The sequence below is a fragment of the Thauera linaloolentis 47Lol = DSM 12138 genome (genome assembly GCF_000310205.1).
In the GTDB taxonomy this organism is placed as follows: Bacteria; Pseudomonadota; Gammaproteobacteria; order Burkholderiales; family Rhodocyclaceae; genus Thauera; species Thauera linaloolentis.
In genome coordinates this window covers 1-41,159 of the sequence record NZ_AMXE01000029.1, presented here as the reverse complement: position 1 = coordinate 41,159, position 41,159 = coordinate 1, and the positions used below count along the sequence as shown (strand labels likewise).

The window sequence follows — 41,159 nt, the reverse complement described above, 5'->3', positions numbered from 1 at the left end:
CCTGGACCGGCTCGGCGGCCGGGGCGGCGCCTGCGGCGGCCTTGGCCTCGGTGTCGATCTGCGCGATCAGTTCGCCCGAGGTGACGGTGTCACCATCGGCCTTGATGATCTTGACCAGCACGCCATCGGCCGGAGCCGGGGTTTCGAGCACGACCTTGTCGGTCTCGATGTCGATCAGGTTCTCGTCGCGCGAAACGGCGTCGCCTTCCTTCTTGTGCCACGAAACGAGCGTCGCTTCGGAAACCGATTCGGAAAGCTGCGGTACTTTGACTTCGATCAGCATGGAGTTCTCTCCCTGGTTGTTCTATCAGTTCGGGGACATCAGTTCGGGGACGTCGGCGTGGTGTCCTTGATCGGACCGAAAGCGTTCTCGATCACGGCCTTCTGCTGCTGGTTGTGCTTGGCATAGTAGCCTACCGCCGGCGACGCTGCGGCCGGACGGCTGACGAGCAGCAGCTTGCGCTTGGTGCCGAGCACGTTGACCAGATGCTGGCGCGAGGCGAGCCAGTACCACGCACCCTGGTTGCGCGGCTCTTCCTGGCACCAGACGATTTCCCTGGCGTTCGGGAACTGCTCGATCGCCTTGCCGAACTCCTCCGCCGGGAAGGGATACAACTGCTCGACACGCACCAGCGCGGTGTCGGTGATGTTGTTCTCGCGGCGATGGGCCAGCAGTTCGTAGTAGATCTTGCCCTGGCACAGCACCACGCGCTTGACCTTCTTCGGATCGAGGTTCTCGACTTCGGGGATCACCGTCTGGAAGCGGCCGTTGGCCAGTTCGTCGATCGACGAGATCGCTTCCTTGTGGCGCAGCAGCGACTTCGGCGTGATGATGATCAGCGGCTTGCGCAGGCGGCGGACCATCTGGCGGCGCAGCAGGTGGAAGATCTGCGCCGGCGTCGTCGGCACGACGATCTGCCAGTTGTTTTCGGCCGCCATGCTGATGAAGCGCTCCGGGCGCGCCGACGAGTGCTCCGGCCCCTGGCCTTCGTAGCCGTGCGGCAACATCATGACCAGGCCCGACAGGCGGCCCCACTTGGCCTCGCCCGAGCTGATGAACTGGTCGATGACGACCTGGGCGCCGTTCACGAAGTCGCCGAACTGGGCTTCCCACACCACGAGCTCATTGGGCTCGGTGGTGGCGTAGCCGTACTCGAACGCGAGCAGCGCCTCCTCGGACAACACGGAGTCGTAGCACTGGAATCGGGCCTGCCCTTCCTGGATGTGATCCAGCGGCTTGTAGGTGCCTTCGTCCCAGCGCTCCCGCTTCTGGTCGTGCAGCGCGGCATGGCGGTGGAAGAAGGTGCCGCGGTTGACGTCCTCGCCCGAGATGCGGACGCCGTAGCCCTGCGCCAGCAGGCTGGCATAGGCGAGGTTTTCGCCCATGCCCCAGTCGAGCGGCAGCTCGCCGCGCGCCATCGCGGCACGGTCGTCGATGATCTTCTTGACACGCGAATGCAGCGCGAAACCCTCGGGGATCGAGGTCAGGCGCTCGCCCAGGCGCTTGACTTCCTGCACCGGAATGGCGGTATCGGCTTCGTCGGTATAGGCCTGCTTCAGGAAGGGTGTCCAGTCCACCGCGAACTTGCGGCTGTGGCCGGACAGCACCGGGTTGTACAGCAGCTCGCCGCGGTCCAGGTGCTCGCGGTACTCGGCAATCATCTGTTCCGGTTCGTCGGCACCGATCGAGCCTTCGGCCACCAGGCGGTCCGCATAGAGCTTGCGCGTGCCCGGATGCTTCTGGATGTTGCGGTACATCAGCGGCTGCGTGACCATCGGCTCGTCCTGCTCGTTGTGGCCGAGCTTGCGGAAGCAGACGATGTCGACCACGACGTCCTTCTTGAACTCCTGGCGGAACTCGATCGCCAGCGCGGTCACGAAGGCAACGGCCTCCGGATCGTCGCCATTGACGTGGAAGATCGGCGCCTCGACCATCTTGAAGATGTCGGTGCAGTACAGCGAGGAGCGATAGTCGCGCGGATCGGAGGTGGTGAAACCGATCTGGTTGTTGATGACCAGGTGCATCGTCCCGCCCGTGCCGTAGCCGCGGGTCTGGGAGAAGTTCAGCATCTCCTGGTTGACGCCCTGGCCGGCGACGGCCGCGTCGCCGTGGATCAGCACCGGCAGCACTTCGCGCTTGTCGACGTCGTCGCGGCGCACCTGGCGCGCATAGACCGAGCCGGCGACCACCGGGTTGATGATCTCGAGGTGGGATGGGTTGAAGGCCAGCGTCAGGTGCATCGGGCCGCCCGGCGTCATGACGTCGCTGGAGAAGCCCATGTGGTACTTGACGTCGCCCGCGCTCAGGTCGGCCGCGGCCTTGCCCTCGAATTCCGAGAACAGCATCGACGGCGACTTGCCCAGGGTGTTGACCAGCACGTTGAGGCGGCCGCGGTGGGCCATGCCGATCACCGTTTCAGCGACGCCCAGGCTGCCGCCGACGCGGACGATCTCGTCCATCGCGACGATGGCACTCTCGCCGCCTTCGAGCGAGAAGCGCTTCTGGCCGACGTAGCGGGTATGCAGATAGCGTTCGAGCGTTTCGGCTGCGGTGGTCCGCTCGAGGATGCGCTTCTTCATCTCGACGGAGAACTTCGGCGTGCCGCGCACGCTTTCCAGACGGCTCTGGATCCAGCGTTTCTGCGCGATGTCGGAGATGTACATGTACTCCGACCCGATCGAGCTGCAATAGGTCTGGCGCAGGGCCTCGAGGATCTCGCGCAGGCTGGCGCGCTCGGTCGAGAAACCGTGGAAGGAGCCGACGTTGAAGCTCTTCGACAGGTCGGCCTCGGTGAAGCCGTAGTAGGACGGCTCGAGTTCGGCGATCTGCGGGCGCTCGGTGCGCTTGAGCGGATCGATGTTGGCCCAGCGGTTGCCGAGGAAGCGATAGGCGTTGATCAATTGCAGCACGGAAACCTGCTGCTTGTCCTCACCCTCGCCCGAGACGATGGTACGGACCGGGCCGCGCTTGGCCATCTGTTCGAAAGCCGCGATCACCGGGCCGTGCGCGACGTCGCGCGCCGCGGCCCCGGCCTGGCTTTGCAGCTGGTCGAAATAGTTGCGCCACTCGTCCGAGACCGAGCTGGGGTCGGCGAGGTAATTCTCGTACTGCTCTTCGATGAACGGCGCGTTCGAGCCGAACAAGTGCGAAGTTTGTTCGAGTTGCTTCATCATGATGAAAGCCACCTGTGTTTTCTGTTGCGCTGCTTGCAGGTAATGCGGTGATCGGAGAAATCCGGAATCGATTCCTGATGGAAAAACGGGATGAACGCGCACGCGCGATCACCCCGCTTTGTCAGACTCGGCGATGTCTCCCTCCCCTCTCCATCGTCTCTTACGGACGCTGTGCGATCGCCGGAACGTCGCGTCGCGCCGTGCCAGTGTAGAGCTGGCGCGGGCGGCCGATCTTGTATTCCGGATCGGTGATCATTTCTTCCCACTGGGTGATCCAGCCCACCGTTCGCGCCAGCGCGAAGATGCAAGTGAACATGGAGGTCGGAATGCCCAGCGCCTTCTGCACGATGCCCGAATAGAAGTCGACGTTCGGATAGAGCTTCTTCTCGACGAAGTATTCGTCTTCCAGCGCGATCTTCTCGAGTTCCATCGCGAGCTTGAACAGGCGGTCGTTCTCCAGCCCCAGCTCGCCGAGGACGTCGTAGCAGACCTTGCGCATCAGCTTGGCGCGCGGGTCGAAGTTCTTGTACACGCGGTGGCCGAAGCCCATCAGCTTGAAACTGTCGTTCTTGTCCTTGGCGCGGGCGATGTATTCGCCGACGCGCGACACGTCGCCGATCTCTTCCAGCATGTTCAGGCACGCTTCGTTGGCGCCGCCGTGCGCCGGGCCCCACAGGCAGGCGATGCCGGCCGAGATGCATGCGAACGGATTGGCACCGGACGAGCCAGCAAGGCGCACGGTGGAGGTCGACGCATTCTGCTCGTGGTCGGCATGCAGCGTAAAGATGACGTCGAGTGCCCGCACCAGCACCGGGTTCGGCTCATAGCGCTCGCACGGCGTGCCGAACATCATGTGCATGAAGTTGGCGGTGTAGTCGAGGTCGTTGCGCGGGTACATGAAGGGCTCGCCCTTGTTGTACTTGTAGGCCATCGCGACGATCGTCGGCAGCTTGGCGATCAGGCGGTTGATCGAGATGCTGCGGTGCTCGGCGTCGGAGAAATCCAGCGCCTCGTGATAGAAGGCCGACAGCGCGCCGACGACGCCCACCATGACCGCCATCGGATGCGCGTCGCGGCGGAAGCCCGAGTAGAACTTCGTCATCTGATCGTGCAGCATGGTGTGCCGCTTGATCGTGGTCTCGAAGTCCCCTTTCTGCGTGGCATTCGGCAGTTCGCCGTTCTTCAGCAGATAGGCCACTTCGAGGAAGTTGCACTTGTCGGCCAGTTGCTCGATCGGATAGCCGCGATACAGCAGTTCGCCCTTGTCACCGTCGATGAAGGTGATGCTCGACTTGCAACTCGCAGTCGACAGGAAACCAGAATCGTAGGTGAACAGGCCTGTCTTGCCACCCAGCGTACGGATGTCGATGACATCCTGTCCATGGGTGCCGGTCATCACCGGGAATTCGACGGTCTTGCCATCGACGGTTAGCGTTGCAGTGCGTTCAGTGCTCATAGATCGTCCCTTCTACTAGCCGGTTTAACTGCTTGTCGTATCGTGATCGTATCTGCCGCATCAGCGCTGACGCAGCAGACCGACCATCTCTTTCCAGCGGTCTACCTCACATGCCTTGCTGCCATTGACAAACGCCCAGAGGTCGTAGTCATCACAACGCAGCAGATCATCCAGATCCGCCAACTGATCGTCGGTGAGACGATCGAAATGCCGCTCCAGGAAGCGCATAAACACCAGGTCGAGCTCGAGCAGGGCCCGACGACATTGCCAGCGGACACGCCCCCTGTTGATGCTCATGTATCTGCCTCGTCCTTATACTGCGCGGCGAACCATCATATCCTTGATCTTGCCGATCGCGCGGGTCGGGTTGAGACCCTTCGGACAGACGTCGACACAGTTCATGATGGTGTGGCAGCGGAACAGGCGGTACGGGTCCTCGAGGTTGTCGAGGCGAGCATTGGTGTCCTGGTCGCGCGTGTCGGCCAGGAAGCGGTAAGCGGCGAGCAGGCCGGCGGGGCCGACGAACTTGTCCGGGTTCCACCAGAACGACGGGCACGAAGTCGAGCAGCAGGCGCACAGGATGCACTCGTACAGGCCGTTGAGTTCCTCGCGGTCGTCCGGCGACTGCAGGCGCTCGCGCTCCGGCGCCGGGTCGTTGTTGACCAGGTAGGGCTTGATCGAGTGGTACTGCTTGAAGAACTGCGTCATGTCGACGATCAGGTCGCGGATCACCGGCAGGCCGGGCAGCGGACGCAGGGTGATCGGCTGCTGCAGGCCATCGACGTCGGTCAGGCAGGCCAGGCCGTTCTTGCCGTTAATGTTCATCGCGTCCGAGCCGCACACGCCCTCGCGGCAGGAGCGGCGGAACGACAAGGTGTCGTCCTTGGTCTTGAGGCGGACGATAGCGTCCAGCAGCTTCTTGTCGGACGCTTCCAGCTCGACCGAGATGTCCTGCATGTAGGGCTTCTCGTCCTTGTCCGGATCGTAGCGATAGATCTTGAAATGAACGGTACGCTTGCTCATGTTGTTTTTTCTCCCGCGCTCAGTAGGTGCGCTTGGCGAGCGCGATGGGTTCCACGTCGTCGGACAGCGGCTTCAGGTTCACCGGCTTGTAGTCGAGACGGTTGCCGTCGCGGTACCACAGGGTGTGCTTGAGCCAGTTCTTGTCGTCGCGGCCGTTGGGATTCTCCGCCGTGTCCGGCGCATCGTCGCGCACGTGGGCGCCACGCGACTCCTTGCGCGCCTCGGCCGAGATCATGGTCGCCTTGGCGACTTCGATCAGGTTGTCGAGTTCCAGCGCCTCGGTGCGCGCGGTGTTCCACACCTTGGACTTGTCGCTGATCTCGGTATGCAGCGACTGTTCGGCCACTTCGAGGATGCGGGCGGCGCCTTCGGACAGCAGGTCCTTGAAGCGGAACACGCCGGCATGCTTCTGCATGGTGCGCTGCATGGCCAGGCGCACTTCATGCACGTCGGTGCCGTTCTTCTGGTTTTCCAGGCGGGCCATGCGCGCCAGCGACACGTCGGCGGCATCGGCCGGCAACGGCTTCAGCGACAGGTTGCCGGCCTTGAAGTCCTCGACCACGCTCTCGCCCGCCGACTTGCCGAACACCAGCAGGTCGAGCAGCGAGTTGGTGCCCAGGCGGTTGGCGCCGTGCACCGACGCGCAGGCGCACTCGCCGGCGGCGTAGAAACCGACCACCGGGGTGTTCGGATTGCCGTCCTTCGGCACGATGACCTGGCCCTTGTAGTTGGTCGGAATGCCGCCCATCTGGTAGTGGCAGGTCGGCACGACCGGGATCGGCGCCTTGATCGGGTCGATCCCGGCAAACTGGATCGAGATCTCGCGGATACCCGGCAGGCGCTTCATGATGTTCTCGGGCGCCAGGTGGGTGATGTCGAGCAGCACGTGATCCTTGTCGGGACCGCAGCCGCGGCCTTCGTTGATCTCGGTGACCATCGAGCGCGACACCACGTCGCGCGAGGCCAGATCCTTCAGGTTGGGCGCATAGCGCTCCATGAAGCGCTCGCCGCTGCTGTTGCGCAGGATGCCGCCTTCGCCGCGCACGCCTTCGGTGATCAGCACGCCCGCGCCGGCCACGCCGGTGGGGTGGAACTGCCAGAACTCCATATCTTCGAGCGGGATGCCGGCGCGCGCCGCCATGCCCAGGCCATCGCCGGTGTTGATGAAGGCGTTGGTGGAACTGTAGTAGATGCGGCCCGCACCGCCGGTGGCGAAGATCGTCGCCTTAGCGTGGAAGATGGAGACCTCGCCGGTTTCCATCTCGATCGCGGTAACGCCGAGCACGTCGCCTTCGCTGTTGCGGATCAGGTCGAGCGCATTCCACTCGACGAAGAACTGGGTGTTGGCGCGCACATTGCGCTGGTACAGCGCGTGCAGCATGGCGTGGCCGGTACGGTCGGCGGCTGCACAGGAACGCATCACCGGCGCCTGGCCATAGTTCATGGAATGGCCGCCGAACGGGCGCTGGTAGATCTTGCCGTTGTCGGTACGGTCGAAGGGCATGCCGTAGTGTTCGAGCTCGACGACGACCTCGTTGGCCTTCTTCACCATGAATTCGATGGCATCCTGGTCGCCCAGCCAGTCCGAACCCTTCACGGTGTCGTACATGTGCCAGTGCCAGTTGTCTTCGGTGGTATTGCCCAGCGAGGCGGCCACGCCACCCTGCGCCGCCACCGTGTGCGAACGCGTCGGGAAGACCTTGGTCAGCACGGCGGTCTTGAGGCCGGCTTCGGACAATTGCAGAGCTGCGCGCAGGCCGGCGCCACCCGCGCCGACGATGACTGCATCAAAGGTACGCTTAGCGACGTTCACGCTTACAGCCTCCAAAGAATCTGGGCAGCCCAGCCGGCGTAGCCGATGAGCAGGAAGAGAGTGACGAGGTGCAGCGCAAGGCGCACACCCGTCGGCTTAACGTAGTCCATCCAGATGTCGCGCACGCCGATCCAGGCGTGATAGAACAGCGACAGGAAGAACAGGAAGCTCAGGAAGCGGAACAGGCCCGCGGAGAACAGGCCGCTCCACGCTTCATAGCTGAACTCGGGCAGCGTCAGCGCACAGACCGCGAAGAGAATCGTGTAGATGGCCATGAAGACCGCAGTCGCACGCTGCGCGATCCAGTCCTTCAGACCGTAATGCGCTCCGACAGGTTGGCGCCTCACCATAGTTTCACCCCGATGATCACGGTGAGCGCGATGCTCACGACCAGAACGATGCGCGACGAATTGCGCGCGGCTTGCAGATCCGTTCCCTTGTGCATGTCGAGCAGCAGGAAACGGATGCCGGCACAGAAGTGGTGCATGTAGGCCCACAGCAGCCCCAGCAGCAGCAACTTGGCCAGAGGATGCCCGACCACCGCGCTGAAGGTTTCGAACGACTCGGGCGAGCCGAGACTGCGGTCGAGCAGGAACAGCAGGAAAGGCAGCAGCAGGAACAGCCCCCCGCCACTGACCCGATGAAGGATCGAAACGATTGCCGGGATCGGCATCCTGATCTGATTAATGGCCAGATGCTTAGGCCTTGGCTTGCGTACAGTCACTTCTGACATGAAGACTCCCCTCTACATGCACGACGAAAGGTCCGTCGCCGACTTCGAAAATACGTACACCGTTATACGTAATCAGTAATTATAGCGCCGTCACCCAGCACATCATTACGTCAATTCAATTCATTCAGATAAAAGTGCTCCGCCGTCGAGTACAGCCCGCGCCGCCATTCGACGGGCCTGTCCCCATAGGTGTAGGTCACGCGTTCGACCGACAGCAGGGGCGTCCCCTCGGCGACTTTCAGCGCCTCGCTGGCATTGCGATCGGCCGCGACGGCGCGGATGCGCTCCTGCGCCCGGATCATGCGCAGCCCGAAACGGGTCTCGAACAGGCTGTACAGCGACCCGTTCCAGCCCTGCAGGACTTCGGACGTGAGCCCATGGAAGATCTCGCCCGACAGGTAGATTTCGTCGATCACCACCGGCCGGGTCGCGAACTTCAGCAGGCGGCGCACGATGATGATCGGCGCGCCCAGTTCGATTCCCAGCATGCGCGAGGCTTCCTGCCCGGCCTTGGCGCGCCAGCAGTCGAGCGGCACGCTCTGCGGATGAGACAGGTCGCCATCGATCGGCACCAGCCGCAGGAAGCGGAACAAGGCGCGCGGATCATTGTGCGAGGCGACGTAGGTACCCTTTCCCTGCTTGCGGACGAGCAGATTCTCGGCAGCCATTTCATCGATCGCCTTGCGAACCGTCCCCTGCGACACGCTGAATCGCGCCGCAAGCTCCTGCTCGCTCGGAATCGCCTGGCCAGGCCGCCACTCGCCGGATTCGAGCGCCTGAAGGATCAGGGCCTTGATCTGGCGATACAGAGGGCTGAAGGTGGGTGCTTCCCGTGACATGCGCGCATTTGAGCATAAAAAAAATGAGTCGTCTATGCCTTGTCTTATATCTTATATAAGACATAAGTCATGATTTGACAGCCCCGGCATTTCTACTTAGTATTTCCGCGCCCCTGATGCATGCGGTGCGAATGTTCCGGCACGATGCGCCAAACGTCATCGCCACATGCCGCCGAGGCACGAATTCTCGATAACGCCATCACAGACCGTCTTCTTTATAGAGGGAGTATTCACATGAGCAAAGCCCCCATGCGCGTTGCAGTCACCGGCGCCGCCGGCCAGATCGGCTACAGCCTGCTGTTCCGCATCGCCAGCGGTGAAATGCTGGGCAAGGACCAGCCCGTGATCCTGCAGCTGCTCGACCTGCCCCAGGCCCAGAAGGCCGTGAAGGGTGTGATGATGGAGCTGGAAGACTGCGCCTTCCCGCTGCTGGCCGGCATGGTCGCTACCGACGATCCGAACGTCGCCTTCAAGGATGCCGACGTCTGCCTGCTGGTCGGCGCCCGTCCGCGCGGCCCCGGCATGGAGCGCGCCGATCTGCTGACCGCCAATGGCGCGATCTTCACCGTGCAGGGCAAGGCCATCGCCGAGAACGCCAAGGAAGACGTGCGCGTGCTGGTCGTCGGCAACCCCTGCAACACCAACGCCTACATCGCCCGCGCCGCCGCCATCAAGGTCGGCCGCACCAACCCGAACAACTACCACGGCATGCTGCGCCTGGACCACAACCGCGCGCTGTCGCAACTGGCCGCCAAGTCGGGACGCGCTGTTTCGTCGCTGAAGAAGATGGTCGTGTGGGGCAACCACTCGCCGTCGATGTACGCCGACTACCGCTTCTGCGAATCGAACGGCGACAGCGTCAAGGCGCTGGTCAACGACCACGCCTGGAACAACGACGTGTTCCTGCCCACGGTCGGCAAGCGCGGCGCCGCCATCATCGAGGCCCGTGGCCTGTCGTCGGCCGCTTCCGCCGCCAACGCCGCCATCGACCACGTGCGCGACTGGGTGCTGGGCTCGGACGACTGGGTCACCATGGGCGTTCCGTCGGACGGCTCCTACGGCATCCCCGAAGGCATCGTGTTCGGCTTCCCCTGCGAATCCAAGAACGGTCAGTTCAAGATCATCCAGGGCCTGGAAATCGACGAGTACTCGCGCGGCAAGATCAACGCCACCCTGAAGGAACTCGAAGACGAGCGCGCCGCCGTCGCCGACATGCTGAAGTAAGCTCCGCATCCGTGGCGTAAAGCCGCGCCTGCACCAGGCCACGGGGTAGAATCCGTGGCCTTTTTTCATCATTGGCCGCCTTCGAGGAGAACCCGCATGCACCTGCATCCAGCCGATGTCCTGTTCGCCGGCGAAAAGCCCTTCCCCGCCCTGCCCGCGGTCGACCACTACGCCGGCGCCGAGAAGCTGATGCTCAAGGCGCTCAAGCTGCAGCAGGAGCTCGGCCCGGTGTTCGACATCACCTGCGACTGCGAGGACGGCGCACGCGCCGGCGCCGAAGCCGAACATGCGCGCATGGTGGTGGATATCGTGAACGGCCCCGAGAACCACTTCGGCCGTGTCGGCGCGCGCATCCACGACATCACGCACCCGCACTGGAAGGAAGATCTCAACATTCTCGTGCGCGGCGCCGGCCGGCGGCTTGCCTTCATCACCCTGCCCAAGGTCCGCTCGGCGGCCGATGCCGCCGCCCAGATACGCGAACTGCGCCGTATCGAGGCCGCCTGTGGCGGCGAACATGCCCTGCCGGTGCACATCCTCATCGAAACCCATGGCGCGCTGCGCGAAGCCTGGGACATCGCCGCGCTCGACGGCGTCGAATCGCTCGATTTCGGCCTGATGGACTTCGTTTCCGGCCACCACGGCGCAATCCCGGGCAGCGCGATGAAGAGCCCGGGTCAGTTCGACCATCCCCTCGTCGCCCGCGCCAAGACCGAAATCTCCGCCGCCGCGCTCGCCAACGGCGTCGTGCCCTCGCACAACGTCACCACCGAGCTGCAGGACGTCGCCGTCATCCGCCATGACGCCGATCGCGCGCGCCGCGAGTTCGGCTATCTGCGTATGTGGAGCATCCATCCCAACCAGATCCTGCCGATCATCGCGGCGATGCAGCCCGACTTCTCCGAAGTCGAGGAAGCCGCGCAGATCCTGTCCGCCGCCCAGGATGCCGGCTGGGGACCGATCCAGCATGGCGGGCGCCTGCACGACCGCGCCTCCTACCGCTACTACTGGGAGCTGCTGCAGCGTGCGCGCAATACCGGCATGCAGCTTCCCGAGGAGGCGCGCGACCGCTTCTTCCAGCCCTGAGCGCATGACCTATGAGTGAGCACGGGGCCGAAGCCGTCTCTGCCGGCGTCGACGACAGCGGCCATGTCGAAGCCGGCACGCCGGCCTACCGGCGCGCGAACCTGGCGATGTTCGTCGGCGGATTCGCCACTTTCGCCATGCTCTACGGCACCCAGCCCATCCTGCCCATGCTGCGCGATGCCTTCACCATCAGCCCGGCCGCCGCCAGTCTGTCGGTGTCGGCCGGCACCGCCGCGCTCGCGCTGTTCCTGATTCCCGCGAGCGTGCTGTCGGACCGCATCGGCCGCATGCGCGTCATGAAGGCATCGCTCACGCTCGCCGCCCTGGTATCGCTCGCCTCCCCCTTCGTCACCGGCTTCGACCAGCTTCTTGCGCTGCGCGCCCTGCTCGGCGTGGCCCTGGCCGGCCTGCCCGCGGCGGCAATGGCCTATCTCGGAGAGGAAATCGCCGCCAGCGCGCAAGGCCGCGCCATGGGCCTCTACATCGCCGGCAACGCGCTCGGCGGCATGAGCGGACGCTTTCTGTCGGCGCTCGTGGCGGAATGGAGTTCGTGGCGCGTGGCGCTGGCCGTGCTCGGCGTGCTCGGTTGCATCGCCGCGGTGGTCTTCTGGCGCAGCCTGCCCGCGTCGCGCCATTTCACCGCACGCGCCGCCCACCCGGCAAGGATCCTGTCCGATGCCCGCAGCCTGCTGGCCGACAAGGCGATGCCCTGGCTCTTCCTCACCGCCTTCCTGCTGATGGGCGCCTTCATCGGCCTCTACAACTATCTCGGCTTCCGGCTCATGGAGGCCCCGTTCGGCCTGAGCCAGGCCACCATCGGCGCCATCTTCGGCCTCTACCTGATCGGCACCTGGGCTTCCGCCTGGGGCGGCCAGCTCGCCGACCGCCACGGCCGGCGCAACGTCCTGTGGATCATGGTCGGCGTGATGGCGGCCGGCCTGGCGATCACCGTGCTGCAGTCCCTGCCTGTGATCATCGGCGGCGTCGCGGTGTTCACCTTCGGCTTCTTCGCCGCCCACTCGGTGGCCAGCGGCTGGGTCGGGCGGCGGGCACACGAGCGGCGGGCACTGGCCGCGGCGCTGTACCTGACCAGCTACTACCTGGGCGCGAGCATCATCGGCACGGTATCGGGCCTCGCTTGGACGAGCGGAGGATGGAACGGTGTGGCCGCGGTCCTCGCCTGCTGCGTACTGGCGACCCTGCTGCTGGCTGGACTGCATTTGCGCCGGATGGTGCCCTCCGGCCGCGACTGAAGGCCGCAGCACGCCCCATCCGCGAGCCCCTCCGGGATGCCATCACGCACGCCCGCACCGGCGCTGCGATGCATTCCGCGGCGGCCGGCATGCGCAAGCAGTCCGCCCCGGGGAAACACGGCACCCGACGGCTTTGCTGGCATCATGGCACCCTGGATCAACCCGACAACCCTTGCCCCGGCAGCGCCCATGACCTCCTCCGAGACGCCAACACAAGACAAGCCAGGAACCCCGCTGTCGATCCTCGACCTCGCGCCCGTCACACTCGGCAGCACGCCCGGAGAGGCACTGCGCAACACGCGGGAACTCGCGCAGCTCGCCGACCACCTCGGCTACACGCGATACTGGCTCGCGGAACACCACAACATGGCCGGCATCGCCAGCGCCGCAACCGCGGTGGTCATCGGCCATGTGGCGGCGGCAACGCAGCGCATCCGCGTCGGCGCGGGCGGAATCATGCTGCCCAACCATGCGCCGCTGGTGATCGCCGAACAGTTCGGCACGCTCGAATCGCTGTTCCCCGGGCGTATCGATCTCGGCCTGGGCCGCGCGCCCGGCACGGACCCGCGCACCGCCCGCGCGCTGCGCCGGCACCTCGCGGGCAGCGACGAGAACTTTCCGCAGGACGTGCTGGAGCTGCAGTCCTACTTCGCGCCCGCCCAGCCCGGCCAGGCCGTGCAGGCGGTGCCTGGCGCCGGCCTGCGCGTGCCGCTGTGGCTGCTCGGCTCCAGCCTTTTCAGCGCCGAACTGGCCGCGCATCTGGGTCTGCCCTTTGCCTTCGCCTCGCACTTCGCGCCGCGCTTCCTGATGCGCGCGGTGGACCTGTACCGCAGCCGCTTCCGCCCCTCGGCGGCGCTCGAACGCCCCTACGTCATGGTCGGCGCCAACGCCATCGCCGCCGACACCGACGACGAAGCCCGGCTCCTGTTCAGTTCGCTGCGCAACCGCTTCGCCGGCATCGCCCGCGGCGATCGCGGCCTGCTGCAGCCGCCTGCGCTGGATGAGGAACAAGGCTGGACGCCGGCAGAACGACAGTACGCCGACGAAGCCACCGCCTGCTCGGCGGTCGGCAGCGCCGACACCGTGCGCCGCGGCCTGGAGCAACTGATTGCCGAAACCGGCGCCGACGAGTTGATCGTCACGGCCCAGATCTTCGATCACGCCGCCCGCTGCCGCTCCTTCGCAATCCTCGCCCAAGCCTGGGAGCTGGCACCAGCCTGAATCAGTGGGCAGCGAAGGCGCTGACAGAAGCGGCGCGCAGATAGCCTAACAACGCGCGGCTGCAGCCACCTGGCCTGGATCAGCGGCAGCCGGCTGCTTCGATCGACGGGACATCGCATGACAAGGCCCCCGCCGGCATGAAGCCGGACGGGGGCCTTGCGGTTGGCGAGCGGGCTCGCGCCCGCCCTGCTTGCTTGCCTTACACCTCGACGGTATCGGCCACCGCGCGGAATGCCTCGATCTGGTCGAAGTTCATGTAGCGGTAGATGTCGGTGGCCTTCTTGTTGACCACCTCGACCTGCGCCATGTACTCCTGCACCGTCGGGATCTTGCCCATCAGCGCGCACACCGCGGCCAGCTCGGCGGAACCCAGATACACGCGGGTGTCGATGCCGAGGCGGTTGGGGAAGTTGCGCGTCGAGGTCGACATCGCGGTGCTGCCCTTGCGGATCTGCGCCTGGTTGCCCATGCACAGCGAGCAGCCCGGCATTTCCATGCGCGCGCCGGAGCGGCCCAGGATGCCGTAGTAGCCTTCCTCGTTGAGGATCATCGCGTCCATCTTGGTCGGCGGCGCGATCCACAGGCGGGTCGGAATGTCGGACTTGCCGTCCAGCACCTTGCCCGCGGCACGGAAGTGGCCGATGTTGGTCATGCACGAGCCGATGAACACCTCGTCGATCGTGTCGCCGGCGACTTCGGACAGGAACTTGACGTCGTCCGGATCGTTCGGGCAGGCGACGATCGGCTCCTTGATGTCGGCCAGGTCGATGTCGATGACCGCGGCGTACTCGGCATCGTCGTCACCCTTGAGCAGTTCGCCGTTGGCGATCCAGTCTTCCATCGCCTTGATGCGGCGCTTGAGCGTGCGCGCATCCTCGTAGCCCTCGGCGATCATCCACTTCATCAGCGTGATGTTCGAGTTCATGTACTCGACGATCGGCGCCTTGTTCAGGTGCACCGTGCAGCCGGCGGCGGAACGCTCGGCCGAGGCGTCGGTGAGTTCGAAAGCCTGTTCCACCTTCAGGTCGGGCAGGCCTTCGATTTCGAGGATGCGGCCCGAGAAGACGTTCTTCTTGCCCTTCTTCTCGACCGTCAGCAGGCCCTGGCGGATCGCGTACAGCGGAATGGCGTTGACCAGGTCGCGCAGCGTGACGCCGGGCTGCAGCGTGCCCTTGAAGCGCACCAGCACCGATTCCGGCATGTCCAGCGGCATCACGCCGGTGGCGGCGGCAAACGCCACCAGGCCGGAGCCGGCCGGGAAGGAAATGCCGATCGGGAAGCGGGTGTGGCTGTCGCCGCCGGTGCCCACGGTGTCGGGCAGCAGCAGGCGGTTGAGCCAGGAGTGGATGACGCCGTCGCCCGGACGCAGGCTGACGCCGCCGCGCGTGCTGATGAAGCTCGGCAGTTCGCGGTGCGTCTTGACGTCGACCAGCTTCGGATAGGCGGCGGTGTGGCAGAAGGACTGCATCACCATGTCGGCGGAGAAGCCGAGGCAGGCGAGGTCCTTGAGTTCGTCGCGCGTCATCGGGCCGGTGGTGTCCTGCGAGCCGACGGTGGTCATCTTGGGTTCGCAGTAGGTGCCCGGACGGATGCCGTGGCCTTCCGGCAGACCGCAGGCGCGGCCGACCATCTTCTGCGCCAGCGAGAAGCCCTTGCCGCTGTCGGCCGGGTTCTGCGGCAGGCGGAACAGGGTCGAGGGCGGCAGGCCCAGCGCCTCGCGCGCCTTGGTGGTGAGGCCACGGCCGATGATCAGCGGGATGCGGCCGCCGGCGCGCACTTCGTCCAGGATCACCAGGGTCTTGAGCTGCGACTCGGCGATCACGGCACCGTTCTTCAGTGCGGTGACCTTGCCGGAGGCGGCATCGACCTTCAGTTCGATCTCGTCGCCCATGTCCATCTGGCCGGCGTCGATCTCGATCGGCAGCGCGCCGGCGTCTTCCATGGTGTTGAAGAAGATCGGCGCGATCTTGGAGCCCAGGCACACGCCGCCGAAGCGCTTGTTCGGCACGTAGGGGATGTCTTCGCCGGTGAACCACAGCACCGAGTTGGTGGCGGACTTGCGCGAGGAGCCGGTACCGACCACGTCGCCCACGTAGGCCACCAGGTTGCCCTTGGCCTTGAGGTCTTCGAGGAACTTCACCGGGCCGCGCACGCCGGCTTCTTCCGGTTCGATGCCCGGACGCGGGTTCTTCAGCATCGCCAGCGCATGCAGCGGGATGTCGGGGCGGGACCAAGCATCCGGCGCCGGCGACAGGTCGTCGGTGTTGGTTTCGCCGGTGACCTTGAACACGGTGAGCTTTTGCGAAGCGGGAACTTCCGGGCGGCTGGTGAACCACTCGGCGTCGGCCCAGGACTGCAGCACGGCCTTGGCGTTGGCGTTGCCCTTGTCGGCCAGTTCTTTGACGTCGTGGAAGTAGTCGAACATCAGCAGGGTCTTCTTCAGCCCCTCGGCGGCGACCGTGCCCACTTCGGCATCGGCCAGCAGATCGATCAGCGGCTTGATGTTGAAGCCACCCAGCATGGTGCCGAGCAATTCGGTGGCCTTGGCGCGCGACACCAGGTCACAGGCCTCTTCGCCCTTGGCGACCTTGGCCAGGAACGCGGCCTTGACCTTGGCTGCGTCGTCCACACCGGCCGGCACGCGATAGGTCAGCAGCTCGACGAGGAAGGCTTCCTCGCCGGCGGGGGGATTCTTCAGCAGCGCGACCAGATCGGTAACCTGCTGCTTGCTCAACGGCAGCGGCGGGATACCGAGGACGGCACGTTCGGCGACATGGGCACGGTAGGCTTCAAGCACGGTGATTTCCTCACTTTTCGTGGCAGTGATCAGGGCTCCGCCGGGGATCGCCCGTACGGATCGGGGCGGATTATATGTCTTTTATAAGACTTGCGGTGCAGTGCAACACAAAGACACCGAATCCGCATGAAAGACGCCGCAATTCTACTCCCTGCCGGCACCTTGGAGCAGAATGGCGCCAGTGATCGAGGTATAGCATTCCAAGCCGATGAAAACGACTTCCTGCCCCTGTGGATCGGGCCTGCCTTTCGCACGCTGCTGCGCTCCGCTGCTCGCCGGCGAGCGTGCGGCCAATACCGCCGAAGCCCTGATGCGCTCGCGCTACACTGCCTTCGCCCGGCGGGATGCGGCCTACCTGCAGCGCACCTGGCACGACAGCACGCGCCCGGCGGCGCTCGACCTGGAAGAAGATCCGGCGCCGAAGTGGATCGGCCTGCAGATCCTCGCCCACGAGCACACCGGCGCGGACCGCGCGCGCGTCGAGTTCGTCGCCCGCTACCGCGTCGGCGGCCGGGCCCGGCGCCTGCACGAAAACAGCCGTTTCGTGCGCGAGCGAGGCCACTGGTACTACATCGACGGCGACATCGACGAAGGCACCGCCGGCCCCATCGAAGGAGAACGACGGCAATGAACCTCGAGAAAGTCATCTTCGGCTTCTTCATCCTGCTTGCCGCGACGCTCAACTTCGGTTTTTTCGTCGGCGACATCGACAATCCCGCGCACCATGACATCTACGAACTGTTCGCGGCCCTGGTGGTGAGCCTGATCGCGACCGTGCTCAAGTTCGGCGACCGCACGCAGATCGGCGCGGTCCATCTCGCCACCAGCCTGGTGGCCGACCTGCAACTGATCGCTGCGGCCATGGTCTGGGGCTATGCCGCGCACATCTCCGGCACCGGGCTCACGCCCGCGGCCACCGCCAACCTGGTGTCGCTTTCGGGCGGCGCGCTGCTCGCCAACCTGGTTTCGGTGGTCATCCTGATCGCCGAAACGATCATGCAGCGGCGCTGACCCCCGACCATGAAGCGCGGCCCCCACGCTTGCCGCATCGATCTGCGGCCGGCCCGGCGATGACAAAACGGCTGCAGCCGCTCGCACGGCACCACGGCATCTTCTTCCTGATCCTGCGGCGCCTGCGCGCGCCGTTGATTCTCCTGATCACCATCATGGCGATCTCGGTGCTGGGCCTCACGCTCGCGCCGGGCACGGGAGAAAACGGCCAGGCCCGCTACCTGAGCTTCTTCCACGCGCTGTACTTCATGAGCTACACCGCGACCACCATCGGCTTCGGCGAGATCCCCTACGCCTTTTCGGACCAGCAGCGGCTGTGGGTCGTGTTCTGCATCTACATGTCCGTCATCGGCTGGACCTATACGCTCGGCACGCTGTTCGCCCTGCTCTCGGACCGCAGCCTGCAGCAGGCCATCGCCACGCAGCGCTTCGTGCGCGCCGTGCGCCGTCTGCGCGAGCCTTTCTACCTGGTCTGCGGCTATGGCGAAACCGGCCGCCTGATCTGCAATGCGCTCGACCGTATGCGGCTACGCTCGGTCGTCGTGGAAATCGACGAAACCAAGGTGGGCGAAATCGAACTGCGCAGCTTCGCCGCCGACGTGCCCGCGCTGTGCGCAGACGCATCCAGCCCCGAAGTCCTGCGCTACGCAGGGCTCGGGCATCCGCACTGCACGGGCGTGATCGCGCTCACCGACCAGGACGCCACCAACCTCGCCATCGCCATCGCAACGCGGCTGATGGCGCCCAAACTGCCCGCGCTGTGCCGCGCCGAGCACCGTGAAACCGCGGCCAACATGGCCTCCTTCGGCACGCGCCACATCATCAATCCTTTTGAGCGCTTCTCCGAAACGCTCGCCATTGCCCTCCATGCCCCCGCTGCCTCCCAATTGCTGGGCTGGCTCACCGGCCTGCCCGGCACCACGGTCGAACGCCACCGCAGCCCGCCTCGCGGTCCCTGGATCGTCTGCGGCCATGGCCGCTTCGGCCACTGGATGGTCGATGCGATGGATGCCGAGTCGCTGCCGGTGACCGTCATCGACCGCAGCGAACCGCCGGACGGTTCGCACCTATGGGTCCAGGGCGACGGCACCAGCGCGGAAGCCCTGCTCAAGGCCGGCGTGCAACAAGCGACCGGCATCGTCGCCGGCACCGGCTCGGACATCGACAACCTGTCGATCGCGGTCACGGCGCGTGAACTGAACCCTGGTCTGTTCGTGATCCTGCGCCAGAACCACGAAGCGAACCAGGTGCTGTTCGACACCTTCGAATCGGACATCACCGTGGTACCGAGCGAGATCATCGCCCACGAATGCCTCGCCATCCTCGCCACGCCGCTGCTGGTACCCTTCCTGCGCGACATCCGCGGCCACGACGAAACCTGGTGCGCCGCGCAGCTCGAGCGCCTCACGCAACGGCTCGGCTGGGCCGTGCCCGAAGTCTGGAGCGAACGGGTCAACCTGCGCCGCTCGCCCGCCCTCTACCACCGCCTGATGCGCGGCGAGACCATCACCCTCGACAAGGTGCTGCGCTCGACCGCGGACCTCGGCGCACGGCTCGACTGCGAGGTGCTGTATCTCGACCGCGACGACGACGACCACCTGCTAATGCCGCCGCTCGACACGGCGCTGAGACCAGGCGACGAACTCCTGCTGGCCGGCAGGCCCCGCGCACGCGACGCATTCGCGCTCAACATCGCCTACGAACACACGCTCGAATACCTGCTGAGCGGCGAAGATCTGCCCGGCGGCTGGATCTGGCGCAGGCTGTCGCGGCGCGGCGCGCGCCCGTCGAAGCCGCAGCTCCCCTGACGACCCCCTCAGGCGGGGTTCGCACCATCCTCGGCCACGAGGACGATCTCCTCGCCGGCGAAACGCACCCGCTGCCCCGGACGCAGCTTGGCGCGCTTGCGGCTCTCGACCTTGCCGTCCACCCGCACCTCGCCGGCTTCGACCGCTGCATGCGCAACGCCGCCCGAACCCGCGAGGCCGGTCGCCTTGAGCAATTGATCGAGCTGGATGTGATCGCCGCGCACGGCAAAGGAAATACTCATGCAAGACTCCGTAAGGGCCGATCAGGCGCCGCCCATCCGGGCCGCCGCCACGCCTGCTCGTGTCAAAATGCCGGCATTGTCGCCCGCACCGCCACTCCATGACCAGCTTCCATGCCACCGCTCCGCTCGACTGCCGCAGCAATGCCCTGCTCGATCTGTCCGGGCAGACCATCCGCAACGCACTGGCGACCGGGGCCCTGCAGCCGATCAGGACCGAAAGCGCCCTGCTCACCCAGGGCGAACTGAGTTTCTCGGTCCGCTGGGTGTCCTCGCTGGCGCTCAAGGACCGGGCACGCATCGCCAGCATCAGCGAACGCCGCCCCGGCGCCAATCCCTTCCTGCCCCCCGAGCCCGCGCTGACCGTGGCCCGCCTCGGCGCGGCCCATGTCGTGATACTGAACAAGTTCCCCGTCATCGACCACCATCTGCTGATCGTGACGCGGGTGTTCGAGGCCCAGAGCGCGGCCCTGACCGCGGCCGATTTCCGCGCCCTGGCGACGGTCGTCGGCGCGCAGGGCGGGCTCGGCTTCTACAACGGCGGCAGCGTTGCCGGCGCCAGCCAGCCGCACAAGCACCTGCAATGGGTGCCGGACGCCTCCCTGCGCGGCGACGACGGCTTCGCCGCCTTCAGCAAGACCCTCCGCGCCGATGCGGGTGGCGTGGCGCAGTCGAATGCGGCACTGCCATGGCAACATGCTTTCGTCAGCCTGGCCGGCATCGACTGGTGCAACCCCGCGGCGGCCGGAGAAACGCTGCGGACGGCGTTCTCCACCGCCTGCGGCGCGCTCTCGCTGCCGGCGGCCGCCAATCCCATGCCTCCCTACAACCTGCTCGCCAGCCGCGGCTGGCTGCTGGTCGTACCGCGGCGACAGGAAAAATGGCAGGACGTATCGGTGAACGCACTCGGCTACGCCGGCTCGCTGTTCGTCCGCCACCCCTCGCAGATCGAGCGCCTGCGGGCCGAAGGGCCGCTCGCCGTGCTGGCCGCGGTGGGCTTTCCCGGCTGACACGCCCCGCCCGCACCGCTGGATCTGCCGCGCTGCACCCGGGCAAGGACGGCCCGCCGCGATGTGACACGCCTGTCACATTCGAAGCGGACAATCGGCCGCACTCATGCGGAGGATGCAATGGAAAAGGCCGAAGCCGTCGCCGTCCTGGGTCAGGCGGAACTCCTGAAACCGACGAGGGTGCGCGCGGCGCTGGCCGCGAACGACCGCCTGAAGCTGTACATGAGCGTGCTGCAGGCGGCATACGACCGCGCTTCGCGCGGCGACGGACCGATACTGGACCTGTCGCGCGAGTTCGCCGCGGCCGGCGTCAAGGCGGCCTGGCTCGCCGAACTGCCGGCGAACGCCTACCGCGAAGGCAAGCTGCTTCACGTACCCGAGCTGCCCCGCCTGCGCGAACTGCTCACCGAAGATCTGCGCGCCATGGCGCGGCCGCTGGAAGGCGTGGCCGAATTCGACGCCCGCGTCGGCCACTGGTGCGCCTGGCTCGAACAACTGAGCGCCGATACGCTCTCGGCCGACGACCTGAATGCGCTGACCAGCGGCAAGCGGGGCAAGGAAGACAGTGTGCACCTGCTGGTCATGGACCTGCACAAGGCCATCAACCGCCTCGCCGCCGAATTGTCCAGCGAGAACATCGACGGCGCCCACGTATGGCAGATCGACGAAGCCGACCGCGCCCGCGTGGCGGCCTTCATGCGCGGCCTCAACCAGACGCGCGCGCTCAAGCTCGACCACCCCGGACTCGACACCGCCGCCACGCGCGACGGACCGCGCCTGCTGCTGCAGAACGACATCGGCACCAATGACGCGCACGTGCTCGTCATCCAGGTCGAAGGCCTGCGGATCAGCCTCACCTATTCCGACCTGCATCGACGCCGCTTCGCCTTCTTCCAGTCCATGCTGGGCGAGGTGGGCGCGAGTTGGAGCGAACCGCAGGCGCTGACCAGCGCCGGCTTCAACTTCGGTGCCACCTATTACGTCGGAACGGCCACCTTCGACTGCGCCGGCGACGCGGCCCTGCTCGCGACACTCGAAGGCATCGGCGCGCGCATCGTGTTCCTGATCGACTGGAACCGGGCGCGCAAGCGGCTCGAGCAGTTCGTCACCAAGGCCGACGCAGTGGCGATCCTGACCGAGGCGGCGCAACGGCGCATCGGCCACATGGCCTGGCTCGCCGCGGGCGGCGAGAAGCTCGTGTTCGGCGCCATGCAGGCGCTCGGGCCAGAGTACTTCCGCATCGGCGACCGGCTCGACACCGCCATGGGCAACGACAAGGCGCGCGCCTTCGTCCTCGACGTGATGGGGCGGGCGGCCACGATCATGCGCCAGCGCCAGCCGCTGGCGCTGGTGGCCGACGACGCCCGGCTGCTGCTGGTGCGCTACCTGCAGCGGCACGACGAATTCGACCTGCTCGCCGAGCATGCCGCCTACTGCCATGCGCTGGCCGAAGGGCTGCGCGACAGCCTCGCCCACGGCCACGAACGCAACCGCAAGGCCGCGCGCGAATTCTCCGAACGCGCCAAGGACTGGGAATACCGTGCCGACCAACTGGTCATGGATGCGCGCAGCCGCGCCGAAGCCCGCCCGCGCTGGCAGGCGCTCGCCGAGCTGGTGGAAAGCGCGGACGACGTCGCCGACGCCCTCGAGGAAGCCGCCTTCCTGCTGTCGCTGATCGCGGCCAATCACCACCAGGGCTGGCGCGGCGAAGTGCACCAGACCATGCAGCTGCTCGCCGACGCGGTGTTCGGCGCGGTGCAGGATCACGTCCGCGCGCTGGAAATCGGCCGCCGCTTCGGCGAGGACAGCAGCGCCGAAGACCACGAGGAGTTCGTCGCCGCGCTGTGGCGGGTGCTCAATGCCGAGCGGCAGTGCGACGTGCTGCTGCGCGACGTGCGCCGCGCATTGGCCGAACACGTCAGCGACGCGGCGACGCTGAGCCTGAGCACCGATTTCGCGCAGGCGCTGGAATCCGCCACCGATTGGCTGCTGGCGACCAGCTACGGCCTGCGCCGGCTCGCCTTCAGCCGTGCCGGCGTGGGCGAATGAGCGTTCGCCAGGAGAGTGACGCAGTGAACGGATTCACGGAACACAATACCGCAGCAAGCCCCCTCCCCACGGCCGGCGAGGACCGCCGCACCATCCGCCTGATCCATGCCGACGCACCGCTGCCGGCGGATTGCGGCCCCGCCGCACTCGGCTTCAAGGCCTGGAACCTCGCGCGCATGGCGGCGCTCGGCCTGCCGGTGCCGCCGGCCTTCGTGATCGGTACCGGCTGGTGCGCCGATGCGGCGTCGCTCGATTCGACGGATTGGCAAGCCGCACTGACCAGGCTCGAGCAGCTCAGCGGACTCGGTCTGGGCGACCCGCGCCACCCGCTGCTGCTGTCGGTGCGCTCCGGCGCACCGGTGTCGATGCCGGGGATGATGGAAACCTTGTTGAACATCGGCCTCACCGACGCCACGCTCGGCGGCCTGGTCCGCGTCACCGGCCATCCCCGGCTCGCCTGGGACGCCTACCGGCGCCTGATCTGCGGCTATGGCGAAATCGTCGCGGGCATCGATGCCGCCCATTTCGAAGCCGACCTCGATGGCGTGCGCGGCGAGACCGACGAACGCGCGCTGGATTTCGCCGCGCTGCGCGACCTCGCCGGCCAGCATCTCGAAACCTACCGGCGCGAGGCCGGCGAGGCCTTTCCGCAGGATGCGCATGAACAACTGCAGCAAGCGATCGCGGCCGTGTTCGCGTCGTGGCAGGGCGACAAGGCGCGTACCTACCGCACGCTGCACGGCCTGGATCACGGCATCGGCACGGCGGTGACCGTGCAGCGCATGGTGTTCGGCAACGCCGGCGGCCTGTCGGGCGCGGGCGTCGGCTTCACCCGCGACCCGAGCAGCGGCGAGCCTCGCCCATGGGTGGACTTTCTCTTCAATGCACAGGGCGAAGACGTCGTCAGCGGTCGGCGCAACGCGCTGGGCCACGAAGCGCTGGCGACGGTCGCGCCCGGCATATGGCAAGCGCTGCTGGCGGCGGTCGCGCGCCTGGAGCGCACCTTCGGCGACATGCAGGAGTTCGAGTTCACCGTGCAGCAAGGCCAGCTCCACCTGCTGCAGACGCGTGACGGCAAGCGCACCGCGCTGGCCTCGGCGCGCATCGCGCTCGACCTGCACGCTGAAGGCGTGATCGACGCCGACACCGCCCACGAACGCACCCGCACGCTCGACGCCCGCGCCCTCACCCAGCGCCACGTCGCGGCCGCGGACGGCACCCGTGCCGAACCGCTCGCGCATGCCCCGAGCGCGGCCAGCGGCGTGGCCTGGGGCGAAATCGCACTCGACGAGACGCGCGCCCGCGCCCGCCACGCAGCCGGCGCCCCGGTCATCCTCGTCCGCAACGATGCCGAAACGCGCGACATCGCCGCGCTGGATCTGGCCGAGGGCCTGCTAACCCGGCGCGGGGCGCGTACCTCGCATGCCGCGGTCGTCGCCCGCCAGCTCGGCAAGGTCTGCCTGGTGGGATGTGAGGCGCTGCAGATCGACGCGGCCGCGCGCACCGTGAGCGTGGCGGGCCGCGAACTGCGCGAGGGCGACACGGTGACGCTCGACGGCAACGAAGGCGCCATCTATGCCGGCGTGGCGGCGATCCGCGAAACCGTTGCCGATGAACTGCTTGCCCGCCTCGACACGCTGCACGGCCGCACCCGGCCCCTGACGCAGGACTGAGGCACGCATCCGCGGCCGGCAAGGAACGCCGGGCCTGCTCAGGCGGCGTTCGGCAACGGCGTATGCGGCGATGGCGAATTCGGCACCGGCGCGTTCGGCAGCGGCGGCAGGCCGACCGTGGCGCGCAATTCATCGCACTTCGGGTTCGGCCGGCCGTCGTCGAAATAGACCGGAAACTCGCGGCAGGGCGTGGGCCGCTTGTCGTAGATCGTACAGGCCACCTGCTCGCCCACCGTGCCCGACAATGCCGAGCAGCGCCGCGGCACTTCGTTGCTGCCCTTCATGCAGCGCATCGTGTGGTTGAGCTTCTCGGTCATGCCGGCCGGCACGAAGCCCCCCGGCGCATCGTCGGCCTCGGCCCAGTAGAACGAAATGCGGAAATACGTACAGCAGATGCCGCAGGTGATGCACGGGTTCGGGTCTTCCATGGCGGGCTTTCGGCGACGGGTTGCAGGTTCGGGCCTGCCGGTTCGGGGCAGGCGCGCATTCTAGCGCCGCGAAAAGCGCCTGCAACCCCTTCAAAAGCCCTTTTTCATCAATAGCTTGGCGAAAATATTTGGAGAAATTCGATCTCTTGCCGCGATCAGCCGCCGAGCGGCGCCAGCCCATGCCGGACACGCGCCCGGTCGCACCCATCCTCGCCGATGCCCAGGGCCGCATAGGGCGCGAAATCCCTGCACGGCGAGGGACGGCTCGCATACAGCGTGCAGCGCACCGCCGAGCCGATCTCGCCGGCCAGCGCCACGCAGCGTGGCGGCGCGGCATCGGTGCCGCGCATGCGCACCAGCGTGGCCGTGACCGACACCGTCAGCCGGTCGGGAATGCCCCCCGGCGCCCTGCTCTCCAGTTCGGAATGGTGGAAATCGACGCGAAACGCGGCACAGCACGCGCCGCAACGCGTGCAGTGGTCGTCAGGCCGCCCCGCCATCGTCGAGCGCGCCGCAGCACTTCTTGAATTTCTTGCCGCTGCCGCAGGGGCAGGGGTCGTTGCGGCCGGGGCCGGTGGCCGCCGGGGCACGCGGCGCATCGGCTTCGAGCAGCGGCGGCGGCGGCAGGCCGACATCGCGCCAATGCGCATAGATGTCGTTGACCGCCTCGCCCAGTGCGCCCAGCCAGCGCAGGCGGGTTTCCTCGTCGGCGCCGGCCGCGGACTCCTCGCCCCAGGGCGCCAGCACTTCGTCCAGCGTCTCCGTCACCGCGGCGACCACATCCTCGTCCAGCCCTTCTTCCCAGCCCTGCGGCCACAGGTCCAGCCCCTGGGCGAAGCCTTCCAGCCACTCGTCGCCGATCTTCAGCGTGTCGCCCTCGGCAATGGCGAAGCAGAACGGCTCCCAGCACGCTTCCTCTTCCTCGTCGAGGCCCAGCGTGGTCACCATTTCGTTGTGGTAGGCCTTGACCAGGCGAATCGCATGCTGCAGCCCGCGCCCGCCGCTGAAGCTGGCCTCCTCACCGTGCGCGGACCAGACATCGGGCAGCCAGCGCTCGGCGGGAATCGGCCGCGGCGAGATCAGCACGCCGGCCAGGAAGCCGTCGAGCATCTCGAGGTCCATGCAATCCTCGGGAACGATGTCGGAGGTCAGCACCTCTTCGAGCGCCTCGAAGTCGTCGTCGCTCATCAGGTAAGGATTGTCCTGCTGGGGGATGGGCTCGGTCATGGCAGTTCTCCGGAAATGGGTGCAAGGGTGGCCGAAGCCAGGCCGGACGGCAAGCGAATCATCGATCGGCGGCCGCGGCTGCGGCCGCTTCGTCCCGGAGGTCGGCCTCGAGCCGATACAGGGCCTGGCCGGAATCGCGGTACTTGCGCTCGAACGGGCTGATGGGGAGCTCGGCGGCGAAGGTCTCCCACGCCACCTCACGGCCGAGCGCGAGCGACAGCGCCGCCGCCATCTCCCGGATGTAGACATCCCAGTTGCTGCGGCATTCCAGGATGCCGCCCAGGCGCGCGATGAAGGGGAACACCGGATGCGCATGCCAGCGCCGGGCGAGATGCCCGATCTTGGGCCAGGGGTTCGGATACAGGATGTAGTGCCGCGCCAGCCGCAGCCCGGCCTCGTCGAGCAGGCGCCAGTAGTCGACCAGGTCGGCGCGGACGAACACCAGGTTGCGCGGCATCAGCGCGTCCGGATACGGCTTCCTGCGCGCCAACCGGTCCTGCGACTGGTCGACCCCGATCACCCAATGCCCGGGGTAGGCGCGCGCGATCTGGATGGTGCTGTGGCCGACGCCGCAGCCCGCGTCCAGGATCAGCGGCGCCTCGCCGTCCCAGCCCGCCAGGCTGAGGTCGAGGGCTTCGCGGTTGTATGGTGCGACCGGCTTGAGGAAAGGCTCGGCGAGATGCTTGCGCACCAGCGCTTCGAGGCGTTCATGGACGCCGCACTGGGCGCTTTGCGGAATGCGGGAGTTGGCGTAGCTCATGCGATGCTCGATGGATTGGCGGCGACGGGCACGCCATGGAAAGCCAGTGCGCGCTCAACCTCGGCCAGCGTGCGCAGGCTGCGGATGGCTGCGAACAGTTTCCGCGCCTGCGGATAGTTGCGTGCCAACAGGTGCAGCCACTGCTTGATCCTGCCGGGAGCATGGCGCGCCTCGACCTTGCGTTTCACACGGTCGCCGAAGGCCGCGATCACCGGCAGCAGCTGCGCCCATTCGCACGCGCGCTCGGCCGCATCGGGCTCCTCGAAGCGGCCGGCCCGGATCCGCGCGGCAAGAAAAGGATCGGCCACCGCACCGCGGCCGAGCATCACGTCATCCACGCCGGACACCGCCCGGCAGCGCCGCCAGTCGGTCGCGGACCAGACCTCGCCATTGGCGACCACCGGTACCGCCACCGCACCGTCGATACGCGCGACCCACTCCCAGTGCGCGGGCGGCCGATAGCCGTCGGCCCGGGTGCGCGCATGCACGACCAGGCTGCCCGCGCCTCCCTCGCCCAGGGCCTGTGCGCATTCGATGGCACGCCCGGCATCGTCGATGCCGAGGCGCATCTTGGCGCTCAGCGGAATCGACGCCGGCAGGGCCCGGCGCACCGCGGCGGCGATCCGGTTCAGCAGTTCGGGTTCGTCGAGCAGGGCTGCCCCGCCGCGATGGCGATTCACCGTCGGCGCCGGGCAGCCGAAGTTGAGGTCGACGCCCGCCGGCGCAAGCCCCGCCAGGCGGCCGGCGTTGTCATGCATGCAGGCCGGGTCGGAACCGAGCAGTTGCACATGCACCGGCGTCCCGCCCTCGGTACGGCTACCGCGGCGCAACTCCGGCGCGATGCGGCGGAAGAAGCGCTCGGGCAGCAAGGTACCGGACACCCTGGCGAATTCGGTCACCGCATGGTCATAGCCGCCCGACGCGGTCAGCGCGCCGCGCAGAACATCGTCGAGCAGGCCCTCCATCGGGGCAAGCAGCAGGCGCAAGCCGGAACTTCCTTGAAATGGGTTACAGAGGTACCGTGAAGGATTCATGGCCGCGGCGCCCACCCCGGTACGGCGAACGGGGCACGATGCCGCGCAGAAGAGCGCGATTGTAATCCAGCCCTGCCTGCAAACAGATTTCCTGCTTGCCAGCGATCGCGCACTCGCGGATAATCTTGCCTCTTTACCAATCAGGGCGGTCACAACCGCCGCCCGCTTGAATCAGGAAAACAAATGAAAGCGGACATCCATCCGAAATACGCAGACGTGAATGTGACCTGCTCCTGCGGCAACACCTTCACCACCCGCTCCACCATCGGCAAGCCCCAGTACCACGTCGAAGTGTGCTCCGCCTGCCACCCGTTCTATACCGGCAAGCAGAAGATCGTCGACACCGCCGGCCGCGTCGAGCGTTTCCGCCAGAAATACGGCAACGTCCAGCGCGCAAGCTGATTCCAGCCGCGCAGCCGGAAAGGTGCCCGCCATGTGGCACATCGCGAGAAAGGCAGCTGCGGCTGCCTTTTTTCTTTTCCAGCCTCCCTCCGATCGCCTGCCTGCCGCCCCCCTTCCGGCGGCCTTTGCCTGACAGGGCGCTCCGCCCCACAATGCGCGCATGACCCGAGAACCCGAAACGCCTTCCCTGCTGCAACGCCGCATCTACGGCACGGTCGGCATCACGCTGCTGGTCGGCCTCTACCTGCTCGTCGGCCTGGCCGGGCACGATCCCTGGCGCGGCGACGACGCCCGCTACTTCGGCCCGATCCTGAGCATGCTGAACGGCGAAGGCTGGCTGTTCCCGATGCTGGCCGGCGAAGCCCTCGCCGACTATCCGCCGCTGTACTACTGGACTGGCGCGCTGCTCGCCTGGGCGAGCAGCAGCTTCCTCGCGCTGCATGAAGGCGCCCGCCTTGCGAGCGCGGTATTCGTCGCGCTGGGCGTGTATTTCTCCGCCCGCACCGCCGAAGCCCTGTACGGCCGCCCGGCGCGCACGCCCGGGGCGCTGCTGACGATGGGCTCGCTCGGCCTGGTGCTGCATGCCCATGAAACCCAGCCGCTGCTGGCCCTGCTGGCGATGATCGCGCTCACGTTGCGCGGCCTGGCGCAAGTACCGCAGCGGCCGCTGGCCGGCGCCCTGCTCGCAGGCCTGGGCAGCGCGCTGGCCTTCCTGGCCACCGGGCTGAGCGGGCTGCTGCTGACCGCCCCGCTGTTTCCGCTGGTCATGCTGCTCAGCAGCGACTGCCGCAACCCGCGCGCCAGCGGCGCCCTGCTGCTCGGCCTTTGCCTCGCCCTCACCCTGTCCGCGCTGTGGCCGCTGGCCGTCCACCTGCATCAGCCCGAACTGCTGAGCCTGTGGCTGCGTGCCGAATGGGCGCGCTTCGACGGTCCGCCCCTGTCCCCCGGCGAGATCACGCGCGGGCTCGAACTGTTCGGCTGGTTCACCTGGCCACTGTGGCCCATCGCCCTGTGGAGCCTGTGGCGTGGACGGCGCACACTGGGCGATCTGCGCTGGCTGCTGCCGGGGCTGAGCGCCCTGCTGATGATCGCGCTGTTCGTCATCGCCGGCGACCTTTCACAAGCCGCCGCGCTGCCCATCCTGCCCGCGATGGCGCTGCTCGCGGCGGGCGGCGTGCCCAGTCTGCGGCGCGGCGCAGCCAATGCGCTCGACTGGTTCTCGCTGATGAGCCTCGCGGTGTTCGGCATCCTCGTCTGGCTCGCCTGGTCGGCCCAGTCCGCGGGCTGGCCGCCCGGACTTGCGCGCCACGTCGCCCGCAATGCGCCCGATTTCGTCCTGCCCGACCCCGTCTTCCAGGCGGTGCTCGGTGCCGCGATCAGCCTCGTCTGGATCGCGCTGCTGTGGAAACTGCCCCGTTCCAGCTCGCGCGCGCCGGCCAACTGGGCCATCGGCCTGACCATGCTGTGGTGCCTCGCAGTGGTACTGCTGATGCCCTGGTTCGACAACGGCCGCAGCTACCGCGAAGCCGCCCGCTCGCTCGAGATCGCTGTCGCCGGAGAAAGGGAAACCAGCCCCGGCGCCTGCATCGCCACCGCCGGGCTGCCCGGACACGTGCGGAGCTCGCTCGACTACTTCAGCGGCCTGCGCACCGAGCCCATCGTCGACGACATCACGCCCTGCCCGCTGCTGCTGGTCATGAACGACGAACCACCGTCGACCCAGCTTGCGCCCGAATGGAAGACGGTGTGGGAATTCCAGCGCGGCGCCGGCCGGCGCGCGGAACGCTTCACGCTGTTGAGGCGCGAACTGCCCTGAACCCAGGAAGCATCCACAGGCAGTTTCCGGTGGCCGGGCCTGGCTTGGGCCGGCCGCCGGGTGCTTCAGCGGTAGCCCTTACGCGGTAAACGGGGGTGCAAATTCGGCGGTTCGAGCGGATATTGCGTTTTCATTTGGAAATGATTCTTGGTCACATATAGAATCAGCACCCTCGCAGGACGGAAACGCAAGGCCCGGAAATGCGACGCCCATGAGTCGGGGTTCGGCGCCCCGGTCTCCCCCAAATCGACTGCTGGCAGGAAAAACATGCGTAAACTGACCTATCCATCCGGAGTGTGGACTGCCCTCTCAACGGCCGGGATCATGGGCCTGGCGGCGCCGGCCCATGCGCAAGGCCTCGATGCGGCCTCTGCAAGCAACGGAACACAGACGCTTCAGGCGGTGACCGTGGTCGGCTCTGTCGACGAGCTGCAGAGCCTGGATTTCTATGCCCCCAACTCCAGCGCGGTGATCGACCGGCAGGCCATCGAAACACAAGGCGCGCGCAAGCTCGACCAGGCGCTGCAGTACCAGGCCGGCATCCTCAGCGAGCCCTTCGGCGGCGACAACAAGGTGGAATGGTTCAAGATCCGCGGTTTCGATGCCTCCACCATGCTGGACGGCACGCCGACCACGCCGAACGGCTTCTTCGTCTGGAAGCCCGAGATCTTCGGCGTCGAATCGGTCGAAGTGCTGAAAGGGCCCAATGCCCTGGTGTTCGGTGCATCCGAGGCGGGCGGCGTGGTCAACCTCATCACCAAGCGCCCGCACAAGAAAGAATCGCTGCAACTGAATGCGGAAGTCGGCACGCGCGATCGCCGCGGCATCAGCGCCGACTACAACGGGCTGGCCAACGAAGACGGCTCGGTCTATTACCGCATCGTCGCGCAGACCCGCCGCGAAGACGGCATGCAGCGCGGCACGGACATGAAGAGCCATTACCTGGCCCCAAGCGTGAGCATCGACTTCAGCGACCGTACCACGCTGACGCTGCTGGGCAGCATCCAGCGCGAGGATGGGCACCCGACCAACGGCTTCCTGCCGGCTTACGGCACCATCATCAAGACCCCCTACGGCCGCATCGACCGACGCACCCATGTCGGCGAGCCCGATGCCGACAAGCTCGACCGCACCCAGATCAACGCCGGCTGGTTGTTCAGCCACACGTTCGCCAATGACTGGACGTTCACGCAGAACTACAAGTTCTCCCACCTGGATCTCGATCAGCTCAACGTGTTCGCCTGGAGCTCGGACGGCAACCGCGAACTGCTGCGCGGCTACTCCTTCACCGACGGCAAGACCAAGACCCACTACATCGACAACCGCATCAGCGGCCACCTGCGCCTGGGCGAGAGCGTGGAGATCCTGCCCACCTTCGGCATCGACTATCTGAAATCCGACACTTCCGGACGCAACAACGGCTTTGGCTACGTGCCGAACCTGGACATGTTCGCGCCGGTCCATGGCCAGCCGTTCACCGTGGATGGCACCCCGTACGACCTCGATTCGAAGCAGCTCGGCATCTATGCTTCCGCCCAGCTCCGGCTCGGCGCGAACTGGAACTTCAATGCCGGCCTGCGCCACGACCGCGTCAAGAACGACGGCCGCGTCAACAATGCCGACGCCAGCTACGACGAAAGCAAGAACAGCGTGAACGTCGGTGCCATGTACATCGGCGACAACGGCATCTCGCCTTACGTCAGCTATTCCGAATCGTTCAAGCCGGTTGCAGGCGCAGACGGCTACGGCAAGGCCTACCGGCCTTATGAGGGACAGCAGACCGAAGTGGGCGTCAAGCTGCAACCCGCCTGGCTGGACGGCACCATCACGCTGGCCTATTTCGACGTCGAGGAAAAGAACGCGCTGGTGTCGGACGCCTCCAACATCCAGACGCAGACCGGCAAGCGCACCAACAAGGGCGTGGAGCTGGAAGGCGATTTCAATCTGGCGCCGAACACCGCACTCAAGCTGTCCTACACCCACAACCATTCGCGCCAGGACGTCACCGACACCCAGACCATCCGCACGCCGTTGCTGCCCAAGCACCAGGCCAGCCTGTGGGTCAGCCACCGTCTCGAACTGCCCAACAGCCAGGGACTGACGCTGGCCGCCGGTGCGCGCTACAACGGCTCGACCGAGGACGAACGCTACTATCCGGGCGAGCGCATCGACAGCTACACCCTGCTCGACTTCATGGCGCGCTACCAGATCGACCGTGCCTGGGCCGTGCAGCTCAACGCCCGCAACCTGACCGACAAGAAATACGTCAGCGGCTGCGATTTCTACTGCTACTACGGCAACGAACGGACGGTGGATGTGCAGCTTCAATACCAGTGGCAGTGATCCGGGCGGCCGGCATGTCCCGGAGGCCGCTCTGAGCACGGCAGTCCGGCTCACGGATGCGGCACCCGGCAGACGACGGCACGATGACGAACGCGCATGACCACGGCGTCCACGCCTCCTCGGCGTGGACGCTCCAGGCGCTATTCACGGTTGCGTTGCTGGGCATCACCGCCGGCGTGCAGATGAGCGACATGGGCCTGCAGGCCATCTCGCTCTCCGCCATCCAGAACAGCTTCGGCGTCGGCGATGCCACCCTGGGCGCACTGCAAGGGCTGGCGGGCGTGCTGGTCGGCAGTGCGCTGGCCGTGCCGCTGGCGCGTTTCGCGGATCGTTTCTCGCGCAAGCGGGTGCTGCTGTGCCTGATCCTAGCATCGACCGCGATGATGGTGCTGAGCGCGCTCGCGCCCAATTTCCCGCTGTTCTTCATCGGACGCTCGGCGGCCGGCATCACCGAGTTCGCCATGGTGCCGCTGGTCTACTCGATGATTCCCGATCTCGCCCCGGAGCGGCACCGCGTGGCGGCCAACCTGAGCTTTGCCGCGCTGATGGCGGCCGGGGCCAGCGGCGGATTCTATTTCGGCGGCGCCATTCTTGCCACCGCGGCCGATCTGTTTCCCTGGGCCATGGCGCCGTGGCGCAAGGCCTTCCTGCTGCTGTCCATGGCCGGTGTGCCCTTGCTGCTGCTCGGCATGCTGACGGCCGACCCGCCCCGGCGCCTCGGGCCGGCAGGCCACACGGCCCCCGCGTCGCTGCGGCTTTTCCTGCGCCAGCGCTGGCAGGCCATCGGCCTGTTCGTCGGCGTGGCAGGCTGTCTGATGATCGCGGTGCAGGCGCTCAACCAGTTGATCGCACTGGCCCTCGAACGGCGCTTCGATGCGCTGCCCGGCGACATCGGCCAGGCCCTGGGCGTCATCGTCCTGATCACCACCGTGGGCTGCCTGCCCGTCGCCGGATTGCTGGACCGCATGCTGGGCCGGCGCTTCGGGCGGGCGGTGCGCCCGTTGATCATGGGCACGTGCGCGCTGGCCGCCGCGCCGGTGGTCCTGCTGCTGGTTTCCACGCGCACGCTCGACCATGCCTTCCTGGTCGTGGGGCTGTTCCTGTTCGTCACCTGCGTCGCCAATGCGCTGGTGCCCACCATGCTGCAGGATCTGGCGCCGGCCACGCTGAGGGCGCGCTGCTTTGCGGTATGGAGCTTCGTCGTCTCGGTTTTCAGCGCCGCCGGCCCTTTGCTGGCCGGCACGCTGTCGGACTGGATGTTCGAGCGGCACATGCTGAATGCGATCACCGCCGTTGCAGTCCCTGCGCTCGCGGTGTCGGCTTTCTGCGCGATGCGGTCGTTCGCGCGGACGCGCAGGGAGCGGGCGATGCTCGCCGGCCAGCCGGCCTGAGCAGATCAGCGCAGGCCATCCTCCTTCACGCCGCTGCCACGCGATTCCACACAGTGCTGCGCGAAGGCCCACAACAGCGCCGCCTGGGCGAACTCGCTGTCCAGGTCGTCGTTCTGCTGGTGGCCGCTGTCCGGATTCAGCACCAGCACGGCCGGATTGCCGCCGGTGGCATGATGGCGGATGTTCGCCACCAGTTTCGCCGGCTCCCAGTAAGGCACGCGGTCATCCTTCAAACCGGCGGTGCACAGCACCGGCGGGTAGGCCGCCGGCTGCACGTTCTCATAGGGCGAGATGCCGGCGATGTAGTCGTAGGCCAGGGGATCGGCGAGCGGATCGCCCCAATCCGGACGCAGCAGCGGCACCAGCGGGTGGTCGGCATCGCTCATGGTGTTGAGCATGTCGACGAAAGGCACCTGCGCGATCACGCCGGCCCACAGCTGCGGCGCCATGTTCATGGCCCCGCACACCAGCAGCCCGCCCGCCGACACGCCCTGGGCCACGATTCCGCCGGGCGCGGCATAGCCGATCTCCCGCAGGTGCCGTGCGCAGGCGATGAAATCGGTCATCGAGTTGCGCTTGTTCATGCGGCACCCGTCCCGATACCAGCGCCGGCCTTTTTCCGCGCCGCCGCGCACGTGCGCGATGGCATAGCGGAACCCGGCGTCGACCAGCACGGTCGCGGGCAGGGAAAAACGCGGCTCGCTGGAGATGCCATAGGCGCCATACCCCGTGAGCAGCAGCGGCAGCGGCGTATCGACACTCGCATCCCGGCGGGAAAGCACCGTGATGGGGATGGTTTCCCCATCGTCTGCGCGCGCGTGCAGACGCTCGACCCGGTACGCCGCGGGGTCGAAACCGCTCAGGCGCTCCTGCCCGACGACGGTGCATTTCCCGTCGGCAAGGCCCACGTCGATCCAGCGCAGCGGGCTGGCCGGTGTCTGATGCACGATGCGCACCTGCCGGGCTTCGTGGCGCTGGGCGGGGGCGAGTTCGATGGCGTAGGCCGGTTCGTCGAAGGCGACCGTCAATTCCTGTCCATCGGGATGCATCAGCACCAGACGGTGCAGCCCCTCGGCGCGTTCGAGCCGTACCAGTGCGTCGGCGAAGGGCAGAACGGCAAGGATCGGCACGCCGGCACGGTGCGGCACCAGTTCGCGCCGGACGGCGAAGGTCACCGGGTCGAGGCACAGCAGCTTGCCGTCGATGGCCCCGTCGGCGTCCGTCAGCATCAGCAGCGCATCACCCCACTCATCCACTTCGTAACGGATGCCGCGCTGGCGCGGCCGCACGATGCGCGCCAGCGCGGTTTCGGTATCGGCGGCGATCAGCCGGATCTCGCTCACATCGGGGCCGCCGAGCGTCAGCGCGACGAAGCCGTCGGCGGCCGTGCGGGCCACCTGCATGAAGATGGCGGGATCATGCTCCTCGTACACCAGCACCGCTTCGCCGCCCTCGACGGGCGAGCGATACAGGCGCGCCGGGCGGCTGTGCGCATCGCGCCAGATCCAGAACAGATGACACGATGAGGGCGAGAAGGTGAAGCCGCCATAGCCGAACGCATCGGTCAGCACCACGGTGCGGACGATGCCGCTGTCCAGGTCGAGCAGGCAGATGCGGTGGCGATCGTCGCCCACCACGTCCTCCGCCCAGGCGAAGTAGCGGTCGTCCGGGCTGTGCTGGTGGCCGGTGGCGCGGTAGTAGGCGTGGCCGCTCGCGCGCTCGGCCTCGTCGAAGAGCAGCTGTTCTTGCCCGTCCGGCCCCACGCGGGAAAAGACGCGGTGCGAACGGCCGGCGGGAAGTTCGAAACGGTAGCGCCAGCCCCTGTCCGAGGTGGGCAGCGGTTCGCTGATCTCGGGCGCCCTGGCCGCCATGCGGGCGCGAAACTCCTCGATGCCGGGCGCCAGCGGACGCAGCACCTCCCGCGCATAGCCCATCTCGGCTTCCAGGTGTTCGCGCAGCGGCGCGGGCAACTGCTCCAAGGTGCGCGAGCCGGACTGCGGGATGAATTTCATCCAGGCATAGGCGTCGATGCGCGTGCGCCCGAGCTGCCGGATCTCATGCTCCTCACGCGGCGCCCGTGGCGGAGAAATTTCGGGCCAGGGAACTACGGGCCCAGATGACGAGGCAAGAGACATGACCGGATCGCTCCACTCACCCATAAACCATGCACATTCCCGGCAGCGCGACCGGTGCGGCGAAGTACCCCAGCACTGAAAAGAACAGGCTGACCGCGATCAGGATCAGGATCAGGCGACGGTGGCGGCACCAGAAACGCCGCCCCCCATCCACGATGATGCCGAAACGGTGCTTCACGCCCAGGCTTTCAGTCCAGCCGCAGGAAAGTGTCGCGGTAATGCCGCAGTTCCGCGATCGACTCCTGGATGTCGGCCAGCGCGGTATGCGCGCCGGCTTTCTTCACGCCGGCATACACTTCCGGCCGCCAACGCCTGGCCAGTTCCTTCAGCGTCGACACGTCGAGGTTGCGGTAGTGGAACCATGCCTCGAACTGCGGCATCCAGCGCGCGAGGAAGCGGCGGTCCTGGCATACCGAGTTGCCGCACATCGGCGAGGTGCGCGCCGGCACCCACTCCTTCAGGAACGCGAGCATGCGTGCCTCCGCTTCGGCCTCGGATACCGTCGAGGCGCGCACACGGTCGATCAGGCCCGATTTGCCGTGCGTGTTCTTGTTCCAGTCGTCCATCGCGTTCAGCACCGCGTCGGGCTGGTGCACGGTGATCACCGGCGCCTCGGCAATGGTCTCGAGCCTCTCATCGGTCAGAACGATGGCGATTTCGATGATACGGTCCCGGTCCGGTTCCAGGCCGCTCATCTCCATGTCCAGCCATATCAGGGTTTTCGGGTCCTGTGCCATAATCGGTGCGCCTTTCTGACGTATTCATGCGAAACATTCGAAGGCGGGATTGTGTCACAGAACACGCCGGCATTCGGCGCGGGCCGGGGCCGGCGGCCGCAGCCCGCTGCACTGCCGCTCCCGCCATGCCGCGCCGCAGGCAGCCCCGAAACGCCCACCCCGACGACCGCTCCATGCACGCCGACACCGCCTCATCCTTCGCCAGCGGCCTTGCCGCGCTTTTCGTCACGCTGCTGCTGCTGAGCCTCTTCGTCAGGGCAGGACTGATGCATCGCCAGATTCGCCACGTACGGGCCTGCCGCGGCAGCGTGCCGCAAGCCTTCGCCGCATCGATCACGCTTGCCGCCCACCAGCGCGCGGCCGACTACACCGCCGCGCGCATGCGCTTGACGATGGCCGAGATCACCGTGAACGCGTCGTTCGTGCTGCTGCTGACGCTGGGCGGCGGCCTGCAGGCGATCCACGATGCATGGTCGGCCGTGTTTGCGCCCGGCGGCATCGCCCACGGCGTCGCCCTGCTCGCCACCCTGGGTGCGCTGGGCTGGCTGGTGGACCTGCCCTTCGTGCTGCTACGCACCTTCATCATCGAAAAGCGCTTCGGCTTCAACCGCATGACGCCGGCGCTGTTCGCCGCCGACGCCGCGCGCGAGATCGTGCTGGCAGCCGCCATCGGCCTGCCGCTGCTGGCCGTGCTGCTGTGGCTGGCATCGGCCATGGGCGGCCTATGGTGGCTGTGGGTGTGGGTTTTCTGGATGGCCTTCAACCTGCTCGTGATGCTGGTATGGCCGACTTTCATCGCACCGCTGTTCAACCGTTTCACGCCGCTTGCCGACGAAGCGCTGAAGGCCCGGGTCGAAGGCCTGCTCGCGCGCTGCGGCTTCAGGTCGCAGGGCCTGTTCGTCATGGACGGCTCGCGCCGCTCGGCCCACGGCAACGCCTATTTCACCGGCTTCGGCGCATCCAAGCGTATCGTGTTCTTCGACACCCTGCTCGACAAGCTCGACGCCGACGAGGTCGAGGCGGTGCTGGCGCACGAACTGGGGCACTTCCGCCACCGCCACATCGTCAAGCGCCTCGCCGTTCTCGCCCCCGCCAGCCTCGCGCTGCTGGCCTTGCTCGGCTGGCTGAGCGGGCAGTCCTGGTTCTTCGCCGGCCTGGGCGTCGGGGCGACCGACACCGCCACCGCGCTCGCCCTGTTCTTCCTGGCGCTGCCGGCCTTCATCTTTCCGCTGGGGCCCTTGATGAGCCACTGGTCGCGGGTGCATGAATTCGAAGCCGACGCCTACGCTGCGCAGCAGACGCGCGCGTCGGACCTCGTCGCGGCGCTGGTCAAGCTCTACCGCGACAACGCCTCCACGCTGACGCCTGATCCGCTGTATTCGCGCTTCTTCGATTCGCACCCGCCCGCGGCGATACGCATCGCCCGCCTGCAGTCCCTGCAGCCATGATGCGGCCCGACTGCGCGGCGTCCATACTCTCCATGCACGGCGGACGCAGGCTCGCCGGCCATACCGACATCCACGATCACGGGTTTCTGTGAGCCAAAAAAAACGACACGGCAACAAAGAAAAGGATGGCACGCTCGCCGGCCTCATCGTCGCCGCCTTCGGCCGGCACTACGAAGTCGCCACCCCGGCGGGCCTGCTGCAGTGCTACACGCGCGGCAAGAAAAGCAGCTTCGCCTGCGGTGACCGGGTCGAGGTCGTGCCCGGCGGCGACGGCCAGGGGGTCATCGACGCCCTGACCCCGCGCCACAACCTGCTGTGGCGCTCCGACGCCTTCCGCGAAAAACTGATCGCGGCCAACCTGAGCCACATCCTGATCGTCGTCGCCACCGAGCCGGGCTTCTCCGATCTGCTGGTGTCGCGCTGCATCGCGGCGGCGGAGAGCCAGGACATCACCCCGATCATCGTCCTCAACAAGGCCGACCTGGGCGAAAGGCTGGACGCCTCGCGCGCGCAGCTCGCGCCGTTCCGCGCCCTCGGCTACGAGGTGATCGAGATCTCCGCCCTGCAAGGCGCGGCCGGGCTGCGCGAGCGCCTGGCGGGGCTGCATGCCATCCTGGTCGGCCAGTCCGGCATGGGCAAATCGACGCTGACCAATGCCCTGATCCCCGAAGCCAGGGCCGCCACCCGCGAGATTTCCGAGGCGCTGGATTCGGGCAAGCACACGACCACCTTCGCCCGCCTGTACGCGCTGGACGAGCCGACGGCAGCCGGCGAGCAAGTCAGGAAAAGCGCAGGGAATGTCGAGGGCGGCTGGCTCATCGACAGCCCCGGTCTGCAGGTGTTCGGCCTTGCCCACCTGGACGCGGACGAACTGGCCGAGAGTTTCGTCGAATTCCGCCCGCTGCTGGGGCAGTGCCGTTTCCGCGATTGCCGCCACGAAGCCGAACCGGGCTGCGCCTTGCTCGCCGCGCTCGCCGACGGCCGCATCGCGCCGCGCCGCTTCGAGCACTACCGCGCGATCCGCGCCGAGATCGCCGAGGCGAAGCGGCTCAACCCCGGCTGGTGAGGCGCCGCCGGGCGAACACCGGCCGCGGCGGCAACGCTCAGACCGCCCGCAGGAAGTTCTGCACGACCGCGATCTGGCCGGGGTCCATCAGCATCGGCGCATGCCCCACCCCGGCGAACTCGACAGTCTGCGCACGCGGCCCGCGCGCGGCCATGGCCTCCAGCGTCGAGTGTTCGAGCAGATCGGATTCCGCTCCGCGCAGGGCCAGCGTCGGGCATCCGATGCGCTCGTACACCGGCCACATGTCGATGTCTTCGGTCGCCGGCGTGGCGCGGAAGACGTCACCGAGCGCGGGGTCGTAGACCATGGCGAAACCGCCGTCCGGCCCGCCGACGGGACGCACCGAATAATGGGTCAGGTGGCGCCACTGTGCGTCGGTCAGCGGCCCGAAAGGCGCGCTGACCTGGCGGATGTAGGCCTCGGCCTCGTCCATCGTGGCGAAGCGCGGCGCGCGGCCGACGTAAGGCCCGATGCGCTGCAGCGACACCGCCGTGATCAGCGGTCCGACGTCGTTGAGCACCAGGCGCCGGATCGGCGCGTGCGGCTGGCTGGCGATCAGCATGCCGATGATGCCGCCCATCGAGGTGCCGACCCAATCGACCTGCTCGACGTTCAGGCGCGCGATCAGCGTGACCATGTCCGACACGTAGAGCGGAAAACCGTAGTCCTCCTTGACGCCCAGCCAGTCGCTGCGCCCGCGGCCGACCACGTCGGGGCAGACGACGCGGTAATCGCCCGCCAGGGCCTGCGCCAGATCGTCGAAATCGCGCCCGTTGCGCGTCAGTCCATGGACGCAGATCACCACGCGCGGATTGTCGGCCTCGCCCCACTCGGTGTAGGCCATGCGGTGCAGGCCGTGCGGGCCGATGCATTGAACGTGGCGCTCACGCACGCCATGCACGGGGCGCCGCGGCGGGGCCGGCGGCTCGAATGCGCGGCTGAGATCGGAGAACAGGGACATGGCGGCTAGCCTCGGAAGTCGCTTCGGGGGCAGTCTAGCATCGTGCCCGGGCCCCTGCGCCTTCACGGCCGCTCGCGAGCAGGCCCGCCGCGCGGCCCGTGCCGTCACCGGCCATGCCAGTAGCGCGGCGCGCGCAGCCGCTGCGCCGTCAAGCTCACGCCCGCATCGGCATCGGCCGGGAACCACGCCTCCACCGCGCCCTGGCTGTCGGTGCGCCAGTTGCGGGCACCCGCCCCTGCCCAGCGCGCCCATACCTCGGGGTGGGGGTGGCCGAAAGGGTTCCGGTGGCCAACGGCATGGATCACCGCCTGCGGCAGCGTCGCATCGACCAGCGCGGGGGACGACGACGAACGGCTGCCATGGTGCGCGCTCACCACCACATCCGCCGCCAGCTTCTCGCCGCCGTGGCGCAACAGCATCGCCTCCTCCCCGGTCGTCTCCACATCGCCCAGCAGCAACAGCGTACCGGCGGCGTTGGCGACGCGCAGCACGCACGACCGGTCGTTGTCGTGCCGCTTGCCGGCCAGTTCCGGCGCCTCCGCAGCGGGATGCAGGAACTCGAAATCCACGCCATCCCAGCGCCAGCGCTGTCCGGCCAGGCAAGGCCCCGCCGCGGCGGCGGTGTGCGCAGCGAGGGCCCACTTCCCGGACGACCACCAGCGGTCCACCTCCATGGCCGCCGCGATGCTGCCCGCGCCGCCGACATGGTCGCTGTCATCGTGCGACAGCACGACCCCATCCAGCCGGACCACGCCCAGTGCCTGCAGATAAGGCAGCACCACCCTGGCGCCGGCGTCGGCATGCGCGCCGTAGGGCGGCCCGGTATCGAACATCAGCTCATGCTTCTCGGTCTGCACGTGCACCGCCAGCCCCTGGCCGACGTCCAGCACCCGCGCCACGAAAGCGCCGGCTCCGGGGCGCGGCGCGGGCCATGCGAGCAACCCCGCCAGCGCCACGAGCGCGGCCATCCTGCCCGGCGTGCCGCGCGGCAGCAATGCGCCG

The 41,159-nt window shown here is 67.2% G+C and carries 37 protein-coding genes; 16 read left to right on the top strand and 21 right to left on the bottom strand.

Going from position 1 to position 41,159, the window contains the following annotated elements:
- From C666_RS09595 to C666_RS09555, 9 genes are all read right to left on the bottom strand, one after another.
- Positions 1–283: biotin/lipoyl-containing protein (locus C666_RS09595; protein WP_004337575.1), on the bottom strand; the 283-nt coding region annotated here is incomplete at its 3' end.
- Between the two features lie 38 nt (positions 284–321).
- A complete protein-coding gene (locus C666_RS09590; protein ID WP_028792070.1) occupies positions 322–3,174 on the bottom strand; it encodes a 2-oxoglutarate dehydrogenase E1 component in 2,853 nt (950 codons plus the stop codon).
- A 160-nt stretch (positions 3,175–3,334) separates the two neighbouring features.
- Entirely contained in the window at positions 3,335–4,630 is a 1,296-nt protein-coding gene (gltA, locus tag C666_RS09585) for a citrate synthase (protein WP_004337571.1), read from the bottom strand.
- A 60-nt stretch (positions 4,631–4,690) separates the two neighbouring features.
- Positions 4,691–4,927: a succinate dehydrogenase assembly factor 2 gene (locus C666_RS09580; protein WP_004337569.1), complete on the bottom strand. Its 237-nt coding sequence runs from the start codon at positions 4,925–4,927 to the stop codon at positions 4,691–4,693.
- Positions 4,928–4,942: 15 nt separating this feature from the next.
- Complete coding sequence (locus tag C666_RS09575; RefSeq protein ID WP_004337567.1) at positions 4,943–5,653, bottom strand: succinate dehydrogenase iron-sulfur subunit; 711 nt, start codon at positions 5,651–5,653, stop codon at positions 4,943–4,945.
- 19 nt (positions 5,654–5,672) lie between these two features.
- Positions 5,673–7,466: a succinate dehydrogenase flavoprotein subunit gene (gene sdhA, locus C666_RS09570; RefSeq protein ID WP_004337565.1), complete on the bottom strand. Its 1,794-nt coding sequence runs from the start codon at positions 7,464–7,466 to the stop codon at positions 5,673–5,675.
- Between the two features lie 2 nt (positions 7,467–7,468).
- Complete coding sequence (sdhD, locus tag C666_RS09565; RefSeq protein WP_004337563.1) at positions 7,469–7,816, bottom strand: succinate dehydrogenase, hydrophobic membrane anchor protein; 348 nt, start codon at positions 7,814–7,816, stop codon at positions 7,469–7,471.
- On the bottom strand, positions 7,810–8,199 hold the full coding sequence (sdhC, locus tag C666_RS09560; RefSeq protein WP_028792069.1) for a succinate dehydrogenase, cytochrome b556 subunit: 390 nt from the start codon (positions 8,197–8,199) through the stop codon (positions 7,810–7,812). The genes sdhD and sdhC overlap by 7 nt, the downstream gene beginning before the upstream one ends.
- 110 nt (positions 8,200–8,309) lie before the next feature.
- Entirely contained in the window at positions 8,310–9,038 is a 729-nt protein-coding gene (locus C666_RS09555) for a GntR family transcriptional regulator (protein WP_004337559.1), read from the bottom strand.
- Positions 9,039–9,272: 234 nt separating this feature from the next.
- On the opposite strand from C666_RS09555, the gene C666_RS09550 reads away from it, so the two are divergent.
- From C666_RS09550 to C666_RS09535, 4 genes are all read left to right on the top strand, one after another.
- The gene (locus C666_RS09550; protein ID WP_004337557.1) at positions 9,273–10,262 is read left to right on the top strand and encodes a malate dehydrogenase; all 990 of its coding nucleotides are present in this window, start codon (positions 9,273–9,275) and stop codon (positions 10,260–10,262) included.
- A 96-nt stretch (positions 10,263–10,358) separates the two neighbouring features.
- Positions 10,359–11,348, top strand: coding sequence for an HpcH/HpaI aldolase/citrate lyase family protein (locus C666_RS09545; protein WP_004337555.1), 990 nt, complete (start codon positions 10,359–10,361; stop codon positions 11,346–11,348).
- An 11-nt stretch (positions 11,349–11,359) separates the two neighbouring features.
- Complete coding sequence (locus C666_RS09540) at positions 11,360–12,601, top strand: MFS transporter (RefSeq protein ID WP_004337553.1); 1,242 nt, start codon at positions 11,360–11,362, stop codon at positions 12,599–12,601.
- A gap of 189 nt (positions 12,602–12,790) precedes the next feature.
- Positions 12,791–13,822 (top strand): LLM class flavin-dependent oxidoreductase, encoded by a 1,032-nt coding sequence (locus C666_RS09535; protein WP_004337551.1) that lies wholly within the window; start codon positions 12,791–12,793, stop codon positions 13,820–13,822.
- Between the two features lie 199 nt (positions 13,823–14,021).
- Here the strand turns inward: C666_RS09535 and acnB are convergent, their stop codons facing one another.
- Complete coding sequence (gene acnB / locus C666_RS09530; RefSeq protein WP_004337549.1) at positions 14,022–16,619, bottom strand: bifunctional aconitate hydratase 2/2-methylisocitrate dehydratase; 2,598 nt, start codon at positions 16,617–16,619, stop codon at positions 14,022–14,024.
- Between the two features lie 208 nt (positions 16,620–16,827).
- On the opposite strand from acnB, the gene C666_RS09525 reads away from it, so the two are divergent.
- Genes C666_RS09525 through C666_RS09515 form a run of 3 tightly spaced genes read left to right on the top strand, consistent with a single transcriptional unit; the run spans position 16,828 to position 19,438 of the window.
- Positions 16,828–17,250, top strand: a complete 423-nt coding sequence (locus C666_RS09525; protein ID WP_004337547.1) for a YchJ family protein — start codon at positions 16,828–16,830, stop codon at positions 17,248–17,250.
- Positions 17,247–17,630 carry a DUF6394 family protein gene (locus tag C666_RS09520; protein WP_004337545.1) on the top strand — a complete coding sequence of 128 codons (384 nt, stop codon included), beginning with the start codon at positions 17,247–17,249 and terminating at the stop codon, positions 17,628–17,630. The genes C666_RS09525 and C666_RS09520 overlap by 4 nt, the downstream gene beginning before the upstream one ends.
- A 59-nt stretch (positions 17,631–17,689) precedes the next feature.
- Positions 17,690–19,438, top strand: coding sequence for a potassium channel family protein (locus tag C666_RS09515; protein ID WP_004337543.1), 1,749 nt, complete (start codon positions 17,690–17,692; stop codon positions 19,436–19,438).
- Positions 19,439–19,446: 8 nt separating this feature from the next.
- Here C666_RS09515 and C666_RS09510 read toward each other — a convergent pair whose 3' ends face one another.
- The gene (locus C666_RS09510) at positions 19,447–19,680 is read right to left on the bottom strand and encodes an RNA-binding S4 domain-containing protein (protein ID WP_004337541.1); all 234 of its coding nucleotides are present in this window, start codon (positions 19,678–19,680) and stop codon (positions 19,447–19,449) included.
- A 98-nt stretch (positions 19,681–19,778) separates the two neighbouring features.
- On the opposite strand from C666_RS09510, the gene C666_RS09505 reads away from it, so the two are divergent.
- The 3 genes from C666_RS09505 to C666_RS09495 all read left to right on the top strand — a co-directional run bounded on the left by C666_RS09505 (position 19,779) and on the right by C666_RS09495 (position 24,409).
- On the top strand, positions 19,779–20,687 hold the full coding sequence (locus C666_RS09505; protein WP_004337539.1) for an ATP adenylyltransferase family protein: 909 nt from the start codon (positions 19,779–19,781) through the stop codon (positions 20,685–20,687).
- A gap of 120 nt (positions 20,688–20,807) precedes the next feature.
- Entirely contained in the window at positions 20,808–22,736 is a 1,929-nt protein-coding gene (locus C666_RS09500) for a DUF47 family protein (protein ID WP_004337538.1), read from the top strand.
- 23 nt (positions 22,737–22,759) lie between these two features.
- The gene (locus C666_RS09495; RefSeq protein ID WP_004337536.1) at positions 22,760–24,409 is read left to right on the top strand and encodes a PEP/pyruvate-binding domain-containing protein; all 1,650 of its coding nucleotides are present in this window, start codon (positions 22,760–22,762) and stop codon (positions 24,407–24,409) included.
- Positions 24,410–24,447: 38 nt separating this feature from the next.
- Here the strand turns inward: C666_RS09495 and C666_RS09490 are convergent, their stop codons facing one another.
- The 5 genes from C666_RS09490 to C666_RS09470 form a co-directional block, all read right to left on the bottom strand.
- The gene (locus tag C666_RS09490) at positions 24,448–24,837 is read right to left on the bottom strand and encodes a YkgJ family cysteine cluster protein (RefSeq protein WP_004337534.1); all 390 of its coding nucleotides are present in this window, start codon (positions 24,835–24,837) and stop codon (positions 24,448–24,450) included.
- Positions 24,838–24,992: 155 nt separating this feature from the next.
- On the bottom strand, positions 24,993–25,337 hold the full coding sequence (locus C666_RS09485; RefSeq protein WP_004337532.1) for a YkgJ family cysteine cluster protein: 345 nt from the start codon (positions 25,335–25,337) through the stop codon (positions 24,993–24,995).
- Positions 25,321–26,064: a YecA/YgfB family protein gene (locus tag C666_RS09480; RefSeq protein ID WP_004337530.1), complete on the bottom strand. Its 744-nt coding sequence runs from the start codon at positions 26,062–26,064 to the stop codon at positions 25,321–25,323. The genes C666_RS09485 and C666_RS09480 overlap by 17 nt, the downstream gene beginning before the upstream one ends.
- Before the next feature lie 58 nt (positions 26,065–26,122).
- The gene (gene trmB, locus C666_RS09475; protein ID WP_004337528.1) at positions 26,123–26,824 is read right to left on the bottom strand and encodes a tRNA (guanine(46)-N(7))-methyltransferase TrmB; all 702 of its coding nucleotides are present in this window, start codon (positions 26,822–26,824) and stop codon (positions 26,123–26,125) included.
- Positions 26,821–27,810 (bottom strand): tRNA dihydrouridine synthase, encoded by a 990-nt coding sequence (locus C666_RS09470; protein ID WP_004337525.1) that lies wholly within the window; start codon positions 27,808–27,810, stop codon positions 26,821–26,823. The genes trmB and C666_RS09470 overlap by 4 nt, the downstream gene beginning before the upstream one ends.
- Before the next feature lie 231 nt (positions 27,811–28,041).
- On the opposite strand from C666_RS09470, the gene rpmE reads away from it, so the two are divergent.
- The 4 genes from rpmE (at position 28,042) to C666_RS09450 (ending at position 33,810) form a co-directional block, all read left to right on the top strand.
- Positions 28,042–28,260, top strand: a complete 219-nt coding sequence (gene rpmE, locus C666_RS09465) for a 50S ribosomal protein L31 (protein WP_004337523.1) — start codon at positions 28,042–28,044, stop codon at positions 28,258–28,260.
- Between the two features lie 160 nt (positions 28,261–28,420).
- Complete coding sequence (locus C666_RS09460) at positions 28,421–30,076, top strand: ArnT family glycosyltransferase (protein ID WP_004337521.1); 1,656 nt, start codon at positions 28,421–28,423, stop codon at positions 30,074–30,076.
- 267 nt (positions 30,077–30,343) lie between these two features.
- Positions 30,344–32,419: a TonB-dependent siderophore receptor gene (locus tag C666_RS09455; protein ID WP_038000323.1), complete on the top strand. Its 2,076-nt coding sequence runs from the start codon at positions 30,344–30,346 to the stop codon at positions 32,417–32,419.
- A gap of 83 nt (positions 32,420–32,502) precedes the next feature.
- Positions 32,503–33,810 carry an MFS transporter gene (locus tag C666_RS09450; RefSeq protein ID WP_004337517.1) on the top strand — a complete coding sequence of 436 codons (1,308 nt, stop codon included), beginning with the start codon at positions 32,503–32,505 and terminating at the stop codon, positions 33,808–33,810.
- Between the two features lie 5 nt (positions 33,811–33,815).
- Here C666_RS09450 and C666_RS09445 read toward each other — a convergent pair whose 3' ends face one another.
- From C666_RS09445 to orn, 3 genes are read right to left on the bottom strand one after another with little or no spacing between them, the layout of a single operon-like run.
- Positions 33,816–35,945, bottom strand: coding sequence for a S9 family peptidase (locus C666_RS09445; RefSeq protein ID WP_051019905.1), 2,130 nt, complete (start codon positions 35,943–35,945; stop codon positions 33,816–33,818).
- Positions 35,946–35,961: 16 nt separating this feature from the next.
- A complete protein-coding gene (locus tag C666_RS20705) occupies positions 35,962–36,123 on the bottom strand; it encodes a hypothetical protein (RefSeq protein ID WP_004337512.1) in 162 nt (53 codons plus the stop codon).
- Between the two features lie 10 nt (positions 36,124–36,133).
- Positions 36,134–36,682, bottom strand: a complete 549-nt coding sequence (gene orn, locus C666_RS09440; protein ID WP_004337510.1) for an oligoribonuclease — start codon at positions 36,680–36,682, stop codon at positions 36,134–36,136.
- 173 nt (positions 36,683–36,855) lie between these two features.
- Between orn and C666_RS09435 the strand changes: the two genes are divergently transcribed.
- Positions 36,856–38,130 (top strand): M48 family metallopeptidase, encoded by a 1,275-nt coding sequence (locus C666_RS09435; protein WP_004337508.1) that lies wholly within the window; start codon positions 36,856–36,858, stop codon positions 38,128–38,130.
- Between the two features lie 88 nt (positions 38,131–38,218).
- Entirely contained in the window at positions 38,219–39,196 is a 978-nt protein-coding gene (rsgA, locus tag C666_RS09430) for a ribosome small subunit-dependent GTPase A (protein WP_004337506.1), read from the top strand.
- 37 nt (positions 39,197–39,233) lie between these two features.
- Here rsgA and C666_RS09425 read toward each other — a convergent pair whose 3' ends face one another.
- Both C666_RS09425 and C666_RS09420 read right to left on the bottom strand, forming a co-directional pair.
- On the bottom strand, positions 39,234–40,157 hold the full coding sequence (locus tag C666_RS09425) for an alpha/beta fold hydrolase (RefSeq protein ID WP_004337504.1): 924 nt from the start codon (positions 40,155–40,157) through the stop codon (positions 39,234–39,236).
- Positions 40,158–40,261: 104 nt separating this feature from the next.
- Positions 40,262–41,159 (bottom strand): ComEC/Rec2 family competence protein (locus C666_RS09420; RefSeq protein WP_004337502.1); only part of this gene is annotated, 898 nt, incomplete at its 5' end.

Excerpts from the sequence above, each read along its gene's own strand:
- C666_RS09590 (WP_028792070.1), bottom strand. The coding sequence starts at position 3,174 with ATGATGAAGCAACTCGAACAAACTTCGCACTTGTTCGGCTCGAACGCG.
- gltA (WP_004337571.1), bottom strand. The coding sequence starts at position 4,630 with ATGAGCACTGAACGCACTGCAACGCTAACCGTCGATGGCAAGACCGTC.
- C666_RS09580 (WP_004337569.1), bottom strand. The coding sequence starts at position 4,927 with ATGAGCATCAACAGGGGGCGTGTCCGCTGGCAATGTCGTCGGGCCCTG.
- C666_RS09575 (WP_004337567.1), bottom strand. The coding sequence starts at position 5,653 with ATGAGCAAGCGTACCGTTCATTTCAAGATCTATCGCTACGATCCGGAC.
- sdhD (WP_004337563.1), bottom strand. The coding sequence starts at position 7,816 with ATGGTGAGGCGCCAACCTGTCGGAGCGCATTACGGTCTGAAGGACTGG.
- sdhC (WP_028792069.1), bottom strand. The coding sequence starts at position 8,199 with ATGTCAGAAGTGACTGTACGCAAGCCAAGGCCTAAGCATCTGGCCATT.
- C666_RS09555 (WP_004337559.1), bottom strand. The coding sequence starts at position 9,038 with ATGTCACGGGAAGCACCCACCTTCAGCCCTCTGTATCGCCAGATCAAG.
- C666_RS09550 (WP_004337557.1), top strand. The coding sequence starts at position 9,273 with ATGAGCAAAGCCCCCATGCGCGTTGCAGTCACCGGCGCCGCCGGCCAG.
- C666_RS09545 (WP_004337555.1), top strand. The coding sequence starts at position 10,359 with ATGCACCTGCATCCAGCCGATGTCCTGTTCGCCGGCGAAAAGCCCTTC.
- C666_RS09540 (WP_004337553.1), top strand. The coding sequence starts at position 11,360 with ATGAGTGAGCACGGGGCCGAAGCCGTCTCTGCCGGCGTCGACGACAGC.
- C666_RS09535 (WP_004337551.1), top strand. The coding sequence starts at position 12,791 with ATGACCTCCTCCGAGACGCCAACACAAGACAAGCCAGGAACCCCGCTG.
- C666_RS09525 (WP_004337547.1), top strand. The coding sequence starts at position 16,828 with ATGAAAACGACTTCCTGCCCCTGTGGATCGGGCCTGCCTTTCGCACGC.
- C666_RS09520 (WP_004337545.1), top strand. The coding sequence starts at position 17,247 with ATGAACCTCGAGAAAGTCATCTTCGGCTTCTTCATCCTGCTTGCCGCG.
- C666_RS09515 (WP_004337543.1), top strand. The coding sequence starts at position 17,690 with ATGACAAAACGGCTGCAGCCGCTCGCACGGCACCACGGCATCTTCTTC.
- C666_RS09510 (WP_004337541.1), bottom strand. The coding sequence starts at position 19,680 with ATGAGTATTTCCTTTGCCGTGCGCGGCGATCACATCCAGCTCGATCAA.
- C666_RS09505 (WP_004337539.1), top strand. The coding sequence starts at position 19,779 with ATGACCAGCTTCCATGCCACCGCTCCGCTCGACTGCCGCAGCAATGCC.
- C666_RS09500 (WP_004337538.1), top strand. The coding sequence starts at position 20,808 with ATGGAAAAGGCCGAAGCCGTCGCCGTCCTGGGTCAGGCGGAACTCCTG.
- C666_RS09490 (WP_004337534.1), bottom strand. The coding sequence starts at position 24,837 with ATGGAAGACCCGAACCCGTGCATCACCTGCGGCATCTGCTGTACGTAT.
- C666_RS09485 (WP_004337532.1), bottom strand. The coding sequence starts at position 25,337 with ATGGCGGGGCGGCCTGACGACCACTGCACGCGTTGCGGCGCGTGCTGT.
- C666_RS09480 (WP_004337530.1), bottom strand. The coding sequence starts at position 26,064 with ATGACCGAGCCCATCCCCCAGCAGGACAATCCTTACCTGATGAGCGAC.
- trmB (WP_004337528.1), bottom strand. The coding sequence starts at position 26,824 with ATGAGCTACGCCAACTCCCGCATTCCGCAAAGCGCCCAGTGCGGCGTC.
- rpmE (WP_004337523.1), top strand. The coding sequence starts at position 28,042 with ATGAAAGCGGACATCCATCCGAAATACGCAGACGTGAATGTGACCTGC.
- C666_RS09460 (WP_004337521.1), top strand. The coding sequence starts at position 28,421 with ATGACCCGAGAACCCGAAACGCCTTCCCTGCTGCAACGCCGCATCTAC.
- C666_RS09455 (WP_038000323.1), top strand. The coding sequence starts at position 30,344 with ATGCGTAAACTGACCTATCCATCCGGAGTGTGGACTGCCCTCTCAACG.
- C666_RS09450 (WP_004337517.1), top strand. The coding sequence starts at position 32,503 with ATGACGAACGCGCATGACCACGGCGTCCACGCCTCCTCGGCGTGGACG.
- C666_RS09445 (WP_051019905.1), bottom strand. The coding sequence starts at position 35,945 with ATGTCTCTTGCCTCGTCATCTGGGCCCGTAGTTCCCTGGCCCGAAATT.
- orn (WP_004337510.1), bottom strand. The coding sequence starts at position 36,682 with ATGGCACAGGACCCGAAAACCCTGATATGGCTGGACATGGAGATGAGC.
- C666_RS09435 (WP_004337508.1), top strand. The coding sequence starts at position 36,856 with ATGCACGCCGACACCGCCTCATCCTTCGCCAGCGGCCTTGCCGCGCTT.
- C666_RS09425 (WP_004337504.1), bottom strand. The coding sequence starts at position 40,157 with ATGTCCCTGTTCTCCGATCTCAGCCGCGCATTCGAGCCGCCGGCCCCG.